General features: G+C 43.2%; 56 protein-coding genes, 4 tRNA genes and 1 riboswitch (1 of these 61 running past the window's edge). Of the genes, 31 read left to right on the top strand and 29 right to left on the bottom strand.

Features of this window, described 5'->3' with window-relative positions:
- Both N5J47_RS08120 and N5J47_RS08115 read right to left on the bottom strand, forming a co-directional pair.
- Positions 1-513, bottom strand: the 5' portion of a protein-coding gene (locus N5J47_RS08120) for an ATP/GTP-binding protein (protein WP_279959489.1). 30 nt of this gene lie to the left of the window's left edge; 513 of the gene's 543 nt are visible here — the first part of the coding sequence; the start codon lies at positions 511-513; its stop codon lies beyond the left edge, outside the window.
- Positions 514-527: 14 nt separating this feature from the next.
- Positions 528-1,505, bottom strand: coding sequence for a hypothetical protein (locus N5J47_RS08115; protein ID WP_279959573.1), 978 nt, complete (start codon positions 1,503-1,505; stop codon positions 528-530).
- 347 nt (positions 1,506-1,852) lie between these two features.
- Between N5J47_RS08115 and N5J47_RS08110 the strand changes: the two genes are divergently transcribed.
- The 4 genes from N5J47_RS08110 (at position 1,853) to ligA (ending at position 9,151) form a co-directional block, all read left to right on the top strand.
- Positions 1,853-2,548 carry a GntR family transcriptional regulator gene (locus N5J47_RS08110; RefSeq protein ID WP_267980136.1) on the top strand — a complete coding sequence of 232 codons (696 nt, stop codon included), beginning with the start codon at positions 1,853-1,855 and terminating at the stop codon, positions 2,546-2,548.
- Positions 2,549-2,572: 24 nt separating this feature from the next.
- Positions 2,573-6,022 carry a chromosome segregation protein SMC gene (smc, locus tag N5J47_RS08105; RefSeq protein WP_279959488.1) on the top strand — a complete coding sequence of 1,150 codons (3,450 nt, stop codon included), beginning with the start codon at positions 2,573-2,575 and terminating at the stop codon, positions 6,020-6,022.
- Position 6,023: 1 nt separating this feature from the next.
- Entirely contained in the window at positions 6,024-7,052 is a 1,029-nt protein-coding gene (locus N5J47_RS08100) for a cell division protein ZipA C-terminal FtsZ-binding domain-containing protein (RefSeq protein ID WP_279959487.1), read from the top strand.
- A gap of 71 nt (positions 7,053-7,123) precedes the next feature.
- Positions 7,124-9,151 (top strand): NAD-dependent DNA ligase LigA, encoded by a 2,028-nt coding sequence (ligA, locus tag N5J47_RS08095; protein ID WP_279959486.1) that lies wholly within the window; start codon positions 7,124-7,126, stop codon positions 9,149-9,151.
- A gap of 61 nt (positions 9,152-9,212) precedes the next feature.
- Here the strand turns inward: ligA and N5J47_RS08090 are convergent, their stop codons facing one another.
- Complete coding sequence (locus tag N5J47_RS08090; RefSeq protein WP_279959485.1) at positions 9,213-10,268, bottom strand: aldehyde reductase; 1,056 nt, start codon at positions 10,266-10,268, stop codon at positions 9,213-9,215.
- 352 nt (positions 10,269-10,620) lie between these two features.
- On the opposite strand from N5J47_RS08090, the gene bfr reads away from it, so the two are divergent.
- The gene (gene bfr / locus N5J47_RS08085) at positions 10,621-11,085 is read left to right on the top strand and encodes a bacterioferritin (protein ID WP_279959484.1); all 465 of its coding nucleotides are present in this window, start codon (positions 10,621-10,623) and stop codon (positions 11,083-11,085) included.
- Positions 11,086-11,139: 54 nt separating this feature from the next.
- Here the strand turns inward: bfr and N5J47_RS08080 are convergent, their stop codons facing one another.
- Positions 11,140-11,718: a peroxiredoxin gene (locus N5J47_RS08080; protein WP_279959483.1), complete on the bottom strand. Its 579-nt coding sequence runs from the start codon at positions 11,716-11,718 to the stop codon at positions 11,140-11,142.
- A gap of 99 nt (positions 11,719-11,817) precedes the next feature.
- Between N5J47_RS08080 and N5J47_RS08075 the strand changes: the two genes are divergently transcribed.
- The 11 genes from N5J47_RS08075 (at position 11,818) to N5J47_RS08025 (ending at position 26,959) form a co-directional block, all read left to right on the top strand.
- Entirely contained in the window at positions 11,818-12,567 is a 750-nt protein-coding gene (locus N5J47_RS08075) for a hydrolase (protein ID WP_279959482.1), read from the top strand.
- A 312-nt stretch (positions 12,568-12,879) separates the two neighbouring features.
- Positions 12,880-14,175: an adenosylmethionine--8-amino-7-oxononanoate transaminase gene (bioA, locus tag N5J47_RS08070; protein WP_279959481.1), complete on the top strand. Its 1,296-nt coding sequence runs from the start codon at positions 12,880-12,882 to the stop codon at positions 14,173-14,175.
- Positions 14,162-15,316: an 8-amino-7-oxononanoate synthase gene (locus tag N5J47_RS08065; protein WP_279959480.1), complete on the top strand. Its 1,155-nt coding sequence runs from the start codon at positions 14,162-14,164 to the stop codon at positions 15,314-15,316. Before bioA ends, N5J47_RS08065 begins: the two co-directional genes overlap by 14 nt.
- Complete coding sequence (bioC, locus tag N5J47_RS08060) at positions 15,313-16,116, top strand: malonyl-ACP O-methyltransferase BioC (RefSeq protein ID WP_279959479.1); 804 nt, start codon at positions 15,313-15,315, stop codon at positions 16,114-16,116. The genes N5J47_RS08065 and bioC overlap by 4 nt, the downstream gene beginning before the upstream one ends.
- Positions 16,113-16,754 carry a dethiobiotin synthase gene (bioD, locus tag N5J47_RS08055; RefSeq protein ID WP_279959478.1) on the top strand — a complete coding sequence of 214 codons (642 nt, stop codon included), beginning with the start codon at positions 16,113-16,115 and terminating at the stop codon, positions 16,752-16,754. Before bioC ends, bioD begins: the two co-directional genes overlap by 4 nt.
- A gap of 186 nt (positions 16,755-16,940) precedes the next feature.
- Positions 16,941-18,737, top strand: a complete 1,797-nt coding sequence (locus N5J47_RS08050) for an ABC transporter substrate-binding protein (protein ID WP_279959477.1) — start codon at positions 16,941-16,943, stop codon at positions 18,735-18,737.
- 11 nt (positions 18,738-18,748) lie between these two features.
- Entirely contained in the window at positions 18,749-20,560 is a 1,812-nt protein-coding gene (locus N5J47_RS08045; protein WP_279959476.1) for an ABC transporter substrate-binding protein, read from the top strand.
- Positions 20,561-21,088: 528 nt separating this feature from the next.
- On the top strand, positions 21,089-23,119 hold the full coding sequence (locus tag N5J47_RS08040) for a Zn-dependent oligopeptidase (RefSeq protein ID WP_279959475.1): 2,031 nt from the start codon (positions 21,089-21,091) through the stop codon (positions 23,117-23,119).
- A gap of 12 nt (positions 23,120-23,131) precedes the next feature.
- Positions 23,132-24,070: an ABC transporter permease gene (locus N5J47_RS08035; protein WP_279959474.1), complete on the top strand. Its 939-nt coding sequence runs from the start codon at positions 23,132-23,134 to the stop codon at positions 24,068-24,070.
- 9 nt (positions 24,071-24,079) lie between these two features.
- Entirely contained in the window at positions 24,080-25,216 is a 1,137-nt protein-coding gene (locus tag N5J47_RS08030; protein WP_279959473.1) for an ABC transporter permease, read from the top strand.
- Between the two features lie 12 nt (positions 25,217-25,228).
- Positions 25,229-26,959: an ABC transporter ATP-binding protein gene (locus N5J47_RS08025; protein WP_279959472.1), complete on the top strand. Its 1,731-nt coding sequence runs from the start codon at positions 25,229-25,231 to the stop codon at positions 26,957-26,959.
- 55 nt (positions 26,960-27,014) lie between these two features.
- Here the strand turns inward: N5J47_RS08025 and rluB are convergent, their stop codons facing one another.
- From rluB to N5J47_RS08010, 3 genes are read right to left on the bottom strand one after another with little or no spacing between them, the layout of a single operon-like run.
- The gene (gene rluB / locus N5J47_RS08020) at positions 27,015-27,959 is read right to left on the bottom strand and encodes a 23S rRNA pseudouridine(2605) synthase RluB (RefSeq protein ID WP_279959471.1); all 945 of its coding nucleotides are present in this window, start codon (positions 27,957-27,959) and stop codon (positions 27,015-27,017) included.
- 40 nt (positions 27,960-27,999) lie between these two features.
- A complete protein-coding gene (gene scpB, locus N5J47_RS08015; protein WP_267980159.1) occupies positions 28,000-28,599 on the bottom strand; it encodes an SMC-Scp complex subunit ScpB in 600 nt (199 codons plus the stop codon).
- On the bottom strand, positions 28,596-29,390 hold the full coding sequence (locus N5J47_RS08010; RefSeq protein ID WP_279959470.1) for a segregation/condensation protein A: 795 nt from the start codon (positions 29,388-29,390) through the stop codon (positions 28,596-28,598). Before N5J47_RS08010 ends, scpB begins: the two co-directional genes overlap by 4 nt.
- Positions 29,391-29,633: 243 nt before the next feature.
- Here N5J47_RS08010 and N5J47_RS08005 point away from each other — a divergent pair, with 243 nt between their 5' ends.
- Complete coding sequence (locus N5J47_RS08005) at positions 29,634-30,359, top strand: GNAT family protein (protein WP_279959469.1); 726 nt, start codon at positions 29,634-29,636, stop codon at positions 30,357-30,359.
- Here N5J47_RS08005 and N5J47_RS08000 read toward each other — a convergent pair.
- The 3 genes from N5J47_RS08000 to N5J47_RS07990 all read right to left on the bottom strand — a co-directional run bounded on the left by N5J47_RS08000 (position 30,351) and on the right by N5J47_RS07990 (position 32,539).
- A complete protein-coding gene (locus N5J47_RS08000; protein ID WP_279959468.1) occupies positions 30,351-31,109 on the bottom strand; it encodes a hypothetical protein in 759 nt (252 codons plus the stop codon). The genes N5J47_RS08005 and N5J47_RS08000 overlap by 9 nt on opposite strands.
- A gap of 62 nt (positions 31,110-31,171) precedes the next feature.
- On the bottom strand, positions 31,172-31,789 hold the full coding sequence (locus N5J47_RS07995) for an L-threonylcarbamoyladenylate synthase (RefSeq protein ID WP_279959467.1): 618 nt from the start codon (positions 31,787-31,789) through the stop codon (positions 31,172-31,174).
- An 87-nt stretch (positions 31,790-31,876) separates the two neighbouring features.
- Positions 31,877-32,539, bottom strand: a complete 663-nt coding sequence (locus N5J47_RS07990) for an elongation factor P hydroxylase (protein WP_279959466.1) — start codon at positions 32,537-32,539, stop codon at positions 31,877-31,879.
- 96 nt (positions 32,540-32,635) lie between these two features.
- Between N5J47_RS07990 and N5J47_RS07985 the strand changes: the two genes are divergently transcribed.
- The 7 genes from N5J47_RS07985 to lysM all read left to right on the top strand — a co-directional run bounded on the left by N5J47_RS07985 (position 32,636) and on the right by lysM (position 36,786).
- Complete coding sequence (locus tag N5J47_RS07985) at positions 32,636-33,196, top strand: YceD family protein (protein WP_267980167.1); 561 nt, start codon at positions 32,636-32,638, stop codon at positions 33,194-33,196.
- A 79-nt stretch (positions 33,197-33,275) separates the two neighbouring features.
- Positions 33,276-33,461, top strand: coding sequence for a 50S ribosomal protein L32 (gene rpmF, locus N5J47_RS07980; RefSeq protein WP_004638135.1), 186 nt, complete (start codon positions 33,276-33,278; stop codon positions 33,459-33,461).
- A gap of 196 nt (positions 33,462-33,657) precedes the next feature.
- The gene (fabD, locus tag N5J47_RS07975; protein WP_279959465.1) at positions 33,658-34,644 is read left to right on the top strand and encodes an ACP S-malonyltransferase; all 987 of its coding nucleotides are present in this window, start codon (positions 33,658-33,660) and stop codon (positions 34,642-34,644) included.
- Positions 34,641-35,375 carry a 3-oxoacyl-ACP reductase FabG gene (fabG, locus tag N5J47_RS07970; RefSeq protein WP_279959464.1) on the top strand — a complete coding sequence of 245 codons (735 nt, stop codon included), beginning with the start codon at positions 34,641-34,643 and terminating at the stop codon, positions 35,373-35,375. Before fabD ends, fabG begins: the two co-directional genes overlap by 4 nt.
- Positions 35,376-35,461: 86 nt before the next feature.
- Positions 35,462-35,698 carry an acyl carrier protein gene (gene acpP, locus N5J47_RS07965; protein WP_004655272.1) on the top strand — a complete coding sequence of 79 codons (237 nt, stop codon included), beginning with the start codon at positions 35,462-35,464 and terminating at the stop codon, positions 35,696-35,698.
- A gap of 187 nt (positions 35,699-35,885) precedes the next feature.
- Positions 35,886-36,128, top strand: coding sequence for an acyl carrier protein (gene acpP, locus N5J47_RS07960; RefSeq protein ID WP_279959463.1), 243 nt, complete (start codon positions 35,886-35,888; stop codon positions 36,126-36,128).
- Between the two features lie 184 nt (positions 36,129-36,312).
- A complete protein-coding gene (gene lysM, locus N5J47_RS07955; RefSeq protein ID WP_267980171.1) occupies positions 36,313-36,786 on the top strand; it encodes a peptidoglycan-binding protein LysM in 474 nt (157 codons plus the stop codon).
- 78 nt (positions 36,787-36,864) lie between these two features.
- Here the strand turns inward: lysM and N5J47_RS07950 are convergent, their stop codons facing one another.
- A complete protein-coding gene (locus N5J47_RS07950) occupies positions 36,865-37,632 on the bottom strand; it encodes a hydroxymethylpyrimidine/phosphomethylpyrimidine kinase (protein WP_279959462.1) in 768 nt (255 codons plus the stop codon).
- A gap of 93 nt (positions 37,633-37,725) precedes the next feature.
- On the opposite strand from N5J47_RS07950, the gene N5J47_RS07945 reads away from it, so the two are divergent.
- Positions 37,726-38,400: an HAD-IA family hydrolase gene (locus tag N5J47_RS07945; protein ID WP_279959461.1), complete on the top strand. Its 675-nt coding sequence runs from the start codon at positions 37,726-37,728 to the stop codon at positions 38,398-38,400.
- Between the two features lie 51 nt (positions 38,401-38,451).
- Here N5J47_RS07945 and ribB read toward each other — a convergent pair whose 3' ends face one another.
- The gene (ribB, locus tag N5J47_RS07940) at positions 38,452-39,111 is read right to left on the bottom strand and encodes a 3,4-dihydroxy-2-butanone-4-phosphate synthase (protein WP_279959460.1); all 660 of its coding nucleotides are present in this window, start codon (positions 39,109-39,111) and stop codon (positions 38,452-38,454) included.
- A gap of 96 nt (positions 39,112-39,207) precedes the next feature.
- A riboswitch (FMN riboswitch) is annotated at positions 39,208-39,366 on the bottom strand.
- A gap of 186 nt (positions 39,367-39,552) precedes the next feature.
- Between ribB and N5J47_RS07935 the strand changes: the two genes are divergently transcribed.
- Positions 39,553-39,768: a hypothetical protein gene (locus N5J47_RS07935; protein WP_279959459.1), complete on the top strand. Its 216-nt coding sequence runs from the start codon at positions 39,553-39,555 to the stop codon at positions 39,766-39,768.
- Positions 39,769-39,779: 11 nt separating this feature from the next.
- Positions 39,780-40,961: a hypothetical protein gene (locus N5J47_RS07930; protein ID WP_279959458.1), complete on the top strand. Its 1,182-nt coding sequence runs from the start codon at positions 39,780-39,782 to the stop codon at positions 40,959-40,961.
- 9 nt (positions 40,962-40,970) lie between these two features.
- Here the strand turns inward: N5J47_RS07930 and N5J47_RS07925 are convergent, their stop codons facing one another.
- The 14 genes from N5J47_RS07925 to N5J47_RS07860 form a co-directional block, all read right to left on the bottom strand.
- Positions 40,971-42,761, bottom strand: a complete 1,791-nt coding sequence (locus N5J47_RS07925; RefSeq protein WP_279959457.1) for a patatin-like phospholipase family protein — start codon at positions 42,759-42,761, stop codon at positions 40,971-40,973.
- Positions 42,762-42,939: 178 nt separating this feature from the next.
- Entirely contained in the window at positions 42,940-43,320 is a 381-nt protein-coding gene (gene panD / locus N5J47_RS07920) for an aspartate 1-decarboxylase (protein ID WP_004655255.1), read from the bottom strand.
- Between the two features lie 145 nt (positions 43,321-43,465).
- A complete protein-coding gene (pth, locus tag N5J47_RS07915; protein WP_004676505.1) occupies positions 43,466-44,047 on the bottom strand; it encodes an aminoacyl-tRNA hydrolase in 582 nt (193 codons plus the stop codon).
- A gap of 19 nt (positions 44,048-44,066) precedes the next feature.
- Complete coding sequence (gene rplY / locus N5J47_RS07910) at positions 44,067-44,363, bottom strand: 50S ribosomal protein L25 (RefSeq protein WP_004799726.1); 297 nt, start codon at positions 44,361-44,363, stop codon at positions 44,067-44,069.
- Positions 44,364-44,459: 96 nt separating this feature from the next.
- Complete coding sequence (locus N5J47_RS07905; protein ID WP_004676510.1) at positions 44,460-45,413, bottom strand: ribose-phosphate pyrophosphokinase; 954 nt, start codon at positions 45,411-45,413, stop codon at positions 44,460-44,462.
- 282 nt (positions 45,414-45,695) lie between these two features.
- Positions 45,696-45,770 (bottom strand) — tRNA-Gln (locus tag N5J47_RS07900).
- Between the two features lie 90 nt (positions 45,771-45,860).
- Positions 45,861-45,935, bottom strand: a tRNA-Gln gene (locus N5J47_RS07895).
- 18 nt (positions 45,936-45,953) lie between these two features.
- Positions 45,954-46,028, bottom strand: a tRNA-Gln gene (locus N5J47_RS07890).
- A 26-nt stretch (positions 46,029-46,054) separates the two neighbouring features.
- Positions 46,055-46,129: transfer RNA gene (locus N5J47_RS07885), tRNA-Gln, on the bottom strand.
- Complete coding sequence (gene ispE / locus N5J47_RS07880; RefSeq protein ID WP_279959572.1) at positions 46,128-46,961, bottom strand: 4-(cytidine 5'-diphospho)-2-C-methyl-D-erythritol kinase; 834 nt, start codon at positions 46,959-46,961, stop codon at positions 46,128-46,130. Before ispE ends, N5J47_RS07885 begins: the two co-directional genes overlap by 2 nt.
- Before the next feature lie 23 nt (positions 46,962-46,984).
- Positions 46,985-47,380 carry a tRNA(fMet)-specific endonuclease VapC gene (vapC, locus tag N5J47_RS07875; RefSeq protein ID WP_347815010.1) on the bottom strand — a complete coding sequence of 132 codons (396 nt, stop codon included), beginning with the start codon at positions 47,378-47,380 and terminating at the stop codon, positions 46,985-46,987.
- Between the two features lie 14 nt (positions 47,381-47,394).
- Positions 47,395-47,628 (bottom strand): type II toxin-antitoxin system VapB family antitoxin, encoded by a 234-nt coding sequence (gene vapB / locus N5J47_RS07870; RefSeq protein WP_279959455.1) that lies wholly within the window; start codon positions 47,626-47,628, stop codon positions 47,395-47,397.
- A 60-nt stretch (positions 47,629-47,688) separates the two neighbouring features.
- Positions 47,689-48,270 carry a lipoprotein insertase outer membrane protein LolB gene (lolB, locus tag N5J47_RS07865; RefSeq protein WP_279959454.1) on the bottom strand — a complete coding sequence of 194 codons (582 nt, stop codon included), beginning with the start codon at positions 48,268-48,270 and terminating at the stop codon, positions 47,689-47,691.
- A 4-nt stretch (positions 48,271-48,274) separates the two neighbouring features.
- Positions 48,275-49,993 carry a tetratricopeptide repeat protein gene (locus N5J47_RS07860; protein ID WP_279959453.1) on the bottom strand — a complete coding sequence of 573 codons (1,719 nt, stop codon included), beginning with the start codon at positions 49,991-49,993 and terminating at the stop codon, positions 48,275-48,277.
- Between the two features lie 79 nt (positions 49,994-50,072).
- On the opposite strand from N5J47_RS07860, the gene hemA reads away from it, so the two are divergent.
- Positions 50,073-51,356 carry a glutamyl-tRNA reductase gene (hemA, locus tag N5J47_RS07855; RefSeq protein ID WP_279959452.1) on the top strand — a complete coding sequence of 428 codons (1,284 nt, stop codon included), beginning with the start codon at positions 50,073-50,075 and terminating at the stop codon, positions 51,354-51,356.
- Positions 51,357-51,361: 5 nt separating this feature from the next.
- Here hemA and N5J47_RS07850 read toward each other — a convergent pair whose 3' ends face one another.
- The 3 genes from N5J47_RS07850 to N5J47_RS07840 form a co-directional block, all read right to left on the bottom strand.
- Positions 51,362-51,967 (bottom strand): Uma2 family endonuclease, encoded by a 606-nt coding sequence (locus N5J47_RS07850; protein WP_279959451.1) that lies wholly within the window; start codon positions 51,965-51,967, stop codon positions 51,362-51,364.
- An 81-nt stretch (positions 51,968-52,048) separates the two neighbouring features.
- The gene (locus tag N5J47_RS07845) at positions 52,049-53,929 is read right to left on the bottom strand and encodes a CHC2 zinc finger domain-containing protein (protein WP_279959450.1); all 1,881 of its coding nucleotides are present in this window, start codon (positions 53,927-53,929) and stop codon (positions 52,049-52,051) included.
- Between the two features lie 121 nt (positions 53,930-54,050).
- Positions 54,051-55,103 (bottom strand): outer membrane protein assembly factor BamD, encoded by a 1,053-nt coding sequence (locus N5J47_RS07840; RefSeq protein ID WP_279959449.1) that lies wholly within the window; start codon positions 55,101-55,103, stop codon positions 54,051-54,053.
- Positions 55,104-55,173: 70 nt separating this feature from the next.
- On the opposite strand from N5J47_RS07840, the gene rluD reads away from it, so the two are divergent.
- The 3 genes from rluD to N5J47_RS07825 all read left to right on the top strand — a co-directional run bounded on the left by rluD (position 55,174) and on the right by N5J47_RS07825 (position 57,644).
- Positions 55,174-56,223 carry a 23S rRNA pseudouridine(1911/1915/1917) synthase RluD gene (rluD, locus tag N5J47_RS07835; protein WP_279959448.1) on the top strand — a complete coding sequence of 350 codons (1,050 nt, stop codon included), beginning with the start codon at positions 55,174-55,176 and terminating at the stop codon, positions 56,221-56,223.
- Between the two features lie 24 nt (positions 56,224-56,247).
- The gene (gene pgeF / locus N5J47_RS07830; protein ID WP_279959447.1) at positions 56,248-56,988 is read left to right on the top strand and encodes a peptidoglycan editing factor PgeF; all 741 of its coding nucleotides are present in this window, start codon (positions 56,248-56,250) and stop codon (positions 56,986-56,988) included.
- An 83-nt stretch (positions 56,989-57,071) separates the two neighbouring features.
- The gene (locus N5J47_RS07825; RefSeq protein WP_279959446.1) at positions 57,072-57,644 is read left to right on the top strand and encodes a flavodoxin family protein; all 573 of its coding nucleotides are present in this window, start codon (positions 57,072-57,074) and stop codon (positions 57,642-57,644) included.
- The last annotated feature ends 27 nt before the right edge of the window (positions 57,645-57,671 follow it).

Below are 57,671 nucleotides of genomic sequence, written 5' to 3'. Positions count from 1 at the left end.
GTTTGCAATCAGGGTCTCCACCAAAAGCAATACATCATCCTGTTGCCGTGCATCGACAAAGAATAGTGGATAGTTCAACTCTCTTGCCTTTAACCAATCTCGATAGATGGACAGGGTGCGTTCTGGCTTACGGTCAATATGGGTAATGGCAATCACAATATTGTTGCCAAAAGGCTGGAATGCCTGCACATACTGTTCTAGATCAATCAGTGGGTTTTCTGCGGCATGGTCAATCATTACAATGGTTCCAATCGCGCCCTTACAAATCACTGACCAGATAAAATCAAAACGGTCTTGTCCTGGCGTGCCGTATAAACCGACCTTAACGCCATCCTCCAGGGTCAGTTCACCATAATCAATGCCCACCGTGGTGAGTAGCTTTTCATGGGATTCGGTATCGGTATTCAGCGCTTCGGTACTCAGCACTTCAATTTCCGACAAGGCCTTGATGGCGGTGGATTTCCCTGAACCCATGGTTCCGCCAAAGACAATTTTATATTGATGTAAAATCATAAACTTATCCCTGATCAAAAGCCTAAACGGTTGCGTAGGCGACCAAACAGCTTTTTCATAAAATGTTGTTCAGTCTCATTTTGCTGGATTTGAGGGCTATATTTTGCTTCCCGATCCTTGATGAGTTTTCCGAAATTTGCACCCAGGCAGGCTGCAACGAAATGTCTTACTTTTTGTTCAGAAAGATTCAGTTGGGCTGCAACAGTCTCAATCTTTGCACCTTGGGCAAAACAGGCTGACATTCGCAAAATGTCCTGACGATCAATCCTGTTTTTTGGCTGTGGCCAAATATCAAGGTAAAAGCTGGATGCAGACTGTGGACAGAGTCCCTCAAAATCCATAGACGTCCAAAGCAAATTCCATAGCCATTGTTTTAAATCCTGCTGGGGGGCATCTGTAATCCAATGCTGATCGTTCTGAGTTGCATAGGTATAGTTCAAACTGGGATCGGTTTGTGATGAGGTGAATTCAGGGTTTTGCCACAGCCATTCACTCCGCGGGTCGGCAATGGCCAATAAGCCATTATTATCAAATAACTGAATTTTTCCATTTCTCGGATTCTGGATTTCCTGTAGAACCTCCCTGATCTGTCTGCGGTGAAAGGTCTCGCCTACAGGTGGGTTGGCTGGTGCTTCTGTCGCTTCTGGAGTTGATTGTGAATGTTCATTTAAATGATGGCTTAACCAGTGATGTAGTGAGTGGATATGATTAAGTGGAAGATAGAGGGTGTCATTTTCAATGGAACTGTTTTTATCGACATCGTTGGCAATCTGAAGCACATTGATATTGCTGTTTTTAATCAGGCTTTTAATGTTGGGTGAATCGAAAAAGATATGATTGATCATTAAGATATCAAGCTGTGGTTCTGCAATGTTGCTCCAGTTCACCTGAACATGATTGGGAACCGCTGTCTGAATCTGTTCTTTTAATTCGTTCAATGTCCTGAGACTTAACCCAAAAATTGCGATATTGACAGCCTGATGAACACCCATGATGCTACTCATATAGAATTACTGAACACTTCAGTAAAATAATAAAATGTTGTTGTGTTAATAAAAATATTATTTTATGTGACTTGTATCAATAAAAATTCGATAAAATTTCAACTTTCAGATATATGGTTGTCGGGCAAAAAAGCAGATAAATGGCTGATATTAAAAATAGAAAAGATGGGTTTTATCTGTATGTTCAAGATAAAATCAGGTTTTTTTAGAACGATTGGCTTAAAAAGCAATAAAATTGTCAGACAATGATATAGAATTTATACAGCGAGATCAGTTAAAACAAAAAAGCGCAAACAGCATTGGACAATGCGTATAACAAAGATAGCGAGGGGCTCATGAATCTCGAAGAGGCTGATAGTCTTTCTGAACAGATTGCAAAATACATTAGTGAACAAATTATTAGCGGCGAGCTGGTTGAAGGCGAACGTATTCAGGAGCTGCGCATTGCGAAAGAGTTGGATGTCAGCCGTGGCTCTGTCCGTGAAGCATTGTTGTTGCTGGAACGTACCTATTTAATTGAAATTTTTCCACGCCGTGGCGCAATTGTCTCTGAAATGTCGGCCCAGCAGGTCAAGGCACTGTTTGACACCAATGTGATGGTGTTGGGGCATATTGTGCAGCGGATTAGTGAGACCTGGCGGGTCAATGAGGCGGAACAGCTACAGGCCTTGTTAGACCAACTGGTGGAGTTTGTCCGTGCTGGGGATATTGAGAAGTTTTATGATGCCATCTTTAAATATCTGGCTGAACAGCACGAGATGGTGGCGAATCCCTACATGATGCAGTTTTACAAGGAACTGTTGCCATCGTTACGCCGTAGCTATTTTTTAACCCTAAACACCTCACGTCGCGAGCTACAGGAATCGTTTACCCTGTTCAAGCTGGTGATTGATGCTATTTTGATCCGAAAATCACAACAAGCCGCTTTATTTATGGAAGATTTTTGTCGACACTTGCGTAACCTTGTGTTGGAATCTCTGACACGTATGAAACAGATTGAATTGGCTTGGGCAAGACGCTCACGCCGCTAATTTTTTAGGTCAAAACACGGCGTTATGCGTTTAAGCAGTTTAAAACTTTCAGGCTTTAAATCTTTTGCCGATAGTACCACTTTGAATTTTAAGGCCAACCGTACTGCGGTCGTTGGTCCAAACGGTTGCGGTAAATCCAATGTCATTGATGCCATTCGCTGGGTGATGGGTGAATCCAGCGCACGCCAGTTGCGTGGTGGTAGTATGCAGGATGTGATTTTTACAGGGACATCCAAACGTAAACCTGTTGGTGTGGCCAGCGTTGAACTTCGTTTTGACAATACCTATGGCAAGTTGGGTGGCGCTTATAATGCCTACAATGAGCTTGCGGTGCGTCGTCAGGTTACGCGTGAAGGCAAGTCTGAATATTTCCTCAATGGTACGCGCTGCCGCCGTCGTGATATTACCGATATTTTTCTGGGTACAGGTTTAGGGCCACGTTCTTATGCGGTGATTGAGCAGGGGATGATTAACCGTTTGGTTGACGCTAAACCAGAAGAAATGCGCGTGTTTATTGAGGAAGCCGCAGGCGTATCCCGTTATCAGGCCCGTCGTCGGGAAACCTTGCAGCATCTGGAACATACCGAACAAAATCTGGCACGTCTGGAAGATATTGCGGCAGAGCTGAAATCACAGCTCAGAACCTTGAAGCGTCAATCAGAAGCCGCGATTCAATACAAAACTTTAGAAAGTCAAATCCGAACCTTAAAAATCGAGATTCTTTCGTTCCAAGCCAATCAAAGTCAAAAGCTACAACAAGAATATACAGTTGAAATGACCACGTTAGGCGAACAATTTAAGTTGGTTCGTTCAGAGTCACATACGATTGAACATGATCTTGAAGCCACAAGTGCCTTATTCCAGCGGTTGATTCAGCAGTCTTCACCATTGCAACAGGAGTGGCAACAGGCTGAGAAGAAACTGGCTGAATTGAAAATGACGCTGGAGCAAAAACAGAGTTTATTCCAGCAAAACAGCAGCAGCTTGGTTCAGCTTGAGCAGCAAAAACTACAAACCAAGGAACGTTTGCAGTTATCCGAGTTGCAGGTTGAAACCTTAACCACGCAGTTTGATGAGGAAAATGAGCAATTGCTTGAGCTGGAACAGCAGACCCAAGCCGCCGAGCAGAATTTTACCGATGTTCAGGCACAGCAAAAGCAGGCACAACAGCAATTTGAACAACTTAAAACCCAAGTTGAAAAGCAACAACAACAAAAGCTGCAAATGGCGGCACAGATTGAGCAACTAAGCAAAAATGTACTGCGGATTGAACAGCAAAAGCAGACCTTGCAAACGCAAAGCAGCCAGATTCGTGCTCAGGTTCAGGATGATGAACAGGTGCAGTTGGAACAGTTACAGCAGCAGTTACAGCACGAGATTGTTGAGCTGGAAACTAAAATTGAACAGTTACAGCAGGATGTACAAAGCCAGCAGGATCAGCAACAGTTAAACAAGGCGGATGTACAGAGTTTAAAAACAGAGATTCAGGTGTTATTGGCTGAACAAAAGAACCTGAATCAATTGGTGGCAAAGCAGAGTCCCAAACAGAACCAAGATATCGTTCGATTGATGCAAAACTTGCGTTTAACTGCTCAAGGTAAAACACATGCTGCCATCATTGAAAAGTTTTTAGCAAAGTGGTTACAGGCTCAACTTGTAGAAAATGGGCAATCATTTCAAGAGGGCGTTGCTCGCCAATTAAAATCATCTCAGCAGCAAAATATTCAGATCAAGCATTTAGCTTGTTTGAGTGCATGGATTGAAACACCACAATCTTCACTGTGGGCCAATGTAGCTGTGGCAGAAAATTTGGCAACGGCACTGCGTCATCAGGTGGATCTAAACCAAGCACAATCCATTTTAACGCTGGATGGTTATCATGTTGGTGCAGATTGGGTGATTGGTCTGCACTATGATGAAGAGAGTCAGATTGCGCAAGGGATGCTTAGTCATCAAGTACGTTTAGAGGAAATTGAGCAACAACTGGCACAGAAACAGCCACAGTTGCTTGATCTGGAAAACCAGTTTTCACAACAACAGCAAAATGTGCAACAGCAGCAACACAGCCTGCAACAACAGCAACAGAGTTTGAAGCAGAAGCAAAAGGAGCTGCAACAGCTGGATGTACAAATTGCCAAGCTGCAAAGTACCGCACAGGCATTTGTGTTGCAGCAACAGCAACTGGCAGATCAACTGAAACAGCTCGATGTCCAGCTTGAAGAAGATGCAATGCAGCGGGATGATCTGGAAATTGATTTACATGCACTGGCACTCAAACTCGAAGCAGTATTGCCAAATTATAAAACCTTGCAGTTTCAGGTCGAAAATCTAAATGAGCAACTGGATGAGCAGCAGCAACAGCTGACCCAACAGCAACAGCAACGTGAAAATCTGCGCCGTCAGACCTCTCAAGCCAATCAGCAAATTGAGTTACTGGAAAAAGATATTTCATTCCTGAAAACGCAGTATCGACAAATTATTGAACAGATTGAGCAGGCGAAGAAATTTGTTGACCCAATTCAACTGGAATTACCAAATCTGGAATCACAATTCCAAGAGCAATTCCAGCAAACTGAAAAATTGCAAAAAACATGGAATGAATGGCAGCTTGAACTGAATCAGGTACAGGAAAAGCAACAACAACTGACTGAACAGCGCCATCAGGCGCAACAAAAAGATGAGCAGGTACGTGAGCAACTGGAACAGAAACGTTTGGCATGGCAGGCAGCTAAATCAGATCGTGAGCATTATCTGGAACAGCTTAAAGAACTCAATGCGGAAGCTTTGTCTGAGCTGACGATTGAAATTAGGGACCATCAACAGAAACTGGAAAAAGCACAGCAACAATTTGAAAAAATTGGTGCGGTCAACTTGGCAGCATCGCAGGAATATGAAGAAGTGTCACAGCGTTTTGATGAACTCAGTCATCAGATGCAGGACCTGCAAAATACTGTCGATCAGCTCAAAGATGCCATGAAGAGTATTGATCAGGAAACGCGTAAGTTGTTTATGACCACATTTGACAAGGTGAATCAAGAGCTACAACTGTTGTTCCCGAAAGTGTTTAATGGTGGTGAGGCGACCCTAAGCCTAGAAGATGACTGGCAGTCTGGGGTGAAATTAATGGCGCGTCCGCCAGGTAAACGTAACAGTTCTCTGGCATTATTGTCAGGTGGTGAAAAGGCCCTAACGGCACTGGCTTTGGTGTTTGCCATCTTTAGGCTGAATCCTGCGCCTTTCTGTGTATTGGATGAGGTGGATGCACCACTGGATGATGCCAACGTGCAGCGGTATTGTAATTTGGTAAAAGAGCTTTCTGAACAAGTGCAATTCATTTACATTACACATAATAAATTGGCAATGACAATGGCAACTGATTTACTTGGAGTGACCATGCCAGAGCCAGGCACATCAAAATTAGTGACTGTGGATTTAGAACAGGCAAAAGAATACGGGTTAGTTGCGGAGTCCTAGTATGGAAATGAATACAATAATAGGCATTGTTGCCGCCGTTGTGATTATGCTCGTTGGTTTGATCATGATTTTAAGAAAACCAAAACCAGTTGAGCCATCACTGGAAGCGGATTTACATATTAATCCTGAAAGTCAGCAGCCTGTGATTCCTCGTCACGTACGAGATCAGATTTTGCAAAATGATGTGGTCACCGCTGCAACCGACCGTGTTGAGCCAAGTTTTAAAACAGCACCGATTGAGGCTGAACCTCTAGTTGAAACACCTGTGCAGGCAGTTGCAGTTGAGGAAAAAACAGAAGAAACAATCAGTGAAGATACTGTGGTTGAGCCGACTGTACAAGTTGAGACCAGTACGGAGAGTGAAGTCGTAACATCTGAGCCACAAGTTGAAGATGCAACAGCAGCATTGGAAAATCCAGAAAAAACTGAAGAAAATGAAGTTGAGGAAAGTGGCACTGAAGAAAGCAAGGCTGAATCAGAACTTAGCCTGAATCCAAATATTGAAACAGTTGAGATTGCTGAGTTTGATGGCGAAAGTAATATTCTGGATGTGCATCTGCATGAGCAGCAACGCTATGATGATGAAAGTGCGTTGGCAACAGCGGAACAGATCATCGCACTCAATGTTTATCCAAATCCACGCCGTGCCTTGTCGGGTGATAAAGCATTAAAGGTATTGCTGAAATATGGCCTGCGTTTTGGTGAAATGTCATGTTTCCATCGTTATGAAAACACCGATGAGCCAAGTGCATTGATGTTTTCGGTACTGCGTGTGACTGATAATGGCCCAGCGGGTTTTGACCTGGAAACATTGTCTGCGGAACAGGTGCAGGGTCTGGCATTTTTCCTTGCACTGCCAAACAGCAAGGCGGTGACAGGTTATGACATGATGACCAGTATCGCAGGCTTAATTGCGCGTGAGATTGATGGTAAAGTTTACGATGAAAACAATCTTGAATTCACGCCGCAGTTGAAAGAGCATTGGCGTCATCATGTGATTGATTATCGTCCAAATCAAGCAACGGTTTAATCAATCTTTTATAATAAATTCAGTGAAAAGTTATAGGGCGGTTTTCCGCCCTTTTATATGGTGAAATTTAAATGGAACACAACTCAGTTATTGAGCAGATGCGTCAGTTGATTCAACTGATTGCAAAACACAATCATGCTTACTATGTGATGGACCAACCCTCTATTTCAGACAGTGAATATGACCATTTATTTCATCAACTCAAGGCTTTGGAACAACAATATCCAGAATTTATTCAGGCAGATACGCCGACCAATAAGGTCGGAGGACAAGCCCTGTCAAAATTTGAGAGTGTGACCCATACAGTTCCAATGCTGTCATTGGGCAATGTCTTTAATCAGGATGACCTGTTTGCCTTTGCCCGTCGTATTGATGAGCGTTTACCGAATCAACAAGTCCATTATGAAGTCGAATTAAAACTCGATGGCTTGGCGATTTCCCTCTGGTATGAACATGGCGTGCTGGTTCGTGGCGTGACTCGTGGTGATGGTGAAACAGGCGAGGACATCACCCATAATGTCAAAACCATTCGTAACTTACCAAAAGTTCTATCCAGCAAGGATCATGCGATTCCACAGTTTCTGGAAGTGCGTGGTGAAGTGTTAATGCCAAAACAGGGCTTTGAAAAGCTTAATGTTGATCAGGCAGCTAAAGGTGAAAAAACCTTTGCCAATCCACGTAATGCCGCGGCAGGTAGTTTAAGGCAGCTTGATCCGAATATTGCCGCATCACGTCCATTGGCGTTCTATGCCTATGGTATTGCTCAGTGTCAGCCTCATCATGGCTTAACCACCATGCATGACAGTTTGCATTGGCTGACGCAACTGGGCTTTGAGATTGCTGAGCGCCAGTTCCTGTGTACCTCGATTGAGGAAGTACAACAGCGCTATGAGCAGATTCAACAGGAACGTCCAGAGCTACAGGTTGAAATTGATGGCATGGTGGTTAAGGTCGATGATCTTAAACAGCAACAGCAATTGGGCTTTTTAAGCCGTGAACCGCGCTGGGCAACTGCCTATAAATTTCCTGCACAGGCTGCACTGACCAAGGTGGAACAGATTAACTGGCAGGTGGGACGTACAGGAACCTTAACGCCTGTGGCACGTTTAGCACCTGTGTTTGTGGGCGGCGTAACTGTATCCAACGTCACCCTGCATAACATTGGTGAAATTCATCGTCTGGATGTGCGTGTGGGCGATACTGTTAGCGTTTACCGTACAGGGGATGTGATTCCAAAAGTGGAAAAAGTCTGGGCCGAGTTTCGTCCTGTCGATGCTGAAATTGTTCATCTCCCTGAAAATTGTCCTGTCTGTGATTCGCCAGTGGTGATGCCAGAGGGCGAGGCGTTGGCACGTTGTTCAGGTGGCTTGTATTGTGCAGCACAACGGATTGAAGCCATTCGCCATTTTGTCTCACGTAAAGCCATGGATATTGAGGGCTTGGGTGATCGTTGGGTCGAGTCTCTATTACACCTTGATTTACTCAAGGATGTTGCTGATATTTATCATTTGCATGAGCATCGTGAAACTCTGCTGACCATTGAGAAAATGGGTGAGAAATCTGTTCAAAACCTGATTGATGCGATTGAAGCCAGCAAGAAAACCACTTTGGCACGTTTTATTTATGCACTCGGGATTCGTGGTGTGGGTGAAACCACCGCACGTATGTTGGCAAATACCTTTCAGACTTTTGATGCGTTAAAGTCAGCAGATATTGAGGCACTCAAGAAAACCCCTGATGTCGGTGAAATTACCGCAGAATGGATCGCTGACTTCTTCCAGGCTTCGCATAACATTGAGGTGCTGGATCGCCTGCTTGCCGCAGGCATCCACTGGGATGCACCGACTGCACCGACTCGTCAGCCATTAAATGGCGAAAGTTGGGTGGTGACAGGAACACTGGAAAGTATGGGGCGTGATGAGGCAACGCAGAAGCTTCAGGCTTTAGGTGCGCGTGTTAGTGGTAGTGTTTCAAGTAAAACCAAGTGTGTAGTTGCGGGTGAGAAAGCAGGAAGCAAATTGGACAAGGCACAGAAACTGGAAATTCGGGTGATGAATGAACAAGAGTTTTTAGAGTTCTTGGCGCAGTATGAGGCTTAAACTTTTATTTTAACTTATATGGTCGAACTGTGTTCGACCACTATGATGTAATGGTACAGCTTTAAATATATTTTTTCACAATCCCATCATCAAGCAATTGCTGGAAATGCTCACAGACACTTTCACGGATATCGTGATATTGAATCCCCAAATCTTTCACACTACGTTGTGAATTAAAGTAGATTGGATAACCCATATTCAGTTTTACAAATTGACGGGAATGCCCAAATACTGGTGCGATCAAAGAAAATGCTGTCTTAGGCACAGTAAAATGTGGGAAAGGGTATCTGTAGCCAAATTTTTGCGTTAATGCCTGACCCATTTCTAGTAGGCTTAATGTCCCACCACAAATGATATAGCGACCTTGCGCCTGAGAGTTTAAAGCAGCAGCCACATGCGCATCGGCAACGTCACGAACATCAACAATGCCATTCCACATCGGTGGTACACCAAACAGGGTGGTGCCATTGCCAAACTGTTGTAAAACTTCAATACTGCCAGACTGGCTTGCATCGGTCAGTGATGGACCCATCACCAGTGCAGGGTTGATGCAGACAAGACTCCAGCGATTTTGTTGATCGGCCATTTCCCATGCTTTACGCTCTGCTGCAACTTTAGAGTATGGGTAAGGTTGATGGGTTTCACTGCTGGTATTGTTCCAATGGCTTTCATCAAACTCATTGTTTGCGGTATTTTGAATCTCCACCGCATCGCCATAGGTTGAGGCAATGCTTGAGGTCAGCACCACTCGTTTTACTGACTCTGTACGATTGACACTGTCCAGTACATTTTCTGTTCCTTTTACCGCAGGCTCAATGATGTCTTTTACTGCATCCTTATAGTTGGTCACAACAAAAGGCGAGGCGGTATGGATCACGATTTCACAGCCTTGCATGGCTTCATCAAAAGAACCAGATTCAAGTAAATCGGCTTTAAAAAACTGAATTTGCCCCGATGACTGTTCTGCAATGTCATAAAGATGCTGAATCTTTTCTATTTTTGAGGGATCACGAACTGTTGCATGAACATTATAACCCTGATTCAACAGGCGTTCGATAATCCAGCCCGCAATATAACCCGTTGCACCCGTGACCAAGATTGGCTTACTTTTATCCATTTTATTTCCGCATTGTGTTTTTGTGATTGATGTTATTTACCGAATTTTGTGTAAACAAACAACAGCCGAGCAGTCATTTTTTAATGTTTTTTGATCAAAATTGCAGTGGAATAAGAAGCATTGCTAACCGTTACAAAAAACTAAATAAAGGATTTTGATTAAATTCATTGAGTTGTGAAGCAATGCGCAATGTGCAAAGGCTTATTTTAATTAGATAAATTGGGAGAATTAAAACTGTAAATGCGTATGTTTCTCATTTTAATTTTATAAAAATCATAAACTTACATACTTTTGGTTTTGCAATTATTGTGTAAATTGACCATAATGTTGTCATTCGATAGGAGTAAGTATTATGCGTGGCAATCCAGAAGTCATCGACTATTTAAATATGCTCATTGGCGGTGAATTGGCTGCCCGTGATCAATATTTAATCCATTCCCGTATGTATGAAGATTGGGGCTTGAGCAAGATTTACGAGCGTATTGACCATGAGATGCAGGAAGAAGCTTCCCATGCAGACTCAATCATTCGCCGTGTTTTGTTTTTGGGCGCACAGCCAAATATGAACCGTGAAGACATCAATGTGGGTACAGATGTTGTGAGTTGTTTAAAAGCGGATTTGGCCCTTGAATATCATGTTCGTGAGAAGCTTGCGAAAGGTATTAAATTGTGTGAAGAAAAAGGCGATTTTATTAGCCGTGATATGTTGCGCCAGCAGCTTTCTGACACAGAAGAAGACCATACTTACTGGTTGGAAAAGCAGTTGCGCTTAATTGAATTAATTGGTTTGCAGAACTATATTCAATCGCAAATTTAAGCTTTATTTGTCATAAAAAACTCAGCTAACCAAGCTGAGTTTTTTATTTCTGAATTATTTTTTAGTTTGTGCTTCTTTTAAATCTTTCAATACCTGATCTGCATGGGTCTGTGTATTCACGCTGGTGTAGTGATACATGATTGCCCCTTGCGGATTAATCAAAAAGCTTTCTCTTTTCGCCACCTTAGCAACTCCGAAATTTCGAACAATACCAAATTTTCCAGCAAGTTCCCCTTGATCATCTGCAAGAATTGGGAAAGGTAGCCCCAGTTTTTCTGAGAACTTTTGATGTGAGGCGACATCATCCAAGCTCACTCCCAATACCACTGCATTCGACTTTAAAAATTGAGGATAGAGTGACTTGAATTGATTGGCTTCCTGGGTACAGCCAGCGGTGTTATCTTTTGGGTAGAAATACAGCACAATCCATTTACCTTTATATTGGTTGAGGGTATGCCATTGACCTTTCTGGTCTTGCAACTTGAAATCAGGCGCGGATTGTCCCACCCATTGTTTTTGAGCGGTATCTTGTTTGGAAAATAAGGTGCTTTGTGCTGTGGTTAGGCTTGGTGTGCTCAGTAGAATAAGAGAACTACATAAAATAAGAACTTTGGACGTTATCGTATTCATCATTGTGATCTCAAAGTATCGTTGGAGTAATAGCGCATATTTTAGCAAATTGAATCGTGTCAGCTAGAAAAAATAACCAATCTATGCGATGTTTTATACAAAATGATTGATCAGCATAAAGGTATACATTTGTCGAAGAAGATTTTGCTCATTACTGGATGGGGCGGTGGTGCTGAGCTATTAAAACCTTTGCATGATGCTTTAGAACAACAAGGGCATTCTGTTGAGCGAATTAATATTTTTAATGCTTTGGATAATGAAATCCTACAACAGCATGTAGAACTTGCAGTGAAATTTGATGTAATTGTTGGATGGTCGCTTGGCGGACAACTGGCAACCTTACTGGTTAATGAAATCCAACAACAATACGATGAACAGAAAGCTTTAATCACTTTAGCCTCAAATCCACGTTTTGTTGCTCAGCCAGATTGGACAACTGCGATGCCAGTTGAAACTTTCTTTGCATTTAAACAGTCATTTGAACAGGATGCGATTACAACCTTAAAACGTTTTGGCTTATTGGTGTGCCAAGGGGCCAGTTCTGCAAAAAAAGATTTTTTGGTTATGCAAAAATTGATTCAACCACAGCCAATAGCATTGTTAAAGCAAGGCTTGCAGTTACTTGAACAGTTGAATTTGGTTAGTATGTATAAAAATTATCAGGGTAGGCAGTTACATGTCTTTGCTGAGCATGATGCTTTAATTCCTTACCAAGTTATGCAAAAAACTGAAGATTTAGCTGCAAAGAATCTATCTGTTATTTTGATTGATGGAGCTTCGCATGGTTTCCCATGTTTTATGGTTGAGCAGACTGTGCAGATAATTGAGGATTTTATTCAGCAAATTGTTTAATCTTGCAATGGAATGAAAGTTATCGCAATGTATTTTAGATTTTGACAAGTTTAAGATTAACAGCTACTGAGATTTATTGAACGTTCTTATCACTATTGAAATTTACTTTTAATATTCGCTATCGTGGAGGCGACATGGATGTCGCCGTTAGGCTGTGGCATCAAGGATGTGCCATCAGCCTAACAAAAGATTTTTGCTTACTTTTTATCTTTAAAAAGTAAGTCCAGCTGAAAGCTTATCCTGAAATTGGGTGAGTACTCGAAATGACACTGTACAGCACATCATTAAATATTGAATTTACAGAGGTAAAGGATGACAGACCCATTTGATTTACAACATATATGGCATCCCTATACTTCGATGTTAAATCCACTGCCAACTTTTAAAGTCAAACGTGCCTACGGTGCGACCATTGAATTAGAAGATGGTCGAACTTTGGTTGATGGCATGTCGTCATGGTGGTGTGCGATTCATGGCTATAACCATCCTGAACTAAACCAAGCAGTTACAGATCAATTGCAGAACATGGCGCATATCATGTTTGGTGGTCTGACCCACGAACCTGCAATTGAATTGGGTAAACTCTTATTAAAAATCACGCCACCGAGTTTAGATAAAATTTTCTACGCAGATTCGGGCTCGGTTGCTGTAGAAGTAGCCTTAAAAATGGCCGTGCAATATTGGGCTGCATTAAACAAATCAGAGAAAACCAATTTTATTACCACCCGTTCCGGCTATCATGGCGATACCTGGAATGCGATGTCTGTTTGTGATCCAGTCACAGGAATGCATCAAATTTTTGGTACAAGTTTACCGAATCGAATTTTTGTACCCGCGCCACAAAGTCGCTTCGATGGAGAATGGAATCCGCAAGACATTCAGGAACTCAAACAACAGATCGAACAGCATCATCACAGTATTGCTGCACTGATTATTGAGCCAATTGTGCAAGGTGCGGGAGGGATGCGTTTTTATCATCCTGAGTATTTGCGCCAAGCCAAAGAATTATGTGAGCAATTCAATTTGTTGTTGATCTTTGATGAGATCGCAACAGGTTTTGGGCGGACAGGCAAAATGTTTGCTTGGGAACATGCACAAGTTGAACCCGATATCATGTGTATTGGTAAGGGCTTAACAGGTGGCTATATGACGCTATCTGCGACCTTAACCACTAAGCAAGTGGCTGAAACCATTAGTCGAGGTGAAGCGGGTGTATTTATGCATGGTCCAACCTTTATGGCGAATCCGCTGGCCTGTGCAGTTGCATTAAAAAGTACGCAATTATTGGTTGAGCAAGATTGGCAAAGCAACATTCAACGTATTGAAAAGATCCTTGTTGAGCAATTAAGTGATTTAGTAGAACTTGATCATGTTGCAGATGTACGTGTATTAGGTGCGATTGGAGTGGTTGAATTAACCTCTAGTGTTGACATGAAAAGCTTACAGCAGCAGTTTGTTGAACGGGGGATTTGGGTACGACCATTTGGAAAATTGGTCTATGTGATGCCGCCGTATGTGATTAGCGATGATGAACTCCATTATTTATTGGCACAAATGAGTGAAGTGGTAAAAAATATGCAAGGAGTAAATGCCAATGTCCTTGCTTGATCATTATGCCGAGCAGCTTGAGCAACTTAAGCAACAGGGTAATTTCCGCCAATTCACTTCAAATCAACAGCAGGGACGATGGATTACCATTCAAGATCGAACCATGTTGAATCTGGCATCCAATGATTATTTAGGTTTGGCAGCTGATTTAAGTTTAAGAGAAGAATTTCTTGATACGCTGAAAATCGAACGAGCGCTCTTTAGTTCATCTTCTTCACGCTTGCTCACTGGTAATTTTGCGGAATATGAACACTTTGAAAATAGCCTAAGCAAAGCCTTTGGCCGTGCTACCTTACTCTTCAATAGTGGCTATCACATGAATATCGGTATTTTGCCAGCCTTGTGTGATAGCAAAACCGTGATTCTGGCCGATAAACTGGTGCATGCCAGTATGATTGATGGCATTCGACTATCGACTGCTCAATATGTACGTTATCGTCATAATGATTTGCAACATCTGGAACAGTTATTGCAAAAGTATCATCAAGATGAGCAAGTTGAACGCATTATTGTGGTGACCGAAAGTATTTTTAGTATGGATGGTGATGAGACTGATTTAGCGGCACTGGCTCAGTTAAAACAACGTTTTGCCAAAACCATGCTGTATGTCGATGAAGCCCATGCCATTGGCGTCAGGGGCGAGCAAGGTCTTGGCTGTGCTGAACAATATGGTGTATTGGATCAGATTGATTTCCTAGTTGGAACTTTTGGTAAGGCGATTGCCTCGGTAGGTGGCTATATCATTTGTGACTCAATCATCCGTGATTATCTGATCAATAAAATGCGCCCATTGATTTTTAGTACCGCTTTACCTCCGATTTCGATGGCATGGTCAGATTTTATTTTTAATAAAGTGCTGAACATGCAGCAACAGCGTCAGCACTTGGCTGAGATCAGTCAGTATTTACAACAAGCAGTGCTTGCAAAAGGTTTTACCAGCCCATCCAGCAGTCATATCATTCCAATTATTGTGGGTGAAAGTCAGGCAGCAATCGGAAAAGCACGTTATGTGCAACAACAGGGTTTTTATGCAATGCCCGTCCGTCCACCAACAGTGCCACAAAATAGTTCACGGCTACGCATTTCACTCACCGCTTTGGTGCAAAAAAATGAATTGGAACAACTGGTGGAGTGTTTGTGAGCATCAATAAAGCACTGGTTGCCCAACGTTTTGCCAAAGCAGGGCAAAGCTATGTTGAACATGCTGTGGTACAGAAACAGATTAGTGCACAATTATTTGAATATCTTAAAACCTATTGTCCTCAATCTTTGCCATCAGTCCTTGAGATTGGCTGTGGTTCAGGCAATCTCACCTATTTATTTGAGTCTTATTTTCAGGTTGAGCAACTGTTCTTAAATGACTTATATGCAGATGTTGAGCAGCATTTTTTAAATCTTAAATCTCCTCACTTGCGAAGTGATACTTCTCACCCTTTTGTTAAGGGGGGAACTAAGATTGATTGGTTGATCGGTGATATTGAACAGCTGACATTACCTCCGTCCTTGGATGCCGTAATTTCCAGTTCGGCATTACAGTGGATGCTTGATTTACCTGCTTTATTGCAGCGGATTTATGCGGCGTTAAAGCCGAAAGCGTACTTCGGATTTTCTACTTTTGGGCCAAACAATTTAACTGAAATTAAGCAGCTAACAGGACAAGGCTTAAATTATGTTGGCTTGGAATCTTTAAAGCGACAGTTGGAACAGCAAGGCTTTGAAATTTTATTGATACAGCAAGATCATAAGCAGGTTTATTTTGATCATCCAAAATCGGTATTGCAGCATTTAAAAGCAACAGGCGTGACCGCAACAGCTCAATCACATCGCTGGACCAAGCAATCCTTGCAGCAGTTTTATTCAGATTATCAACAGTTTTATGATGAGCAGGGTTTTCGTCTGACTTATCATCCGATTTATGTGATTGCACGGAGAACAGCATGAGTGCAGCAATTTATTTTGTCAGTGGTATTGATACTGAGATTGGTAAAACTTATGCCACAGGCTATCTCGCCAAGCTTTGGACAGAACAGGGGCAGCGCGTTATTACCCAGAAGTTGGTACAAACAGGGAATGTAGATATCTCCGAAGATATCCAAAAACATCGTGAAATTATGGGCAGTGGCTGGTTTCAGGAAGATCATGAGAAGCTGACCATGCCTGAAATTTTTACTTATCCTGCCTCGCCGCATTTGGCCACACGTTTGGATGGACGTGATCTGGATTTTGCCAAGATTGAAGCAGCGACCAAAGAATTGGCTCAGCGGTTTGATGTGGTGCTGTTAGAGGGAGCAGGTGGTTTGATGGTGCCACTCACCACTGAAATATTGACCATTGATTATATTGTCCATCATCAATTTCCTGTGATTTTGGTGACTTCTGGACGTTTGGGCAGTATTAATCATACCTTATTGAGTCTGGAAGCTTTAAAGAGCCGTGGTTTGAGTTTGTATGCCTTGGTGTATAACTTAAAGGATGAATCCAAAGACCCCCTGATTTCTAAAGATACCGCTGATTATTTAAAAGCTTATTTGGCGAAACATTTTCCAGAAGCAGAATGGATTGAGCTGGAAAAGTTTTAATTCTGACAATGATTAATGAAATAAAAACTTATCATTATAAAACAGTATCCTATTTTTATCTTATATTAAAAATATTAATTCATTGATTCTTTTGTAAAAATATAGAATGATGGAGTCCATAAAAGCAAATTCATCAATACACCTGAATACTGGCGAAAAGCTGGATATGGATTAAAAAATCAGGATATGAGTATTATATTGAAGCCTAAGTTTTTTAAAGCCGCCTTAATTGCTGCCATGGTTGCAGGGATGCCAGTCAGCCATGCAAAAAGCCCTGCCCAAGCCGACAAGGTGCTGAGAGTGGCATTTCCTGCACCTGATGATGGTTTTGATATGGTCAAAACCTCCAACTTTTATAGTGGCAATATTGCCGATGTGATTTTTGAAAGATTACTTCAATACGATTACTTGGCAAATCCAGTCAGGCTAGTGCCTGCAACAGCAGAAAGCCTGCCAGTGATCGAAAAAAATGGGCAGGTTTATACCTTTAAAATCAAGCCAAATATTTATTTTACTGATGATGCTGCATTTAAAGGCAAGCGTAGAGAGTTGGTTGCTGAAGACTATGTCTATGCGGTAAAGCGTATTCTCGACCCAAAAAATCATGCGCCATCTTTTTCCTTTATTGACAATAAATTGCTGGGTGCAAATGCACGGGTTGAGCAAGCCAAAAAGACAGGGAAATTTGATTATGATGCACCGATTGAGGGAGTAAAGGCCCTTGACAAATACACCATTCAATTTACCCTGACCCAGCCTGATTATAATTTTCCCTATATTCTTGCCTATAGCACCTTTGGCGCAACGGCTCGGGAAGTAGTTGAATACTATAAGGATCGTATCGGAATGCACCCTGTCGGCACAGGGCCATATATGCTGGGTAAATATGTGCCTCGCAGTAAAATCGAGTTGGTCGCCAATCCTGATTATCGTGGTTTTACTTGGAACTTTAAATCCACAGGCACGGCTTGGGATAATCAACTGGTCAAGCAAATGAGTGGTAAGCAGATGCCACAAATTGGAAAGGTGACGGTCAGTATTATTGAAGAAGAACAGTCACGCTGGCTGGCATTTCAGTCCAAACAACTTGATTTTGATAGCTTAACGGCCAATGCCATTGCCAAAGCTCTGGATCAAAACAATCAACTGAATGCGGAGATGCAGAAAAAGGGCATTCGCCTGTATGCAAATAAGGAAGCAGAAGTCACCTACACCATGTTTAACATGCGTGATCCTGTGGTCGGTGGCAGCAGTCTGGATAAAATTGCGTTAAGACGAGCGATTGCCATGTCATTGAATATGAATGAGTATATTCGTATTCTGCGTAAGGGGCAGGCGGTTAAGGCCGAAATGCTGGTGCCTGCTGGCGTGAATGGCCATAATCCAGATTATCGCAGTAGCATTGGCTATAACCCTGTCTTGGCAAATAAGTTGCTGGATCATTTTGGCTATAAAAAGGCGGCAGATGGTTATCGTATTTTTCCAAATGGCAAGCCTTTAACCCTTAAAATTAATACTGAAAGTAGTTCATCTTCGGTGATTTATTCAGAACTGTGGAAAAAGGGACTGGATGCGATTGGGATTCGGGCAGATTTTAAGGTCAGTAATTTTGCCGACAACCTTAAAGCCGCTTTTCAATGTCAATATATGATGTGGGGCGGTGCATGGCATGCCGATTATCCAGAGGGAGAGAATTTTGCTCAACTGCTTTATGGTGGCAATGTAGGGCGAGGCAATTTGTCCTGTTATCAATCCGCAGCCTATGATGCGCTCTATCAAAATGCAATGAAATTACCGCCTGATCAACGTATGCCGTTTTATGAAAAAATGAGCCGACAGATTGAAGCCGACAATCCGTGGGTGCTACAGGATACCCGTATCCGTAACTGGGTCATTCAGCCTGAAATTCAGGGCTTTAAGGCACATCCGATTATGAATACCAATTGGCAATATCTGGATATTGTTCCAACACAAAAGAAATAATGTGAACACGTATGAAGCAGAATTTTAAACTTTCATTGCAGCAGTATGGGATGGCGGTTTTGCTTGGCACAATGTCGATTGGCATAAGCAATGGGACAATGGCAAAAAGTCCAGCCGATCCAAACAAGGTGCTGCGCTATGCCTTTCCTGTGGCGGAAACAGGTTTTGATCCTGCCGCAGTTCAGGATTTGTATTCAGCGCATGTACTGTATTCTATTTTTGATACCTTATATACCTATGATTATCTGGCTACACCTGCCAAGCTGATTCCCAATGCTGCGGCTGCCTTGCCAGAAGTCAGTGCGGATGGCTTGACTTATACTATCCGTCTTAAAAAAGGGATTTATTTTTCCCCTGACCCTGTGTTTAAGGGGAAGCCACGAGAACTCACCGCAGCAGATTATGCTTATTCCTTTAAGCGTTTGCTTGATCCGCAACTGCATTCACCAAGTAGTTGGCTGTTTGAGGGACGCATCGCAGGAATGGATGCGGTGATTCAACAGGCGAACAAAACAGGGAAATTTAATTATGATCAACCGATTGCAGGCTTGCAAACCCCTGATCGTTATACGCTAGTGATTCGTTTAACCGAAGCAAATCATAATTTTCCGATGCTGCTGGCACACCAGCCAACAGGGGCGGTGGCGCGTGAGGTGATTGAGCATTATCGGGACAAGGCTGGTTTTGTCATGGGGCATCCGATTGGTACAGGGCCATATTTATTGGCTCGCTGGACACCCGCTTCACGGATTATTTTAAAAGCCAATCCTGACTATCGTGGCTTTGTCTGGGATTTTAAAGCCAGCAATCCCGAAGATCAGAAAGTTGTCCAGCAAATGCAGGGCAAAAAAATGCCACAGATTGGTGTGGTGGATATTCAGGTGATTGAGGAAGCACAGTCGGGTTGGTTATCCTTTCAGAAAGATGGGCTGGATTTATTGACCTTAACAGGGGATTTGCCTGCTCAGGCACTCAAGGATGGTAAGTTAAAACCTGAATTTGAGCAAAAGGGTATTCAACTTTCCCGTATTTCTGATCCGTCGATTGATTATTTATATTGGAATATGCAAAACCCTGTGGTCGGTGGAGTAAGTAAGGAAAAAATTGCCTTGCGTCGTGCGATGGCAATGGCACATTCACCTGAAAAAGACATTCAGATTTTAATGAAAGGGGATGCCAAGCGTTTGCAGTTCCCCATTCCTTATGGCGTTGCAGGGCATGATCCAGACTATAAGGGTAGTGTTCCTTATTCGGTGAAAGCTGCCAATTTATTGCTGGATCGTTACCATTATAAAGTTGGGGCGGATGGCTGGCGTACTTTACCGAATGGCAAGCCTTTGCTGATTGAGTTTATGCCATCCAGTAACAGCGCACGAAGTATGCAAATGGCTGAATTATTAAAGAAAGATTTAGCCAGTATTAAAGTGAATATGGTGTCTAAACCCGTGCCGTTTGCTGAGGGTTTAAAAGCAGAAAAGCAATGTAAAACTATGTTCAAGGGTTCTGCATGGATTGCGGATTATCCTGATGGCGATAATTTCATGCAGTTGTTTTATGGCAAAAATGTCAATGCCACCAATAATTCCTGTTTTAAGTTAGCTGAATATGACCGTTTGTATGAGCAGTCACTTAAACTGTCTAATGGGCCTGAACGAGATCAGCTTTATCGGCAGATGGCACGGTTGCTGGAGTTTTATTCTCCTGTACAAATGATTTCCAGTCGTTATCGCAATGTCTTGGCTCAGCCGCGTGTGATTGGCTATAAAAAGCATCCAATTTTGCCTGCGGAATGGATGTATATTGATATTGAGGAAAGGAAATAATACTAACCTGAGTTTGACAAAAATATGATACTCGGAAACGTCATCCGCAATTGTTCGAGACAGGACTTCACTAATAAAGTGCTGTTTCTGCGATTTATTAAAGTGGCTGATGGTAGTCAACGAGTTTTGCGGATGACAATGCCTTTGCTTACTTTGGGCGAAACCAAAGTAAGGCCTGCGGCAGGCTAATGATAAAATTGGATGAGAACTCGGCAGGACTCCGCCAAGATAATTATTTTTTAACAAGCTGGAGAAATATTTAGGTTGATACTAACTTTTGTAAAGACATTATCATCACAACATGGCACAGCCATAAATGTTGTGTAAAGTTTTTATGTTTTCGCATAGGCAATACCTTACTTTTCAGGGATGAAAAGTAATCAAAAATCCTTTGTTGGGCTGATGGTACTTCCCTGATACCACAGCCCAACGGGCGGCATCCATGCCGCCTCCACGATAGTAAATATTGATTTAGATTTTGAAAGTAAGAATCTTTTGAAAATTAGTATTAAATTGAACAGAATTGGAATGAATTGGAGAAAGCGTGTGGCAAAAAAGAAACTAACAAATTTGGGGCTATGCTTTATTGGTCTTTGTGGGATGAATCAAGCAGTATGGGCAGAACCAGCACGCGCTACCTTACCTATTCTAAAACTCGCTGACCAGCCGCAATGGTGTGATGCCAGTATTCAAAAACTCCAACAACGAATCACCGAACTCGAAAAAAGACCAGTAAAAGCCAACGCGAATGCTGCACCTGTTTTAGCAGAATGGGATGCCTTTATGGCGATGTTTGAGGACTTGACCAATCCGATCAGCTTATATCGTAATGTCTATCCTGATGCGAAATTTCGTCAGGCAGCAGATGACTGTATTGTGAAAATGGAACAGTTGCAGACCGATTTATATCAGAACCCAAAACTCTATCAACGCATTAAAAATAGCAAAGCAACTGATCCAATTGATATGAAATATCGTCAGGATATTTTAACTGACTTTGAAAATACAGGTGTGCAATTGTCATCTGCAAAAAGAACACGCCTAAAGGAAATCCGTAACCTGCAAACCCAACTTTCACAGCAATTTACCCGTAACATTAATGATAATCCTGAAAAACTGGAATTTACCCCAGATGAGTTAAAAGGCTTGCCAGAAAGCTATCTCGCCAATGCCAAGAAAAATGACAAGGGTAACTATTTGCTGGGTTTTGATTATCCTGCCTATCAGCCGTTTATGGAACTTTCTGAGAGTGATGCAGCACGTAAACGTTACCAGACTGCTTTTACCCGACGGGGTACAGAAAAGAATCTGGACTTGCTCAAACAGATTATTGACCTACGTTATGAACAGGCACAGTTATTCGGTGAACCAAGCTATGCCGATCTCGCCTTAAAAAAACGCATGGCGAAAAATCCAAAAACGGTGAATGATTTCCTGAATAACATTTACCAGATTGTGACGCCACTTGAGCAAAAGGAAATGCAGGAATTAAGGGAATTTAAGGCAAAAACACTAAATATTCCTTTAGAACAGGCAGAGATTACACGCTGGAACGTGGGCTATTGGACAGAAAAATTACGCAAGGATAAATACCAGATTGATCAGGAAAAAATGCGTGATTATTTCCCAACTTTAGCGGCACAGAAATGGTTGTTTGCGATTTCCTCAAATCTGTATGGCATCGAGTTTAAGCCTGCCAAAGTGGATACATGGCAGGATGAAGTTGAATATTATGATGTGACCGACCAGAAAACAGGGCAACTGCTTGGCAGTTTGTATATGGACAAATTTCCGCGTGAAGGCAAATATGGCCATGCGGCGGTGTGGGGCGTGTATGGCGGTAGCCGCCTGACAGGACGTAAACCGATTTCAGTGTTGGTGACCAACTTTAATCGTAAAGGTTTAAACAGCAATGAGCTGGAAACCTTTGTGCATGAATTTGGACATGCCTTGCATGGCATTTTGTCCGATACCCGTTATGTAGGGCAGTCGGGTACGTCAGTTGAGCGTGACTTTGTTGAAGCACCATCGCAGATGTATGAAGAATGGGCGAGACGTAAGGAAACCTTGTCTAAAGTGGCAGACTATTGTGACCCAGCCTGCCCACGTATTGATGATGCGCTGATTGAACGGTTAAATGCGGTACACAATTATGGACGTGGCGCACGTTATGCTCGCCAAACCCTGTATGCACAATATGATATGGCATTGCATGACAAAGACCCTCGCCAGCTACAACCACTGGGTGTCTGGAAAAAAATGGAATCGGCAACCGCATTGGGCTATGTGGAAAATACCCAATTCCCAGGACAATTCGGACATTTAATGGGCTATCAGGCGGGCTACTACGGCTATATGTGGTCGGAAGTGCTGGCACTGGATATGTTATCTGCCTTTGGGGATAACCTGAATAATTCAGAAATTGGGCAACGTTATCGTCAAACGGTTTTGTCACAAGGCAGCCAGAAAAAAGCGGCTGAACTGGTGAAAGATTTTCTGGGTAGGGCGCCTGACAACAAGGCATTTCTGGATGAAATTACAGGACAACGAGTCAAATAAGGATGTGCCAAGATGTTTGCTTATGTCGTGCGTAGACTCTGGCAAATGATTCCAACCATGTTGGGTGTCATTTTGCTGATTTTTTTCCTGTTTAACTGGATTGGTGGCGACCCTGCCTATATTCTGGCAGGCAAAATGTCTAATCCTGAACAGATTGAAAATATCCGTAAACAGTTGGGCGTGGATCAGCCTTATTACGTGCAACTCTGGATTTTTATTCAGCAAATCCTGACCTTTGACTATGGCGCAAGCTGGAGTACAGGTGAATCGGTATCGCAGATTATCTTGACCCGTTTGGGGCCATCACTGACCTTATTGGTTCCACTGGTGATTCTGCAAACCGTGATCTCGATTGTGCTGGCCTTGGCGGTGGCATCGGTACGTGGTTCACTGACAGACCGTATGGTCATGATGCTGTGTACCATTGGCATGTCGATCAGTATTTTGGTCTATATCATCATTTTCCAGTATGTTTTGGCTTACCAGTTGGGCTGGTTTCCTGTACAGGGCTGGAGTGACAGCTTTCGCGAAAATCTATTTTATTATTCCTTGTTGCCGATCCTGATTATGTTGGTGGTCAGCATTGCACCCACCTTACGTCTGTATCGTAGTTTTGTGCTGGATGAAGTTCATCAGGACTATGTGCGGACGGCCCGTGCCAAAGGTGTGCCTGAAACACGGGTTTTGGGCATTCATGTGTTGCGTAATGCCTCGATTCCAATTGTGACTGAGGTCATGGCAAGCCTGCCTGCCTTGTTGATTGGGGCATTTCTGATTGAGCGTTTCTTTGGGATTCCTGGCATTGGGCGGGAAATTATTATTGCGGTGGAACGCAGTGATTTTCCTGTGATTAAGGCGATTACAGTCTATGTGGCAGCCGTCACCATGATTTTTAATTTGATTGCTGATCTGATTTATAAAGCTATCGACCCTCGTGTTCAGTTGAAATAGGAGGGGATGATGCTCAGTACAATTTTTAAAAATAAAGCCTCCACTGATCAATCTACAAAGTCGAATGGATTGTGGTATCTGGCATTGAATCGATTAAAAGCAGATCGGATTGCGGTGATCTCTTTTATCGTGGTTTTATTCTATTTTATTATGCTTGCTCTCTCCATGACAGGTGTGATTGCATCGAACTGGAATAAAGAAGTAGCGGTGAGTTATGCGCCACCTACATTTCTGGGTGCGGAGGCTGAACAAATAACAGCAACGACTGAAACGACAGCAATACTGCCTGAAAATCCAGTTGATCCACTCAAAGATGTGATTCAACAACTGAATGCAGAGATTCAAGCGGAACAACACGGCAGTTCAGCCATAGACAACTATGGCATAGTTGATCCGTTGGCTGCGGATATGCAGGCAATTGATCAGCAGTTGGGCGGACATCTACTCGATCAACAACAGCAACTAAAAACCACCTTGCCATTTGGGGCAGACAAATGGGGACAGGATGTTTTGCTTAAAACCATTAAAGGGGCTGAAACTTCAATTTTAGTGGGACTATTGGCAGCATTGTTGGCGGTAGTAATAGGCACATTTTTAGGCGCAATCGCGGGCTATTTTGGTGGTTGGGTCGATGATGTACTGAACTGGTTCTATAATATCTTTACCTCAATTCCTTACCTATTATTGGTGCTGGCAATTGCTGCGGTGTTACAGCAAAAAGGCATTCTCTCGATTGTTCTCATTCTGGGTTTAACGGGTTGGACAGGGGTATTCCGTTTGATTCGTGCTGAATATATGAAGCACAAATCCCGTGAATATGTGTTGGCAGCCAAAGCCATTGGCGTAAGTAACAGCCGTCGTATGTTTGTGCATATTTTTCCGAATGTGAGCCATATTGCCTTGGTACAGATTTCGATTCTAGTGGTGTCCTTTATTAAATCTGAAGTCATCCTCAGCTTTCTGGGTTTTGGGGTACCTGTTGGTGTGGTGTCATGGGGCAGTATGCTCAATGAAGCACAAAGCGAATTGATTTTGGGGAAATGGTGGCAACTGGCTGCGGCTTCGATTGCGATGGCGGTTTTGGTCACAGCATTTTCAATGTTTACTGATGCATTGCGTGATGCACTTGATCCCAAACTAAAATAGCGGAGCAATAAGATGCAAAATAATCATGAAACGCCGTTATTGGAAGTCGAAAATCTTCATATCAGTTTTAAGGGTGAAAACCAGCAGTGGATTGAAACGGTCAAGGGTATTTCATTTAATATTCCAAAAAATAAAACGGTTGCTTTAGTGGGTGAATCGGGTAGTGGTAAGTCGGTGACTTCATTGGCGATTATGGGTTTGCTACCGAAAGCGCAAAGCAAGATTGCCAATCAAAGCAAGATCAGTTTTGAGGGTAAGGATTTACTGAATTTATCTACAAAGGAAATCCGTCAAATTTGTGGCAAAGACATTGCCATGATTTTTCAGGAACCGATGTCATCGCTGAATCCTGTATTTACGGTGGGTGATCAGATTGCCGAAGTGCTTCGTATTCATTTAGGTATGAATCGTAAACAGGCAAGAATACGTGTTCTGGAATTGCTGCATGAAGTCGGTATGCCATCACCTGAAAGCAAAATAGATGCTTATCCAAGCCAGCTTTCAGGTGGTCAGCAGCAACGGGTGATGATTGCAATGGCAATTGCCTGTAAACCAAAACTTCTCATTGCCGATGAACCGACCACAGCTTTGGATGTCACCATTCAAAAACAGATTATTGATTTATTGGAATCATTGCGACAACGCCATCAGATGTCGATGCTATTTATTACCCATGATCTGGCTTTAGTCGGTGAAATCGCCGATGAAGTGATTGTAATGCGTCATGGCGAAATCCGTGAAGCAGGTAAGGCTGGACAGGTGTTGCAACAGCCCAAAGATGTTTATACCCGTGCTTTGTTGCATTGCCGTCCACAATTGTCATCCCGTCCATATCGTTTACCCGTGACCAGTGATTTTATGAAACTGGAAAATGGACAATTGGTTGAGGTCAGCAATTTAGCCAAACTTAACCTAAAGCAACGTAGTAGAGGACTGACAGGCGAAGAACCGATTATTCTGGATGTCAAAGACCTGAAGAAATCGTTTTATAGTCGTAAAGGATTATGGGGCAAATATGAATTCCAGGCAGTCAAAGGCGTGTCATTTCAGTTGGCGAAAGGTAAGACTTTAGGACTAGTAGGGGAGTCGGGTTCAGGTAAAACCACGATTGGTCTATTGCTGATGCGATTGCATCAAGCCACAGGTGGACAAGCCTTGATTGGTGGCAAAGATATTCTGTCCATGACTGAAAAAGAGTTTTCGCAGTATCAGCGCAAGATTCAGATCATCTTCCAGAATCCCTATGCATCACTCAATCCCCGTTTTACCATTGGGCAGATTTTACTTGAACCGATGCGGATTCATGGCATTGGTCAGAATGATGCAGAACGTAAAAAGATGGCTTTGGAGTTACTGGAGAAAGTCAGTTTACCTGTAGATGCCTATGACCGTTATCCACATGAATTTTCTGGTGGACAACGCCAGCGAATTGCGATTGCCCGTTGCCTCACCTTAAAGCCAGAAATTTTAATCTGTGATGAGTCGGTTTCTGCGCTGGATGTGTCGGTACAGGCGCAGGTGCTGAATCTGTTGCAGGATTTACAGGACGAATTTGGGCTGAGTTATATTTTCATTTCACATGATTTATCGGTAGTGAAGTACATTTCTGATCAAGTCATGGTGATGAATCATGGTGAAGTGGTGGAAATTGCCAATTCGGATGAACTGTATTTGCATCCGCAGCATGAATATACCAAGAAGCTGCTCAATGCGATTCCACAGGGGATCGGTCACCATCATTAAAGTTCAGCCATAAAAAAATGCTCTAATCAGAGCATTTTTATTTCAAGGCAAAAGATTAAAACTTCTTAAAGCCTTTATTGAAACCAATGGTTTTACGACCATTGTTACTATTATTACCGTTATTACTAGAACGCTGCTGGTCTTGCTGTTCATCATCACGGCGCTGTTGACGTAGATAGCCACCACGACGTGCAGCCAATGGCTTCTCCGCCATTTTTTCAGTACGGCGTTTTGCCATACCAAACAAGCCTGTACCCTGACGTGGCTTCAACTCAACTGATTTTGCCAGATTATCAATATCGGCTCGATCCAGCTCCATCCAGCGACCTGTACGCAACTCACGCGGCAGGATCACCGTACCATAACGGGTACGCAACAAGCGGCTGACCTTCAAGCCTTGTGATTCAAAGATACGGCGGACCTCACGGTTACGGCCTTCTTTCACCACTACCTGATACCAACGGTTGATACCATCGCCACCAATTTCAGAGAATGACTCAAACTTGGCAGGACCATCTTCAAGTTCAACACCCTTGAGCATGTTGTTACGGATTTGTGGGGTCACTTCACCCATCACACGCACCGCATATTCACGTTCAACTTCGTTGGATGGGTGCATCAGGCGATTAGCCAGTTCACCATCGTTAGTGAATAACAACAAGCCTGTACTGTTAATGTCCAGACGGCCCACCATCACCCAGCGGTCATTTGCGATTTGAGGCAAATGATCAAATACGGTCGGGCGTTTTTCAGGGTCATTGCGCGAGCAGATCTCACCCTCTGGCTTATAGTAAATCAAGACACGACGACGAATTTCATCTTCAATCTGGAACTGTACCTTACGGCCGTCAATACGCAGTTCATCAGTTGGTTCGATACGCTCACCCACCTGGGCAATACGACCATTGATGCTGACACGGCCAGCAGCAATCACCTCTTCCATATAACGACGTGAGCCTAACCCGACTCTCGCCAACACCTTTTGTAATTTTTCACTCATGACAGCACAACCTTAGACATAATGATCAACAGTTCACCTCTCAAGACTTCGGTGCATGTGCATCGAGAGCCATGAATGCTTCCTTGGCGTTCTGTAGGGGAGGCAATTGATTTAATGACACTAAACCAAAAGCATTTAAAAATTGGGGCGTTGTAATCAACAACGCAGGTCTTCCAGGCAAATCCCTGAAACCAGCTTCTTTAATCCAGTTCCAGTCAAATAAATTTCTTAAAATCTGGCTATTATTCGATACACCACGAATCTGTTCAATATCGGCGCGAGTGACAGGCTGATGATACGCAATCACGGCGACTGTTTCGAGCAACGATGGTGATAATTTAGTTGGGCGTTCAGGCCAAACCTGGGCAATAATATTACGGTACTTTGCCCGCACCTGAAAACGAAAGCCCTGTGCCGTTTCAATCAGTTCAATTGAACGGCCATGCTGCAACATGGCAAGCTGCTGCAAGAATGTACGTAACTGTTGCTTATTATATTGGTTTTGAAAGGCTTCTTTTAGCCGTGCAAGCGAGACTGGTGAGTCACTGGCAAACAAGATTGCTTCGATCTGCAATAAAACGTCATGATGAATATCTTCAAGTGACATTCCCTCATTCGTGTCAAACTGGTCTAAACTCATGCGGCAGTCCCCTGAACAGTCAGTGGGGCTTCAATGCCTGTATGGATAATCTGGATTTTTTGCTGACGTGTTAGTTCCAGCACCGCCATAAAGGTCACCACCATGCCCATACGACCCTGCTTGGGATTGAGCAGTTCAATAAAACTTAAGTTTTCACCAGATGCAAGCTGGCTTTCAATATATGCCATACGCTCTTCAAGCAATACAGGTTCTTGTGCAACCACATGGATGATGGGTTCAGGGCGGTTAAAGATACAGAATAATGCGTCACGCAGGGCATCGACATCATAACCCTCGTAGATTGGGGCAATATGACCAATACTGACATTGGTACTAAAGGTATCCCGCTCAAAAATTGGCATTTGCCCCAGACGTTCAGCCGCCTGTTTAATGCGTAAATAGGTTTCCAGACGATCAATCAGTTCCTGTTTAGGGTCTTTCTCAAATTGATCAACAACCTTGGGTTTAGGAAGTAATAAACGTGATTTTAAGTCGGCGAGTAGCGCTGCCATCACCATATAATCCGCAGTCAGCTCAATATTCAGCGACTTCATGCTGTCCATATAGGAAAGATACTGGGTCGCGATTGGGGAAATGTCGAGCTGCAATAGATCAAAACCATTTTTTTGAATCAGGTAAATCAGAAAATCCAGGGGACCTTCGAATTGTTCGAGTAGGATTTCAAACGCAGCAGGCGGTATGTACAAATCTTCGGGTATAGTCTCCTGCCACTCGTCAAGCACGCGAATGGATGGAGTAGACTCCAGAACTGAGGGGAGAGTTTGATTCATTACCGTTATAAGCCACGCGAATTTTCAAAAGCATGAAAGATATAATTTTGTGTGCAAGGACGACACAATGCTACCAAGAGCTTGGCTATTCTAATCGAAATAGCAAATTTAATAAATTACTCACTTACAAAAACCTTAAAGTTCCCAGGGTATTTTTTATTGTGATGCAATTCCAGCTCGAACAGAGCTAAACCTATGTTTAAATGGGTTTCCAAAAAGACTTTAATTAAACGATAACAGCCAATGAGAAATTATTTAAAAACACAACAGAATCAGTTTGGGCAAATGACTGGTTCTTCACTTGAGGAAAATGTGACTGCGTCTAATGTTCAGGGGGATATGACAGGACGATATGTCAGGCTGGTCGATGTGGCTCATGGCATAACAGATCAGGCGGCAGGGCAGTTATGGGAAGCGATATCAACCGAACCTGATGAACGATGCTGGACCTATCTGCCTTATTCCGCACCACAGAGCCAGCAAAGCCTAAAAGATTCATTACAAAATTTATTTGGCTTCAAGGATTCCAGCCACTTTTTGATTGAGGTTGCTGGAGAGGTACAGGGTTGGGTTGCCTTGTTAAATCCCAGACTTGCACATGGTGCGGTTGAAATTGGCAATGTGTATTTTTCGCATAAGATGAAGCAATCCAGCGCAGCCACAGAAACCATCTTTTTATTGTTACAGCAATGTCTTAACAATGGTTTTAGACGTGTTGAATGGAAATGCGATGATTGGAATGCACCCTCAAAAGCAGCGGCTGGACGCTTTGGTTTTCAATATGAGGGATTGTTTCGTCAGGACCGCGTTATTAAAGGACGAAATCGTAATACGGCATGGTTCTCGATGATTGATGATGAATGGCCAGAATTAGCGCATGCTTATCAGCAATGGTTAAGTCCAGAAAATTTTGATCGGCAGGGGGTTCAGAAACAGCGGTTATCTGAATTGACCTCTAGGCTAGGATAAAAATTCATAGCCTATCATCATTGTAATTGAAAGAATTCCGCCCAAAATGCAGCATAGTTTAAGAAAAACTGGAAAATGCTTCCAGGGTAACTGTGCTGTTCCATAAAGATACAAACTCTCTTTTCTGGAAATAGGATGAAATAATAAACCAATCCCTAGCATTAGCATGAAAGGCAATATAAAACTAATTTGAAATAATACCTCAGGTGGATTCTGATAAATACTAAATAGACATCCACCCGAAATAAGAACAATCACACAGGCAATTACGCGGGTTTGTTGTCGAGATTTAAAAAATTGGGCATCTAAAGCGTATTGATCAATCACAGGGTGGAATACTGCTGGGTCAGGTTGAATTTGTTGCAGTATTTTTACTGCATTTAAAATTTGATAATAGTTTTTAGACTGACGATAAGCTGCAATACAACCCCATGCGAACATTAAACTAACAAGGGCATAGATGAACAGGGTTAAATCAGGAATCAGTGCCCATGCCATTAATGCAGAGATAAGGGTAAGAAAACCGCATAAAAATGTAATCGTTGAGAACTGGGCAATTTTAGAACGTAACCCAAGGCAGATAATACGTTTTCGGGATTCGAAAGTGGGCGCATCTGCACCAAGTGGTAATTTTCCTGACAATTTATCAATAAAAATATCAAAACTGCCATCAGTACGGTCTTGGCCCACACCAAATTGAATGATCTGTTCTAATGTTGCAATGTGTTGCTGCGTGTCACTGCTTTTCATACATATATGTCATTTTTGTTTTGACACGAGTATAAGAAAAATGATCGACTGGTCAACATATCTTATTCAAAAGCACTGACATCACCGACACCACGACGTACAACGACAGGATTTTCTCCCGATAAATCCACAATACTGGTGGTGGATAAGGTGCCAAAACCACCATCCACAAATACATCAATTCGTTTACCCAACTGGTTTTCAATATCGAATGGATCATCCAGAGGGTCTGCCTGATCAGGTAAAATCAGGGTACTGGTCAATAAAGGTTCACCCAGTTCTTTTAATAATGCCTGAGCAATCGGATTGCTTGGAATGCGTAAACCAATGGTTTTTTTCTTCGGATGCATTAAACGCTTTGGCACTTCACTGGTTGCAGGCAAAATAAAGGTGGTGACAGCAGGAGTATTATTTTTTAACAGCCTATACATGGCATTGTCCACTTTGGCATAGGTCGCAATGTCGGATAAGTCACAGCACATAATTGCATATTGATGCTTGGGACCCAGGCCACGAATCTGGGCAATCCGTTCCATCGCATTCTTGTTTCCAATCTGACAGCCAATTGCATAAGCCGCATCGGTTGGATAGACCACAACATCGCCTGCACGAATACGTTCAACTGCCTGAGTGATTAAGCGAGCCTGTGGATTTTCAGGATGAATATGTAAATGTAACATTTTGTAGCTCCCTAATCTAAGTGGCTGAATTAATTATGAAACGTAATTTTAGTGGGGCGCAAGGTCTGGATGTGGTAATTTTGTCATTTAATCAAGGTATTCACGTTTAAATTCATCGAGTTGTAACGGCATGCCTTGACGTGTGCATAGGCAGATGTAATGAATGAAATGTGCTGCATCATGAGGTAGCTTTGCTTCACCCGAAAAATAACGCTGTACTTGGGCAAAAACATTGTCTTTAAACTTTTGCCCATTGCCACAATCACCTGTCAAGTTATCCAGAGACACACGGAATTTCCGACCAAAAGCGGTTGCAAATAACCATTCAATGGCCTGTGGCTTTATTTCAACCTGTTCAAATAAAGCCTGTTGCTCGGCGCTGCGACCATCAGGTGCATACCAATAACCCAGGTCAGGTAAAAGGCGTCGCTTCTCACCAGAAATAGACCAGTGGCTAATTTCATGTAGGGCACTGTTAAAGAAACCATGGGCAAACTGGATTCGTGCAGGCTGTTCAGCGGTGGCTGGGAAATATTCTGGTTCAAAATCACCTTTAACCAAGATGACATTATGGTGGGAAAACCAGTGATTAAAGTGTAAAATAAGCCAATCAACCTGCTCTGGTTCTGTTGTTAAGTTTTGCCAGGATGAGCGTTGCACTTGATCTGGTGCTAACACAGGCGAAAGGGTTGAATGGGTTCCAACAAGTAATGAAGTTGTTACTTCAGGTTGCGGCTGCAACAGGTGCATTGCTTAACTTACCCCGAGTTCTGTTTAAAGAAGTGCAAAATTGTATCTTAATCTTTGACAGAGTACCGATGAATTTGTAGAATTGCCGCCTTAATTATGTCAGCAAACACTTTTCCAAGCCAAATCGAGCCATTTAAATGGGCTGAACAGGGCTATACATGGTCAGGAACACTGCCGTTGTCTCGCTTTGCTCGTATTGCTCGAGAAGCTGTTGGTTCAATTGATGATCAATTGATCAACATAGACTGTAAGCTATCAATGGATGCCTATCATCGTATTGTATGGCTGGATGGACATATTGACACCAAAGTTCCAATGGAGTGCCAACGTTGTTTGGGGCCTGTTGAAATTGAACTGGTTTCAGATTTTCATTTAGCCTTGGTTGATGATGAGTCACTGATAGAGCGATTGGATGAGGATGCTGATTTCATCGTCTTAGGTGAAAGTGAGTCTTCGAAAAAAGGTGATTTTGATACGCCTGCTTCCATTGACTTGCTCGCATTGCTAGAAGATGAATTGTTATTGTTGATGCCTTTGTCTCCCAAGCATGATGCCTGTGAACATAAACATCAACCTGCCGTTCAGGAAGTTGCCGAAGAAAAACGGGATAACCCGTTTGATGTTTTGGCAAGTTTGAAAGGCAAACTTAACTCATAACACAATTTGTGTTATCATGTTGAGTTAAGACAACTGAATTTGTTCTGATCCATTTTTTCGATCTTTGTAAGGAGCCATCATGGCCGTTCAGCAAAACCGTAAAAGTCGCTCTCGCCGTGACATGCGCCGTTCACATGACGCTTTAACCGAGAATGCATTATCTGTAGACCAAACTACTGGTGAAACTCATCGTCGTCACCATGTGACTAAAGACGGTATTTACCGTGGTCGTCAATTATTCGCTAAAGCAGCTGATGCTGAATAATTGAATATATGCATTAAGCGTTAGCTTAAAGTATAGAAAAAATGGGAGCGAAAGCTCCCTTTTTTGTTGTTTTTCGCAATTAAAAAACGATTTAATCAATGGTAAATTGCCGCATCGGGAAAGAGTCTGTTGCCATTCTCATGTAATATCGTGGGTATGGATCAAACTGGCAATAGACCATTTTAAGGATTTTTATATGTCGATTAAACGACTTGGGCAGGCAGCTCAAGCAACAAAAACAGCATTTGTTTTTCCAGGTCAGGGCTCACAGAAAGTGGGTATGCTGGCTGAACTCGCAGAGCAGTTTAGTGTCGTTAAAGATACATTCACAGAAGCTTCAGAAGCAGTTGACTTTGACCTTTGGCAGATTGCACAAAGTGGTGAGGGGTTGGATCAAACGGAAAATACCCAGCCTGTATTGCTCACTGCCAGCATTGCCTTATGGCGTGTCTGGCTGGAACTGGGCGGTGTTGCACCAAAATTCCTTGCTGGCCATTCTCTAGGCGAATACAGTGCACTGGTTGCGGCAGAAGCCATGACCCTTGCCGATGCGGTGAAACTGGTCAATTTACGCGGTAAATTGATGCAGAGTGCGGTTCCTCAAGGTGAGGGGGCAATGGCGGCAATTTTAGGCTTAGCCGATGAGAAAGTGATTGAGCTTTGTAAAAATGCGTCTGCCGCTGGTCAGGGTTCAGTTGATGCCGCCAATTATAATGCACAGGGACAGGTGGTCATTGCGGGTAGCACGGCATTGGTTCAGCAAGTCATGGCTGAGGCAAAAGAGCAGTCTGGTAAGGCGATTGCCCTGCCAGTATCTGTACCATCTCATTGCTCCCTCATGAAACCTGCTGCTGAACAGTTTGCCGAAGCTTTGGAACAAACTGCCATTGAGCTACCCCGTATTCCTGTAATACAAAATGTCAACGCGGAAATCGCAACGGATGTTGCCCAGTTACGTCAGGCGCTCACTGCCCAGTTGTACCAATCAGTGCAATGGACACGTACCATGCAATATCTACAGGATCAGGGTATTCAATATGTGGTTGAATGTGGACCAGGTACGGTGCTCAGCAATCTTGCCAAGCGATTACCGAACATAGAAAAAGCATTTGCGATTGACAGCAAAGCACGTATGGAAGATGCCCTAAGCGCGATCTTGGTGGCAGAAGGAAAAATTGCATGACACAACAACGAAAGGTTGCGTTGGTGACAGGAGCAAGCCGAGGAATTGGCGCAGCAATTGCACAGCAACTCATTCAAGACGGTTTTTTTGTGGTTGGAACTGCGACCTCTGAATCAGGAGCACAAAAACTGACAGAAAGCTTTGCTGAAAATGGGACAGGCGCTGTGCTTGATGTCCGTAGTGGCGAAGCAATTGATGCGCTGGTTTCAGACATCGAGCAAAAATATGGTGCGGTTCTTGTATTGGTCAATAATGCTGGAATCACCAAGGACAACTTATTGCTTCGCATGTCTGAAGATGACTGGGATGACATTCTTAATATTCATCTGAAAGCTGTTTACCGCTTATCCAAGCGGGTACTCAAGGGCATGACCAAGGCACGTTTTGGACGCATTATCAACATCAGTTCAGTGGTCGCACACTTTGCCAATCCAGGACAGGCCAACTACTCCGCAGCGAAAGCAGGCATTGAGGCATTCAGCCGTAGCCTAGCCAAGGAGATGGGCAGCCGCCAGATTACGGTCAACAGTGTGGCACCTGGTTTTATTGCAACAGAAATGACTGATCAGTTAAGCGAAGATGTTCGTAAAAAGATGAGTGATCAAGTAGCTTTAAATCGTCTGGGTGAACCACAAGATATTGCGAATGCAGTGAGTTTCCTTGCCAGCGATAAGGCTAGTTACATTACTGGTACAGTTTTACACGTAAATGGTGGTTTATACATGGCCTAAGTGGTGATGTATAAACTTTTAAAAATTTTTATATTCAATTAAACTAGTGGCAAATTAAAACGCCACAAGCAATGAGGAGAATTCCTGTGAGCGATATCGAACAACGCATCAAACAAGCTGTAGCTGAACAATTAGGTATGCGTGCTGAAGAGATCAAGAATGAAGCATCTTTCATGGATGATTTAGGTGCTGACTCTTTGGATTTGGTTGAACTTGTAATGTCTTTTGAAAATGATTTTGACATCACCATTCCAGATGAAGATTCAAATGAAATTACAACAGTTCAATCTGCAATTGATTATGTAACCAAGAAACTTGGTTAATCATCCTGCATGATCGAAAGCCACCGCAAGGTGGCTTTTTTATGGGCTTAACTTTTCGCTGGAGAGAACATATACATATTTTTACAAGAAAAAATAAACTCTGGATATGAAAAATAACGATTTGAGTGTATAAAATTTATTCGATTTAAAATAACGAATTAAATCATAAAAAATAAAGGGAAATTTTATGGATATAGCAAAACGTATTAAACAAATCATCATTGAGCAATTTAGTGTAGATGAGCAGGAGGTTAAGCCTCATGCAACTTTTACAGAGGATTTAGGGGCCGATTCATTGGGGGTGGTTGAACTCATTATGGCTCTTGAAAGTGAGTTTGGTATTCAAATTCCATATGAAGCGGCAGAGAAAATTATCACAGTCCAATCCGCAATTGATTATATGGCGAATATTGTGGGAGAAAATGCCTAAATTGCATCATGCCTTAAGTTGATCGAAAGCCATCGTAAGGTGGCTTTTTTGTGACCAACTTAAAAATATACATAGATTTACAAGACCACTTTAAATTGAAACCTGAAAGCGAAAAATTTTCGGTATAACTAGAAATAGGTCTATTTTGACCATGCATGCATAAATAATGATAGAGGTAATAACAATGGGTCTTTTTGATTTTGTTAAAGGTATTGGTAAGAAAAATACGGCTCCAGCAGAACCCCAACCTGCGCCAGCAACACCCGCTGAACCCTCAGCTCAGGAAATTGCCAACAAACTATTAGGCTTGATTAAAAGTTTAGGCTTGGGTGTTGAGGGCTTGTCTGTTACCTATAATGGTACGACTGATCTGGCAACAATTAAGGGGCAGGTGAAGAGTCAGGCTGATAAGGAAAAGATTGTCCTTGCGGTTGGAAATGTTGACCATGTGGCACAGGTTGATGACCAGATGACAGTTGAAGCACCTGAACCTGAAAGCAAATTCTATACAGTGAAATCAGGGGACAATTTATCCAAGATTTCAAAAGAATATTATGGTGATCCAAACCAGTACAACAAAATTTTTGAGGCAAACCGACCGTTGTTAAAAAATGCCGATGACATTTTTCCTGGTCAGGTGTTGCGTATTCCACAGTAATTTGTGAATTGTAAAAAAGGCGCATAGGCGCCTTTTTTATTTAATAAATTCTAGACGATTTATCAATTTGAAAATAGCTTAAAATCGCTTTGGAATCTTCTGCCCATTTACCACAGGTGTTTCAGCATTTTTGAGTACACCAAATAACCATGTTTCGGCATGTTGAACTGCAATTTTTAACGAATCACCTAAAGCCAAACGCCCTGCAATAAAGCTTGCCAAGGAACAACCTGAACCATGATATTGACCCTCTAAACGAGGGCAAATACTTTCTGCAATCATTTCACCATTAACATAAAGTACATTACGGATGTGATCAGGCGTATCTTCATGTCCACCTTTCACTAAGACCGCTTTTGCGCCCATCTCAAATAGTTTTTGCGTGGCTTGATCAATATCATCCACGCCCGTTAAAGCCCTTAACTCAACTGTATTGGGGGTAATCACGGTTGCTAAAGGAATCAATTCAACAAAGGCTTTGACCAATGTTGCCTGATCACCCAATGAGCCACCACTATTTGCTACGAGTACAGGATCAAGCACATATAAATAATCAGGATGTTCACGTAAAAATTCAGCCAGAGCAGCAATATTATCCGTTGTACCGAGCATGCCAGATTTAACACAATTAATCGGTAAATCACCCACTACAGTATTGGCTTGTGCCAGCAATAATTCTTTTGAGGTGGCTTCAAAACCAAATACTTGTTGCGAGTTTTGAATGGTAAGGGCAGTACAGGCAATCGCTGCATGCGCACCACTTTGCCCAATCGCTTCAATATCTGCCTGTAAACCAGCACCGCCTGATGGATCTAAACCTGAAAAACAAAGTACGGTTGGACGCACTGCAATTTCCTTTTATGTTGTCATTTAGGCTAGTATAGGGGAGTTTTGAGAAACTCTCGATGATGTTATGTAGGGCTGTAAGAGATTGAACGAATGACGATCAAAAATATTCTGATAGATTTGGATGGAACATTAACTGACCCGAAAGCGGGGATTCATCGTTCAATTCGTTATGCTTTGGAAAAACTGGGTCAACCCTTAGCTGATGAAGTTGATTTGGACTGGACCATTGGCCCACCGCTGAAAGCGTCATTGGCAAAGTTATTGAATACGCAGGATGATGACTTGGCCGAGCAGGCATTGCTTGCTTATCGTGAGCGTTTTTCAGTGACGGGTTTATTTGAAAATGAAGTTTACCCTACAGTTGCCGAGACTTTACAGCAATTGCAAGCACAAGGTTATGCTTTATTTCTAGCGACAGCGAAGCCAACGATTTTTGCCAAACAAATCCTTGTGCATTTTCAGCTAGATTCATATTTTACTGAAATGTATGGCAGTGAATTGACAGGTGAACGTACCAATAAGGCAGACTTGATTGCTTATATTTTGCAGCAGGAAAATTTGAATGCTGCTGAATGTATCATGGTTGGTGATCGTCAGTATGACATTATTGGGGCGCGTGCCAATGGTATTGACACCATTGCGGTGAATTATGGTTATGGAACGGCAGAGGAATTAGCCCAAGCACAACCTATCACACAGATTTCCCAGTTTAGTGAATTGATTGGATGTGTGGCTGAATTAAATGCAGAGCGAAAAGTTTCTTGAAATGTCACTGATAAAAATGCCTTTATGTTTAGAGGCATTTTTATGCTTTAACTAAACATTATGCTTTAAACGATATTGTACTAACTCTTCAATACTAATCACGGTTAAATCATGCGTTTGAGCATAAGCCAAAACCTGAATGCCTGAAGCCATTGAACCATCTGGGTTGGTTAATTCACACAATACCCCCGATGGTTTTAAACCTGCCAAACGTGCTAGGTCAATAGTACCCTCAGTATGTCCACGACGGGTCAGCACACCGCCATCACGTGCGCGTAAAGGGAAAACATGACCTGGACGGTTGAGATCACTGGCAACAGCACCATTTTGGGTGGCAGCTAAAACAGTCGTTACTCGGTCTTTAGCCGACACTCCTGTGGTCACACCTTGCGCTGCTTCAATGGTGACGGTAAAAGCTGTTTTAAATTGACTGGAATTATCCATGACCATAGGTGGAAGCTCTAAATGTTCAGCCAGTTGTTCGGTTAAGCATAAGCAAACAATACCAGAACCATCACGAATCATTTGTGCCATGACTTCGACTGTTAGTGTTTCAGCGGCAATAATCAGATCAGCTTCATTTTCACGGTCAAAATCATCCATGACCAACACAGGTTTGCCGTGTCGGATATCTTCTAAAGCTTGTTGAATACGGTGTTCAGCAGGGGAAAGGGCTGAAAAGAAAAGTTCGGGTTGGATTAAACTTGACATAATGAAACGCTCTCGTAAATAGGCTACGGTTGAACATTTCAGGACTGATGTAAAAATAAGCGTGCACAAAAACAACCCAAAAGAGTGTTTCGGTGGTTTCGTCTTCTTTCATCCGGACTATACCGTCGGCTTTGGCATCTCACCAAATCTGCGAGTATATAAAAATATATACAGGCTCGTGGGCTGGTTAGATCATTCAGTAAAAAATGCCTAACTTACCACCGGTGGGGAATTTCACCCCGCCCTGAAGCGATGTGCCCTGATTATAGCCAAATTTTGTGTGAAAAAGACAACTTTTTATAGAATCAATTGTACTATCAAAATGAAAAAAGTAGCTGAAACCTGTTTGGGATTTTTCTGCTGATGAGTTGAACTGGTAATACTTTTAAATTGAGCATACACTCAAAAGATAAAATAACAATAAAATGGAAGAGTTGGCTGATGGAGAAAATGAATCAAACTGAGCTGGAGCAACTGGCGCAACAGTTACATCGACCTGTAATGAGCCTTAAGGATTTCTCACAATTATCTGAACAGGATTTAAATGTATTAAATCAACAGTTACAACAAACCATTCAACGGGAAAATCGAAGAATCAATCAAAGCTTGTTTCAAATGCCATTCTTTTTGCGTTTATTTTTTAAAAATAACAAGTAAAGGTGGATATGATGACCCGACTCGCTGTTCATGCAGAAATTATCAAGCTTGCCCATATCCTAAATGTATCAGAACAACAACTGGCATTCTTGCAGACATTGGCACCAGAAAGCCTTAGGCAGTTTCGTTTTGCGATCATTGAGTTATTACAGGATCAGCAAAAACCACGCTTTCGCTACTTGGCCAGATGGGTAAATTGGCTACCAAGCTGGCTTACGGTGTTGATGGTCAAGCGTTTTTTAGACCCATTTATTGTGGCGCAAATCGCAGTGCATTTATCCACTGAAAATCTATATCGCATCGCCAAACATTTGTCTGCCAAAACACTGGCCGCCATTTCAGTTTATTTAGACCCACGATTGGCAAGGGAATTATTGGCTTACTTCACCACGCATCAGATTATGGATATTGCCCAAGTGCTGTTGCAACAACGTGACTTTGTGACGATGGGGCGATTTGTCAGCATGTTGTCTGATGAGGTGGTGCAGGATGTCGCGCAGATTGTTGAACAGGAAAGTAACCTACTGGAAATTGCCTTTTATATTGAGTCCAGAGAACGGATTGATCATCTGGTTCATGTGTTGCCGAAACAGCGTATTGAGCAGGCTTTATTGATTATTACTGATTCAGGTCAGCGATTGGTCTGGCCAAAATTATTGGCCTTGATGAGCCATATTGGTTATGGTCTCAAACAGGAATTGGGTGATCTTGCAGTTCAACAGGGTGAGAACGTAATCAATGCGATTATTCAGGCGGCGCAGGAAGATCAGTTGTGGGAGGATATGCTGCCTGTCGTGGCCTGTTTGTCGGAGCAGGCCCAGCATTATGTCGCCAATTTACCTGCCTTACGACAGGTTGAGATTATTCAGAGTATTGTTGCCGCAGCCGATCATTGCGATTTATGGACAGATATGCTGGTGGTGGTCAACTATATGCAGGATGAGGCCAGACAGGCAGTTGCAAGCGCGATTGCCCAAATTGATGAAGAGGTGTTGCATCACATTGCCTATGCATCTTTGTTGCGTTCGCAATGGGAAGTCACCTTTGACATCGTGCGTCGTATGCCCATTGAGAAACAGCAGCAATGCCAGAAAATTCTGGATGCCTATATGCAGCAACTGGATTCAGAGACCTATCAATATTTAGATCGCTTGCTTGAGCGTTATCAGATTCATGCTGCGACTGTACATTAAAATGACTTTTTAGGAAGATGGTAGGGTATCCCGAATAGGCTCGAGTGTTGCCAATGCATGTTCATAGCCCCGTTCCACCAGCTCATCCAGTTTGTGCCAGTCAAACATACCAATCCCTGCGATTGGCATACGAATGTGTAAATTGGCGCGTTCAATGGCGGCTGCCTGAATCATGGTGTCGCTGGCAAGGGTGGCGGTGCGCATGAGAATTTCTGCCAGTCGTGGTGCAGGAAGCAGTTTGTCCTTAATAATTTTATTCCAGTTGAGCAGGGCACTTTGATCAGGTTCTTCCAGACCTATACCAGGCACTCGAATGTCATCATGCAGGCTGACATTGCTGGCGATGATGGTGCCTCTTTCCAGATTCTGCATCACGTCCGTGGGCAGGTTATTAATGACACCACCATCACAGAGCAGATTTTCATGCCAGGCTACAGGTGGGGCAACGCCTGGTACGCTCATACTGGTGCCGACCCATGTTGCCAGTTCGCCCTGATCATGGATGACTGCTTGCCCTGTGGAGAGATTGGTCGAGATGCAGTAATAGGTCTGTTTGAGTTCCTCAATGCGTCGATGCCCAAAAATGGCATGCAGCCGTGCGTGAAAGCGTTGCCCCCGAATCAGTGAGACTCTGGGCATGGTATAGTCATTCAGATAATTGCGCGCCACAAAGGTTTCATAGGCAATATGCGTCATTTCCACACTGTCAAACCCACAGGCGACCAGTGCGGCCACAAAGGCACCCATACTGGTGCCACCAACAATATCAACAGGGATGTGCAGTTGTTCCAGTGCACGGATTAGACCAATATGGGCAAAACCACGCGCACCACCGCCGCCAAGTACCAAGCCCACGCCTTTACTGGAAATCTGTCTGGCAACCGCACAGATATCTGCCTGTGCCCACGGATGAATAAAATAATGGGCGCGGGCATGGTAAAGCTGTTTCCATTGCAAGGTATGGGGAGATGGATCACCGTCAGAGCGTAACAGCACCAGTTCGATGGGGCTTTGCCAATCATATTGATTCAGCACATCAACGAGTTTGGTTTGAATGGGTGTCTGGTTGGCTTCAGCAAGGATCAGGATGCGGTCAGCCTGATGCAGGCAACGTTTTGACCATTCATCATCATTGCGATGGGCTGCATAAAGCACATAACAATGCTTTTCTTCCAGACTGGCTAACCAGTGCCTCAACTTTAAGTCATCGTGACCATAATCAAGTGGGGTTTGGCTAAAGCCATGTCCAAACAACGCATCCACATGCGCTGCCGTAACCAGACGCACGTGGGGCCAGCGTAGTAAATGCTCTGTCAATTTTTCAGCTAAATGAATCGCAGGAATGTGTGCTGAGACAGGAACAACGGATAAGGTTCGGCTATTACTCATGGCATGGGTGTGCTGGAGTTCAGGCTGGGAGCGGGCAATGATCAGACGGGATAGCGCAAACAGCACTTTAGGATGAGACTGGATAAACTCGATAAATTGTGGTTGGGGAATACTGAGCAATGTGGTGTCCCGTGTGGCATGCACCGTGCCATGATGAGGTTGGTTGGCGATCGCTCCCATTTCACCTACAAGTTCATTACGTCCCAGATAGGTGGACAAGCCTGTAGCACTGCTGAGTTTCACCCGTCCATAGGCAATGACATAAACATCGTTGGCAATATCATTGACCTGATAAAGCTGCTGACCTGTTTGTAGATGGCAAATATGGCAATAACTCGCTAGTGTCTCTAGTGTGGCGTGATCCAGTTCGGCAAAGGGCATGACCTTGCCCAAGGTTGTTATCATATCCATATTGATTATAAATTATCTTTATTTTCTATCTATTTAATAAAGCAATACTGGAACATACTTTACAAGTTGGGTTGCGTAAAAATAATGCATTAATTTTAGATATTTTGTATTTTCTCATGGCATGAAAAAAAGCCAGTTTATTTTTAAACTGGCTTTTAGGAATCTTGATGTTTTCTGCTTATGCAATTTGTACAGGAATACAGTTTGCTGTGTGGTTCACTGTATTGTCTGGGTTTGCATAGACCAAACGTGGTTTGTGCAGGTTCGCCTCGACTTCAGTGAAATCACCAAAAGTTGCAATAATCACTAAGTCACCAACATCAGCCTGATGGGCTGCACCACCATTCACTGAAATAATGCCTGAATCATCTTCACCACGAATTGCGTAGGTTGTAAAGCGTTTGCCGTTGGTTACGTTCCATACGTGGATTTCTTCGTATTCACGAATCCCTGCTAAGTCCATTAACACACCATCAATTGCACAGGAACCTTCATAATGAAGTTCCGCATGTGTCACAACTGCGCGGTGAATTTTACATTTTAATAAACGAGATAGCATGGCTAGCGTCTCCTGAGTAAGACCTAAGACGGATATCTTATGGTTGACTTGTCACGTTTCCGCAGGCTGTAGGCGGTTTGATGCGCATTTTGCGCCTAAAACTGCAATATGGCAAGCGTGATTGATCAACAATTTCAGTTTAAGTTTAAGCGGGTTTGTATGCATTAATTTGATTCATGGCCTGTGGAACCTGTCCACTCACAAGCATTTTGACTTGTGATAAGGCATGGGCAATTGCGGCATCCATTAAATCTTGTTCACTGCTGGGAGCTTTGCCAAGCACATGACCAGAAACACGTTCTTTGGAACCAGGATGTCCAATTCCAATGCGTAAACGATGGAAGTTGGGACCCATATGGGGAACGATGTCACGGAGACCATTATGTCCGCCGTGTCCGCCACCTGTTTTCAAGCGAATCACGCCAGGGTCCATATCCAGTTCATCATGAGCAATTAAGATTGACTCAGGTGCAACTTGATAGAATTTGGCGAAAGGGGCAACACTTTGACCAGAACGGTTCATAAAGGTGGTAGGGAGGAGTAAACGTACATCATGGCCCTCAACTTGGCCACGACCACTGTATCCATGAAACTTGGGATCAGCTTTTAAATTGATGCCATAACGGTCTGCAAGCTGTTCAACAAACCAGAAACCTGCATTATGGCGGGTTTGGGCATATTCCTTTCCAGGATTGCCCAAACCAACAATTAGCGAAATACTTGACACTAATTTACGCCTTTAACACTTATGCGCGTTTGAAGTCAGCGTGCATTGGAGTGTTTTTAGCTGGGTGACGTTGCAATGCCTGGATTTTAACATTTTCAACTTTGTCACCGATTTTGATTTCGATTACTTCTTCAAAGAAAGCATTGTTTTCTAAAGCTTTAACGATTTCACGAAGCTCTAAGGTAACAGTCACAGGCTCAGCACTACCACCGTAGATAATCGCTGGAATTTGCGCTGCGTGACGAAGGCGGCGGCTCGCACCTTTCCCTTGTTGAGCAGCTTCACGTGCTTGAGCATTTAATACGAAGTTTGCCATGGGCATATCCTCATTGAGATTTAAGAAACTAAACTTGCGACCAGTTTAGTGATAGAAAGCCCCGCTATAAGGCAGGGCTTGAAAAAAGCTGGGGTATTATAGATAACTATCGAACATTGCGCTAATAGATTCTTCGTTATTAATACGACGAATTGTTTCAGCAACCATGCTGGCAACGGAAACCTGGCGAACTTTGCCTAAGGTTAATGCTTCATCTGAAAGTGGAATGGTGTCAGTCACCACAAGTTCATCAATCACAGAGTTGCGCAGGTTATCAAGTGCCTTGCCAGATAGAACAGGGTGGGTTGCATAGGCAATCACACGGCGGGCACCAAACTGTTTCAGTGCATCAGCCGCCTTGCAAAGCGTACCAGCAGTATCCACCATATCATCGACAATGACACAGTCACGGTCTTTGACGTCACCAATCAAATGCATCACTTGAGATTCATTGGCTTTTTGACGGCGTTTGTCAATGATGGCCAGGTCGATGTCACCCAACTGCTTTGCAACAGCGCGGGCACGAACAACACCACCCACGTCAGGTGAAACCACCATCAGGTTGTCATGTTGTTGCTGACGCAGGTCAGCCAATAACGCTGGTGTACCGTAGATGTTGTCCACTGGAATATCGAAGAAACCCTGAATCTGGTCTGCATGCAGGTCAATCATAACCACACGGTCAATTCCCACAGTGGTCAGCATGTCTGCAACAACCTTGGCGGTAATTGGTACACGGGCAGAACGTGGACGACGGTCTTGGCGTGCATAACCGAAGTAAGGGATGACAGCGGTGATGCGACCAGCACTTGCGCGACGCAAAGCATCTGCCATCACCAGGATTTCCATCAGGTTATCATTGGTTGGGGCACAAGTGGACTGAACGATGAATACGTCTTTACCACGTACATTTTCAGTGATTTCAACTGAAATTTCACCATCAGAGAACTTGCTTACAGCAGCGGCACCTAGAGGGATATGTAAATGGCTTACGACTTTTTGGGCGAACTGTGGATGAGCACTTCCACTAAAAACGACGAGATTGGGCATGAAGCACCTGAGCGAGGATTACGTGAAGCAACGCTTCACCCGAGCGCAAGTGAAAAATCTATGATTTTTCTAAAGAGGATTACGTGAAGCAACGCTTTGCCAAAATATAAAGGGAAAATTTATAATTCTTCAAAATGAAATCAAGTGAAACAATGCTTGATTCAAGTATGGAAAAATCTATAACCTTTCCTCATAGAGGTTAAGCGAAACAACACCTCACCCAAGCGCAAAGAGGAAACTTAAAATTTCCCCAACGGGTAGTTTAAAGAATAATCTATTATATGGCAGGGGCGGCTGGATTCGAACCAACGGATGGCGGGATCAAAACCCGCTGCCTTACCACTTGGCGACGCCCCTAATGCGGCAGAACTTTAATGGTTTTATATGATTTTGTCAATATGATTGATCAAATACCGATATAAAACAAGCCTGACGAACAAAGAGAAATGGCAGGGGCGGCTGGATTCGAACCAACGGATGGCGGGATCAAAACCCGCTGCCTTACCACTTGGCGACGCCCCTAAATTTGATGATCTGTAATGGCAGGGGCGGCTGGATTCGAACCAACGGATGGCGGGATCAAAACCCGCTGCCTTACCACTTGGCGACGCCCCTATTACAAACATCCTACAGGTAAAAATTGGCAGGGGCGGCTGGATTCGAACCAACGGATGGCGGGATCAAAACCCGCTGCCTTACCACTTGGCGACGCCCCTAGGGTGTTATTTGAAAATGTCGTAATGGCGATTCTGACAGACTGTTCACCAAGTAAGCTTTACAAGGTGAATGTTGCATAATCTGCTGTACATTCATTTCCAAAGTCACTTCAATAAAAACACAGGCACCTGTACCTGTAAGCTTTGCCTGACCAAACTGATCAAGATATTGCATTGCTTCATCCACTTCGGTGTATAACTGTCGAGCCAATGGTTCAAAGTTATTTCCAAAGTTGGAAGGTTCTAACTGATAGGCGCAAAATGTAGTGGTCTTGGAATCTCTTGTCAATGTTTTTTGTGAAAATAACAATTGAGTGCTGATAAAACAGTCAGGTTTTAAAACAATGAATTGTTTTTGAGCTAAGTCTATGAATGATAAATGTTCACCCACTCCTTCAGCCCATGCATTTTGCCCAAAAATAAAAATTGGAACATCAGCGCCAAGCTGTACGCCATAGGCTGCAAGTTGCTCATCATTTAGCCCGCACTGCCATAGCTGGTTCAGTACAATCAATGTGGTTGCGGCATTGGATGAGCCACCACCCAGACCTGCACCCATGGGGATATTTTTTTCCACTGAGATCTTTAATCCACAGGGTGTCTTGGCATGTGGGCGCAGGTATTGCGCAGCCCGATAAATCAGGTTTTGTTCCAGTTTTACTTCTGCTAATCCCTCAACCTGAATCTGATTTTCTTCAATGGCCTCAAAACTGATCCAGTCATAAAGATCAATCAGTTGGAAAATACTTTGCAACTCATGGTAGCCATTGTCACGGCGACCCACGATATGCAGGAATAAATTAAGTTTGGCAGGGGATGGGACGCGTAAAATGGTCATATTTGCTTCCATAACATTTAAGACTGCACCCACCAATTCTCTAGACGTAATCCAGCCACACGTTCAAACTCACGTATGTTATTAGTGACACAAATGAATCCCTGACTGCGGGCATGCCCTGCAATCATGGCATCATAACTACCAATAGTTTTGCCTGTTTTTGATAGTTCAGCCCGAATTTGTGCGGTATGGGCTGCGGCATAATTGTCATAATCAAGGACGATCAGATTTGCCACAAATTTTTCAATTTCAGTCAGATTAGTTTGGGGATTGGATGATTTTTCTGCACCGTAATACAACTCCATTAAGGTGATCGAGCTGATACAAAGATAATCCTGATGTTTGGAAAACTGTTGGATGACTTCAATCGGCTTTTTCCTAATCGCATAGATGCAGATGTTGGTATCCAGCATGTATTTAAGCATGATTAGAAACTTTCTCGTTCTTGCGCAATCGGTTGCTCACGTTCCTGAAAACAATCTTCGGTCAGTTGTGATGGCGTATTCATCCATAATTCCCAGCGTTTTCCAATAGGCGTTAAAATCCGTGTATCCCCAATACTAATCACTTCTACCTGTTTGATATGTTCAGGAAAAGCAACTGCTTTGGGCAAACGTACCGCTTGGTTACGATTATTTTTAAAGATCGTTGCTTTTTCCATCGTGATACACCTATTTGGAAGTATATGTCTTTAGTATATCCCAAAATATTGAATGAAACACTATCTGTTCTGAATAACCATGGTAATACGGTTTTCTCGATCTTCCGCAAGTGCCTGCTTCAATAAAAGCTTGTTGGGCAAGGTCTGCGTATCGTTATAACTAAAATCAACCGTCCAGCCATCTTCAATCAGTTGCTTTAAACGGTTGTTCTCATCTTTAATGGTTTGCGCATTTGTTGTGGCTGGTTTGGCCTGAACCCAATAAGCCAGATGCATAATTGGTGCTTGCCAGCCTGTGGCTTTTTCCAGTAATTCTTCTGGTGATGCCGCGGTAATTAAACCCGTCTTTGCGCTATTCAATGTCACTTCGCCAGGCTTACCCTGAATCTGGGTTTTACCCACTCCCAAAATGCCTGTGAGTTCAATATCGAACTGATCCTGTTGCTGTAGCCATGTAAAGAATGCACTACCTGACTGCTGTGGGGTACGCACTCCAATTTTACCCTGTAAGCTAAAATTGTTTTCATCCTGTAGCTGTGGTGAGGCAATCACTTTATTCGGTTGACTTAAATGTTGACATCCAGTGAGAAACAACACACTACTGCTACACATGGCCAGACATATTTTTGCAAACAAACGCATTGGGTTAACTCTTTTTTACGGTTACAGGTAAGATTAAGCCATCAAGTTGTTGTAATTGTGGGGCATTTGCATGTTTTTGTTTCAGTTGCTGTAACACATCGCTAAATTGGGCGAGTGAACCTTGCATATACAGCGCCTTGGCATAGCGAATCCCAATATTCACATTCTGGCTGATGCTATAGGCCTGTTGCAGCGCCTGAACTGCAGTATCAAAATCATTTTGTAAAAAGGCAATATAGCCCAGTGTATCCAGAATGGAGGCCTGTTCTGGTGCGTATTCCAGTGCCAGTTCAGCATATTTACGCGCTTCCTTTAAGCGGCGATTCTGCAATGCCAAAGTATAGGCATAGGCATTTAAATAGGTTGGACTGTTTGGTTCGATTGCCAATAGCTGTTTGAGTGTCTTATCCAGCTTATCCCGATCTGTATATGGGTCGAGCAATAACACCTCAGCATAGATCAGCTCTGGGTCATCTGGAATGTTCTTGATCGCCTCATCCAGCAGGGTCAGAGCCGCCTTTTTATTGTCCATTTTCTTTAAAATGTCGGCCTGGGCCTGATAAAGAAAACTGGCGTGCTGAGGGTAGTTGACCCGTTCCTGAGTCAGGAAACGCAAGGCATCATTCAGTTGTTCCTGTTTCTCAAAAATCGCAATCATGTTACGGCGGGACACGATATACAGGCTGCCATCAACAAGGCGATAATAGGCCTTTGCCGTTTCATAATGCTGTTTGCGCTGTGCATTAATTGCAAGATAATAATAGGCTTCATTCTGGTATTTTGCCGAAGAGCGTAAATCAACCAGATATTGTTCCGCTTTCTCATATTGCTTGAGGTCAATACTGGTTAGGCCCGCAATAAACAGAGCTTCCTCAGCCTGAGGATGGTCTTTAATAATATTTTCAAGCTTGTCTAAAGCTTCCTGTTGCTGGTTGATTTGGATGTAGTAGCGTGCTTCCGCCAAGCGGACATCAAGGTTATTCCTGTTTTTACGGCTGGCCTGGGCAAACCATTTTTTTGTGGCGGCATCATCGCGTAAAGCCATGAGTAAGTTGGCTTTCATCAGGATAAAGCTAGTGGATTTTGAACGTTTGCGTAAAGCACGGTTAATATTGCCCAGTGCCTGCTCATATAAGCCATCCTGTGCCTCTAATCCCGCGATTAAAGCTAAAATAGAGGGGTTGTCCTTTTCCTTACTTGCGCGTAAGGCATTGAGCAGAACTTCACGATCTTGTGCCTGTTCAGGTGCAATACCTGCGAGAATTTGTTCCAAATCGGCGGTTGGGTCAATATTTAAAATCTTGTCCAGTGTCTTGGCCGCAAGTTCGTATTCATGTGTTTTCAGGGCAATATGCGATAAATAGAACAAAGCAGGCACATCTTTAGGTTCCTGCTCAACCCAGTGGGTGGCAATGTCCAGGGCTGCCTGTAGATCGTTGTATTCCAGAGCAACATCTAAGGCACGTTGCTTAATGATGGTGGAATTGCTGCGAATGGCAAGTACGGTATAGTTGTGCAGGGCTGTTGCAATATCGTCATAGGCAAGGGAAAATTCGGCGACCATGCTCTGTTGTAGGGCATGTTCGAAGCTCTGGTCAGCATACATATCGTGTATTGCTTGTGCGGAGACATAAGCGCTCATACTACCTAACAACAAGATTGTGGTAGAATACCGTCTAATCGTCTTGCCGTTAAAATAGGTACGGCGATGTAGCTGACGCAATTTTTATTGATCCAAAGTAATGCTTTTTATGACACCGATGTTGCACAATAACATAAATTTAGCGAAATGATGATCTGATATGTCTTTCTTTGCATTGGGTGTCAACCATCAGACAGCTTCTGTTGAGCTTCGTGAACAAATTGCTTTCAATGCAGAGCGATTAGCCCAGCTATTGCTTAAACAACGCCAGCATTCTTCGCTAAAAGACATGGTGGTGGTCTCCACATGCAACCGAACCGAAGTCTATGCCATGACGGAAGATGCGGATAGCGTCCTGAATTGGCTGGCCCAGGTGAATAATATTGATGTAAAACAGTTAATTCATCATGTTTATCGTTACGAGAATGCCCAGGCGGTTACACACCTCATGCGTGTTGCCAGTGGTCTGGACTCACTGATGTTGGGTGAACCACAGATTTTGGGGCAGGTTAAAAGTGCGTTGGCATTGTCCAAAGATGCGGAAACGGTATCGCCTGAACTGAATAGTGTTTTTGAATATGCCTTTTATGCGGCAAAGCGGGTTCGCTCGGAAACTTCTGTAGGTAGTCATGCAGTTTCTATGGGCTATGCCGTGGCCCAGTTGGCCTCACAAGTGTTTAGTCATCCAGAAAAGCTTACTGTTATGGTAGTGGCAGCAGGGGAAATGAATAGTTTGGTTGCCAAGCATTTGGCAGAAATGGGTGTTGCCAAGATTATTATTTGTAACCGTGGCCGTGAACGCGCTGATTTGCTCGCGCAGGACATTGCGCATCAGGTAGATGTTGAAATTATATCTTTTACAGAACTTGCACATAATTTGCATCGAGCCGATGTAGTTTCAAGTTGTACAGGCAGTTTGCATCAGGTGATTGGATATTCAGATGTTAAGGTAGCATTAAAAAAACGCCGTTATCAGCAAATGCTGATGGTGGATTTGGCCGTTCCGCGTGATATTGATCCAAAGGTTGAATCACTGGACAACGTTTATTTATATGGCGTTGATGATCTGCAAAGTGTGATTGATGAGAATCTGGCACAACGCCGTCAAGCGGCGGTAGAAGCTGAGATTATGGTCAATCAGTTGGCAACCCAATTGATGACCCAGCAAAAGGTCAAGGAAGCGAGTGGCACCATTCAAGCCTATCGCCAGCACAGTGAGGAAGTCAGCCAAAAAGAATTGGTGCATGCCTTGGAGTCCTTACAGCATGGGCATGATGCAGAGCAGGTATTACAGGAATTTGCGCATCGCTTAACACAAAAGCTTATGCATCCAACTTCTATCTTATTAAGAGAGGCTGCCAAGGCTGAAAATCCTGATTATTTTGAGTGGTTACAGCAGCATCTACAGGATGTTTTTGAACATGAGCGTAAGCCGAGACAATAAATATTCTATTCTTGTTCAGTGGGTGTTTGTTTAGCTTGTTTTTCTAGCCATTCCAATACATCAGTATTTTTAACCCGATCATAAATATCTGCCACCTTGATGGTTAAATCAATTGAATCCAGTTTAATGACATCACCAAGGAAATAGTGCTCAGCTTTCCAGTTGGTACGGCGACGCAATACTTCAACTTCAGCAGTATCTTGTTCAACCAGTAGATATTCCTGTAGGCTTGGAATTTGGATATAAGTGTTAAATTTAATGGTTTTATCAATCTGTTTGGTGGATTTGGATAATACTTCTACGATGATTGTCGGACTATCGGTAAAATATTGATCGTCAGCAAGATCGGTGCAATCAACCAAGACATCAGGATAAAAGTATTTACTGCCGATTTTGACTTTCATATCCGCAGAATATGGTTGGCAAGGTTTACCTTTTAGGTGATTGCCAAATTCTCTATATAAATTTCCAGCTAAACGATTATGTGCTGCACTCGCCCCTGACATGGCATAGATCACACCATCGATATATTCATGTTTAATGTCGCTATGAAGTTCACCCTCTAAATATTCCTGTTCAGAAATAAGAGGTTGATGAGCTCGGTTAGACATCCTACACCTGTATTGATAGGGCTGGTTTGTATTCAGTTTAGCAGAGATTTGATAAAAGGAAACGTATCATTACGCAATGGGTTAAGACAACAACCTCAAACTAATTTGCTTGGTCAATTCATTGAGTTGCTGGCGTAAATTACGTGACTCAATTAAAGAAATAGGGGATTTAAGTTTTATTCTCAAATACTTTTCTTGCAGTCCCAAAGCATATTCTTTCGCCAGTTTATCTGCAATTTCAGGTGCCTGTGTAAGTGTCTGAATATTGGTACGCTGCATAATATCCGCAATTTCATGACTGTAGCTACTACAGGCACCCAGCACATAATAAGTCGCCAATTCCTGATCATCGGGTAAATCATCAAACACAATATTTAATGAAGCTAGAATTTTAGCCAACAGTTCAGTGTGGTCAATGACTGCACGTAATTCTTCAAAGTGAATATATAAAAATGGATGGTGCATTAGGATCGCAATCGCAAAATCCTCATCCTTGGTGTGAATGTTAAAAGACAGGGATGCATCATGGCTGATTTGAGGCGTAAAACGTTTACCCAAACCCAGTTTTTCACGGAAAGACTGGGTCAGTAAATAACGAAATGAGCCATGTTTAGGTAACAGTTCGGTTAGTTCACGCAGTTCACCCATGACCAGACTTTTACCCTCGGGAGAACTAACATCATGTTGTCCTGTTAAATGGGCAAACACAAAGTCTGACAATAAAGGAGCCTGTTGCAGTAGCTTTTGAAAGTTTTCCAAACCCTCCCGACGAATGAGCGAGTCTGGGTCATGTTCATTCGGCAGTACAAAGAATTTTAATTCACGACCATCATTAAGTAACGGTAGAGCGATTTCCAAAGTACGGCGTGCCGCTTTTTGTCCTGCGGCATCACCATCAAATGCAATGGTGATTCGTGAGTTTTGCTTAAACAGGGTGGTTAAATGATCTGCATTACTGGCTGTTCCCAGGGTTGCCACCGCACCAGAGATGCCATATTGCTGTAGCGCAATCACATCCATATAACCTTCCACCATCAGCCAGTCATTGGCCTTGAGTTTGCGCCCCTCATATAAACCATAAAGAAGCTGGTTTTTATGGAACACTTCTGAGTCAGGTGAGTTGATATATTTGGGCTTGATTTCATCATTTAAGGCACGGCCCCCAAAACCCACCACACGACCTTTATGATCACGGATTGGGAAAATCACGCGGTCACGCAGTAAATCAAAATCCCGACCACTGTCGCTGGAGCGAATCAGACCGAGTTGTTTTAGTCCCTCAATATCTTGGGGAAAAGCTTTTTCCAGATGCTGCCAATCTTCTGGTGCATAGCCTAGTCGCCAAAACTGAATGGTTTGGGTAGATAATCCCCGTTGCTTGAAATAGTTCTGTGCTTTCTGGCTGTTGGGAAATTGGCGCTCGTAAAATAGCGCAATATTTTCCAGAAGATCATAGAGATTGCCTTCCTGCACCTGTTCATCCATCGTAAATGATGGGTCGAACTGTGCAAAAGGGTCATACATATAACGATCCATATCAACAAAATGATCGTCGATGGATTCAGGGATGGCTGGTGAGGTTGGACTATTATTCTGTACTGGTGCAGGTTGTGGTGCAGCAACCTGTTGCGGACTACGTTTATAGGACAATTTTTTATTGTCCTGATTGTCTTTGGGGAGATCAATGCCTGTCTTGTTGGACAGTTCTTTCATCACATCTACAAAGTTACGTCCATCAATATCCATCAGGAAACGAATGGCATTACCATTGGCCTGACAGCCGAAGCAATGATAATACTGCTTGTCTCGGTAGACGTGGAATGAAGGTGATTTTTCCTGATGGAAAGGACAGCAACCTGAATAAGTACGCCCAGTCTTTTTTAACTTCACACGTTGACCAATCAAATCGACAATGTCGGTTCGATCCAGAATTTGATCAATCGTATGCTGTGGAATTGCCATAAGGTTTAACCATTTAAAACTGGAAGTGGGACATCTTTATTATCTGTCAGAATCATTGTTGCATAAAATGAAAAACAGGCAAGGGTTGGCTTGCCTGTTTTGTGCATCAGATGACTGCAAATTAATTTGCGGCATCTTCCTCGCTTGGATTGTTGTCAATAACAGCAGGGGCAGGATTGCTTGCAGGTGCAGGGACTGCCGATTCAACGGGTGCTGATGTTTCAGGCTTATCCAGTAAACCAAAGCTCAAACGGTTGGTTAGGCTGCGTTTTTCAGTCTCAGTATTGGCGTCTATATTTTTGCTATCCACATTTTTGGATTGACGACCCAATAAGCCCAAAGTTGCACGGTTGACCCAACTACCGTCTTTACGTGCCGCACGTAAATTGACCTCACCATTTGATTTTACAAGGTTTGGATAGTTGAGCTTAAGGATGTCAACATATTGTTGGGAGGTCGCTGTATCACCAAGTTTTTGGTAACTATAGGCTAGGGTTGCCAAAGCTTCAGGTGTCTGTGGAGTTTGTGGATAATGTTCAACCACCCATTGTGCGCGCTCAGCAGCAGCCAGCCAGGCTTTGCGCTGAATATTGAAACGCGCTGCGTTCATCTCACTCTCAGCCAGTTCCTGACCAATATATTTCATGCGTTGCGCCGCATCGACAGAATATTGGCTACTTGGGAAACGGCGAATTAAATCCACAAAGTTTTGATAGGCAACTTTGATGTAGCTGACATCACGGTGTGACTGTTGCAGTGAGGTATAACGAATCAGGCTATCGTAGTTCATTTCCATGTTGGCGACACCACGAACATAATAGGCATAATCAACATTTGGATGTTGCGGATTTAAACGAATGAAACGTTCCGCCAGTGCAATCGTGCCCTCATAATCTTTTTGTTTGAATTTGGCATAAAGAAGTTCAAGCTGTGCCTGCTGTGTATATTGTCCAGTTGGATAATAGGTATCCAGGGCTTCAAGCGACTTTACCGCATCGGTATATTGATTGCGCTCAAGTGACTTTTGTGCTTTTTCAAAATAAACCTGTTCACTGGATTGTGGTCCTTTATCAACCACATCCTTCTTGCTTGGATTGCTGCTACAGCCCACAAATGCAGACGCTACGCCTAAAGATAGTGCCAGTATCGTAATTTTATAATGGGGTAGCGACATAAAAATTCCTCTGTTTTTGGGACAATAAGCTACAATGGTGCTATTAAACCATTTTTGTACCGATCATCAAATGACTTCAGCACAATCTTCCAATTCAAACTTCTCTGAAACAGATTTCTTACTCGAAGATTCTGTCGATGCAGATAATCATAATTCTGATTCAACTGCAACACGTTTATCGTTGCAAATTCAACTTGATGAAACCTATTTAGGCCAACGGATTGATCAGGTTGCAGCGATGGTCTGGAGCGAGTTTTCCCGTGAAAAACTCAAGCAATGGATGAAAGATGGCCATCTGTTGGTAAATGGTAACATCGTAAAGCCGAAGTACCGTTGTGAGGGTAATGAACTGCTTACCCTTGAGGTTGAGCTTGAGGCGCAAACCTCTAGCCAGCCTGAAAATATTCCACTCAATATTGTCTATGAAGATGATGATATTATCGTGATCAATAAAGAAGTCGGTATGGTGGTGCATCCAGGGGCAGGCAACCCAACAGGCACTTTAGTCAATGCCTTGCTTTACCATGCGCCAAAACTGGCGGAGCTGTCTCGCGCTGGCTTGGTACACCGTATTGATAAAGACACCAGTGGCTTATTGGTGGTTGCGAAAAATCTTGAGGCCCAGTTTTCATTGAGTAAACAACTGGCAAAGAAAACCGTTTACCGTGTTTATGATTTGGTGGCCTATGGCAATATTATTGCGGGTGGCACCATTGATGAACCAATCAAGCGTCATCCTGTAGACCGTGTCAAAATGGCGATCTTGCCAGGTGGGCGTGATGCTGTAACACATTATAATGTCAAGGAACGCTTCCGTGACTTCACCCGTATTCAGGCACAACTGGAAACAGGCCGTACCCACCAGATTCGTGTGCACTTTAGTTACCTCGGACATGGTTTGATTGGGGACCCTGTTTATGTCAACCGTGTACGTTTTCCAGCAGGTGCATCGGAAGCATTAATTGATATGCTGCGCAGCTTTAAACGTCAGGCATTGCACGCAGCCAAACTTGGTCTGGTTCACCCACGTACAGGTGAGGAGATGATGTTTGAAGCGCCGTGGCCAGAGGACTTTAGCCAATTGGTGGAAGTGCTTCGCCGTGAAAATGAAGCGTACTAATTTATAAAAATGAGAGGGGATGTTATGGAATTTGTACAAGGTTTGCCTAAAGGTGTGTATGTGGGACAAACGCGTATTGAACATCCTCAAACCATTGCGACATCTAACGAAAACCTCTCTGGTTTTAATCTGGCTCTGCATGTCAATGATGATGCTCAACGGGTTCAGCAGCATCGTATGATCTTGCTAAATGAATTATCTGCATATGGTGTTGATAAAATCACCTGGATGACGCAAACCCACAGCACCATTTGCCATACCGTGAATGAACAAATTCCATTTATTGCCCTTGAGGGCGATGGTTTAGTCACGCAACGCGTAGGTCATGCCTTGATGATGATGACTGCGGATTGTCTTCCTGTGGTCTTGGGTAATGCCGATGGCACCGAAGTTGCCAATCTTCATGCGGGTTGGCGTGGTTTGGCCAGTGGCATTATTGAAAATACGATTGCTGAAATGAAGTCTCAACCCACTTGGACATGGCTGGGTGCAGCTATTAGCCAGCCTTGTTTTGAAGTGGGGGTGGAAGTAAAAGCGGCTTTCTGCGAAAAATATCCTGAACTGGAAAGCGCTTTTATTACTGGTCAGGTTGAGGGTAAATATCAGGCGGATCTCTATGCGATTGCACGCTTTATCTTAAATCGTTTAGGTGTGGAAACCGTGCTTGGTGGTGATCAGTGTTCTTATTTACAGGCACAGGATTATTTTTCCTATCGTCGTAATGCAAAAACTGGACGGATGGCAACATTTGTATTTATGCAATAAATTGCATCCTTTGCATGGTTGATTCGCCTTGTTTGGTTTAAAAATGTTAAACTTGATCTAATTCATTGGTTTTTAAATTTTCCATGTCTGTTATTGAGCAAATTACTTCCCGAGTTAAAGTTTGTGTGATTTACCATAGTCCTTATGGACATACAGCCAAAGTTGCACAATACATCGCTCAGGGTGCCGAGCAGGCGGGGGCGGAGGTGCATCTCCTTTCTGTGGCTGCGCCGCAGTGGGATTTATTGGATCAGGCCGATGTGATCGTGATGGGTTGTCCAACCTATATGGGAAGTTTAACTTCTGCCTTGAAACAGTTTATGGAGGACTCCTCCAAACGCTGGTTGGCGCGTACATGGCAAGGCAAGCTTGCGGCTGGTTTTACCAATGGTGGTGGTCTTAGTGGCGATAAACTGGCAGTACTCCAGCAAATTAATTTATTTGCGATGCAGCATGGCATGCTATGGGCAGGCTTGCCATTTATGCCGACAGGACGCAGTCCATTGGATATTAACCGTATGTCAAGTTTCTTGGGGCTAATGACGCAATCTGATAATGCCAGTGTGGAAATCACACCACCAGAAGGTGACTTGGAAACAGCAAGAAAGTTTGGGAAATATCTGGCGGAGCTGAGATTAAAACATATTGCTGTTTAATCTGAGCGATAAAAAACCTCCAATAAA

This window comes from Acinetobacter sp. GD03645 (genome assembly GCF_029845285.1).
In the GTDB taxonomy this organism is placed as follows: Bacteria; Pseudomonadota; Gammaproteobacteria; order Pseudomonadales; family Moraxellaceae; genus Acinetobacter; species Acinetobacter corruptisaponis.
The sequence above is the reverse complement of the archived record's forward strand: the minus strand, read 5'-3'. Positions and strand labels throughout refer to the sequence as shown.

Bases quoted from the DNA above. Each gene is read 5' to 3' on its own strand.
- N5J47_RS07850 (WP_279959451.1), bottom strand. From the start codon at position 51,967: ATGTCTAACCGAGCTCATCAACCTCTTATTTCTGAACAGGAATATTTA.
- N5J47_RS07825 (WP_279959446.1), top strand. From the start codon at position 57,072: ATGTCTGTTATTGAGCAAATTACTTCCCGAGTTAAAGTTTGTGTGATT.
- N5J47_RS07995 (WP_279959467.1), bottom strand. From the start codon at position 31,789: ATGTTACATTTACATATTCATCCTGAAAATCCACAGGCTCGCTTAATC.
- N5J47_RS08050 (WP_279959477.1), top strand. From the start codon at position 16,941: ATGAGTATTATATTGAAGCCTAAGTTTTTTAAAGCCGCCTTAATTGCT.
- N5J47_RS07935 (WP_279959459.1), top strand. From the start codon at position 39,553: ATGGAGAAAATGAATCAAACTGAGCTGGAGCAACTGGCGCAACAGTTA.
- rpmF (WP_004638135.1), top strand. From the start codon at position 33,276: ATGGCCGTTCAGCAAAACCGTAAAAGTCGCTCTCGCCGTGACATGCGC.
- bioA (WP_279959481.1), top strand. From the start codon at position 12,880: ATGACAGACCCATTTGATTTACAACATATATGGCATCCCTATACTTCG.
- N5J47_RS07930 (WP_279959458.1), top strand. From the start codon at position 39,780: ATGACCCGACTCGCTGTTCATGCAGAAATTATCAAGCTTGCCCATATC.
- N5J47_RS08110 (WP_267980136.1), top strand. From the start codon at position 1,853: ATGAATCTCGAAGAGGCTGATAGTCTTTCTGAACAGATTGCAAAATAC.
- N5J47_RS07945 (WP_279959461.1), top strand. From the start codon at position 37,726: ATGACGATCAAAAATATTCTGATAGATTTGGATGGAACATTAACTGAC.
- N5J47_RS07845 (WP_279959450.1), bottom strand. From the start codon at position 53,929: ATGGCAATTCCACAGCATACGATTGATCAAATTCTGGATCGAACCGAC.
- panD (WP_004655255.1), bottom strand. From the start codon at position 43,320: ATGCTATCTCGTTTATTAAAATGTAAAATTCACCGCGCAGTTGTGACA.
- bfr (WP_279959484.1), top strand. From the start codon at position 10,621: ATGCGTGGCAATCCAGAAGTCATCGACTATTTAAATATGCTCATTGGC.
- N5J47_RS08035 (WP_279959474.1), top strand. From the start codon at position 23,132: ATGTTTGCTTATGTCGTGCGTAGACTCTGGCAAATGATTCCAACCATG.
- N5J47_RS08030 (WP_279959473.1), top strand. From the start codon at position 24,080: ATGCTCAGTACAATTTTTAAAAATAAAGCCTCCACTGATCAATCTACA.
- N5J47_RS08065 (WP_279959480.1), top strand. From the start codon at position 14,162: ATGTCCTTGCTTGATCATTATGCCGAGCAGCTTGAGCAACTTAAGCAA.
- N5J47_RS07985 (WP_267980167.1), top strand. From the start codon at position 32,636: ATGTCAGCAAACACTTTTCCAAGCCAAATCGAGCCATTTAAATGGGCT.
- hemA (WP_279959452.1), top strand. From the start codon at position 50,073: ATGTCTTTCTTTGCATTGGGTGTCAACCATCAGACAGCTTCTGTTGAG.
- lysM (WP_267980171.1), top strand. From the start codon at position 36,313: ATGGGTCTTTTTGATTTTGTTAAAGGTATTGGTAAGAAAAATACGGCT.
- N5J47_RS08080 (WP_279959483.1), bottom strand. From the start codon at position 11,718: ATGATGAATACGATAACGTCCAAAGTTCTTATTTTATGTAGTTCTCTT.
- N5J47_RS08100 (WP_279959487.1), top strand. From the start codon at position 6,024: ATGGAAATGAATACAATAATAGGCATTGTTGCCGCCGTTGTGATTATG.
- vapC (WP_347815010.1), bottom strand. From the start codon at position 47,380: ATGCTGGATACCAACATCTGCATCTATGCGATTAGGAAAAAGCCGATT.
- scpB (WP_267980159.1), bottom strand. From the start codon at position 28,599: ATGAGTTTAGACCAGTTTGACACGAATGAGGGAATGTCACTTGAAGAT.
- N5J47_RS07925 (WP_279959457.1), bottom strand. From the start codon at position 42,761: ATGGATATGATAACAACCTTGGGCAAGGTCATGCCCTTTGCCGAACTG.
- N5J47_RS08045 (WP_279959476.1), top strand. From the start codon at position 18,749: ATGAAGCAGAATTTTAAACTTTCATTGCAGCAGTATGGGATGGCGGTT.
- bioD (WP_279959478.1), top strand. From the start codon at position 16,113: ATGAGTGCAGCAATTTATTTTGTCAGTGGTATTGATACTGAGATTGGT.
- N5J47_RS08025 (WP_279959472.1), top strand. From the start codon at position 25,229: ATGCAAAATAATCATGAAACGCCGTTATTGGAAGTCGAAAATCTTCAT.
- acpP (WP_279959463.1), top strand. From the start codon at position 35,886: ATGGATATAGCAAAACGTATTAAACAAATCATCATTGAGCAATTTAGT.
- rplY (WP_004799726.1), bottom strand. From the start codon at position 44,363: ATGGCAAACTTCGTATTAAATGCTCAAGCACGTGAAGCTGCTCAACAA.
- N5J47_RS07840 (WP_279959449.1), bottom strand. From the start codon at position 55,103: ATGTCGCTACCCCATTATAAAATTACGATACTGGCACTATCTTTAGGC.
- N5J47_RS08115 (WP_279959573.1), bottom strand. From the start codon at position 1,505: ATGGGTGTTCATCAGGCTGTCAATATCGCAATTTTTGGGTTAAGTCTC.
- ligA (WP_279959486.1), top strand. From the start codon at position 7,124: ATGGAACACAACTCAGTTATTGAGCAGATGCGTCAGTTGATTCAACTG.
- fabG (WP_279959464.1), top strand. From the start codon at position 34,641: ATGACACAACAACGAAAGGTTGCGTTGGTGACAGGAGCAAGCCGAGGA.
- ribB (WP_279959460.1), bottom strand. From the start codon at position 39,111: ATGTCAAGTTTAATCCAACCCGAACTTTTCTTTTCAGCCCTTTCCCCT.
- vapB (WP_279959455.1), bottom strand. From the start codon at position 47,628: ATGGAAAAAGCAACGATCTTTAAAAATAATCGTAACCAAGCGGTACGT.
- N5J47_RS08010 (WP_279959470.1), bottom strand. From the start codon at position 29,390: ATGAATCAAACTCTCCCCTCAGTTCTGGAGTCTACTCCATCCATTCGC.
- fabD (WP_279959465.1), top strand. From the start codon at position 33,658: ATGTCGATTAAACGACTTGGGCAGGCAGCTCAAGCAACAAAAACAGCA.
- N5J47_RS08075 (WP_279959482.1), top strand. From the start codon at position 11,818: ATGATTGATCAGCATAAAGGTATACATTTGTCGAAGAAGATTTTGCTC.
- rluD (WP_279959448.1), top strand. From the start codon at position 55,174: ATGACTTCAGCACAATCTTCCAATTCAAACTTCTCTGAAACAGATTTC.
- N5J47_RS07990 (WP_279959466.1), bottom strand. From the start codon at position 32,539: ATGCACCTGTTGCAGCCGCAACCTGAAGTAACAACTTCATTACTTGTT.
- pgeF (WP_279959447.1), top strand. From the start codon at position 56,248: ATGGAATTTGTACAAGGTTTGCCTAAAGGTGTGTATGTGGGACAAACG.
- N5J47_RS08005 (WP_279959469.1), top strand. From the start codon at position 29,634: ATGAGAAATTATTTAAAAACACAACAGAATCAGTTTGGGCAAATGACT.
- N5J47_RS08000 (WP_279959468.1), bottom strand. From the start codon at position 31,109: ATGAAAAGCAGTGACACGCAGCAACACATTGCAACATTAGAACAGATC.
- smc (WP_279959488.1), top strand. From the start codon at position 2,573: ATGCGTTTAAGCAGTTTAAAACTTTCAGGCTTTAAATCTTTTGCCGAT.
- rluB (WP_279959471.1), bottom strand. From the start codon at position 27,959: ATGAGTGAAAAATTACAAAAGGTGTTGGCGAGAGTCGGGTTAGGCTCA.
- N5J47_RS08040 (WP_279959475.1), top strand. From the start codon at position 21,089: ATGAATTGGAGAAAGCGTGTGGCAAAAAAGAAACTAACAAATTTGGGG.
- lolB (WP_279959454.1), bottom strand. From the start codon at position 48,270: ATGCGTTTGTTTGCAAAAATATGTCTGGCCATGTGTAGCAGTAGTGTG.
- N5J47_RS07905 (WP_004676510.1), bottom strand. From the start codon at position 45,413: ATGCCCAATCTCGTCGTTTTTAGTGGAAGTGCTCATCCACAGTTCGCC.
- N5J47_RS08090 (WP_279959485.1), bottom strand. From the start codon at position 10,268: ATGGATAAAAGTAAGCCAATCTTGGTCACGGGTGCAACGGGTTATATT.